Source organism: Senegalia sp. (in: firmicutes), from assembly GCF_052088025.1.
Lineage (GTDB): Bacteria > Bacillota > Clostridia > Tissierellales > SIT17 > Anaeromonas.
In genome coordinates this window covers 1-50,267 of the sequence record NZ_JBQCYD010000007.1, presented here as the reverse complement: position 1 = coordinate 50,267, position 50,267 = coordinate 1, and the positions used below count along the sequence as shown (strand labels likewise).

General features: G+C 28.9%; 44 protein-coding genes, 1 pseudogene and 1 other annotated feature. Of the genes and pseudogenes, 41 read left to right on the top strand and 4 right to left on the bottom strand.

The window, feature by feature from the left end:
* From ACTHUW_RS03135 to ACTHUW_RS03115, 5 genes are all read left to right on the top strand, one after another.
* The coding region (locus ACTHUW_RS03135) for an EAL and HDOD domain-containing protein (RefSeq protein ID WP_442212470.1) at nt 1-934 on the top strand (934 nt) is incomplete at its 5' end.
* 105 nt (nt 935-1,039) lie between these two features.
* The gene (locus ACTHUW_RS03130; RefSeq protein WP_442199202.1) at nt 1,040-2,065 is read left to right on the top strand and encodes a threonine aldolase family protein; all 1,026 of its coding nucleotides are present in this window, start codon (nt 1,040-1,042) and stop codon (nt 2,063-2,065) included.
* A 42-nt stretch (nt 2,066-2,107) separates the two neighbouring features.
* A complete protein-coding gene (gene nadE / locus ACTHUW_RS03125) occupies nt 2,108-2,905 on the top strand; it encodes an NAD(+) synthase (protein WP_442212468.1) in 798 nt (265 codons plus the stop codon).
* 20 nt (nt 2,906-2,925) lie between these two features.
* A complete protein-coding gene (gene cls / locus ACTHUW_RS03120; RefSeq protein WP_442212466.1) occupies nt 2,926-4,458 on the top strand; it encodes a cardiolipin synthase in 1,533 nt (510 codons plus the stop codon).
* Nucleotides 4,459-4,533: 75 nt separating this feature from the next.
* Entirely contained in the window at nt 4,534-4,986 is a 453-nt protein-coding gene (locus ACTHUW_RS03115) for a spore coat protein (RefSeq protein WP_442199199.1), read from the top strand.
* Between the two features lie 34 nt (nt 4,987-5,020).
* Here ACTHUW_RS03115 and fba read toward each other — a convergent pair whose 3' ends face one another.
* Nucleotides 5,021-5,884: a class II fructose-1,6-bisphosphate aldolase gene (fba, locus tag ACTHUW_RS03110; RefSeq protein ID WP_442199198.1), complete on the bottom strand. Its 864-nt coding sequence runs from the start codon at nt 5,882-5,884 to the stop codon at nt 5,021-5,023.
* A 158-nt stretch (nt 5,885-6,042) separates the two neighbouring features.
* On the opposite strand from fba, the gene ACTHUW_RS03105 reads away from it, so the two are divergent.
* The 17 genes and pseudogenes from ACTHUW_RS03105 to ACTHUW_RS03025 all read left to right on the top strand — a co-directional run bounded on the left by ACTHUW_RS03105 (nt 6,043) and on the right by ACTHUW_RS03025 (nt 19,829).
* Nucleotides 6,043-6,675: a TetR/AcrR family transcriptional regulator gene (locus tag ACTHUW_RS03105; RefSeq protein ID WP_442210626.1), complete on the top strand. Its 633-nt coding sequence runs from the start codon at nt 6,043-6,045 to the stop codon at nt 6,673-6,675.
* On the top strand, nt 6,668-7,522 hold the full coding sequence (locus ACTHUW_RS03100; RefSeq protein WP_442199196.1) for an ATP-binding cassette domain-containing protein: 855 nt from the start codon (nt 6,668-6,670) through the stop codon (nt 7,520-7,522). The genes ACTHUW_RS03105 and ACTHUW_RS03100 overlap by 8 nt, the downstream gene beginning before the upstream one ends.
* 1 nt (nt 7,523) lies before the next feature.
* Nucleotides 7,524-8,630 carry an ABC transporter permease gene (locus ACTHUW_RS03095; protein ID WP_442196890.1) on the top strand — a complete coding sequence of 369 codons (1,107 nt, stop codon included), beginning with the start codon at nt 7,524-7,526 and terminating at the stop codon, nt 8,628-8,630.
* 15 nt (nt 8,631-8,645) lie between these two features.
* Nucleotides 8,646-9,644 carry an ABC transporter permease gene (locus ACTHUW_RS03090; protein ID WP_442196891.1) on the top strand — a complete coding sequence of 333 codons (999 nt, stop codon included), beginning with the start codon at nt 8,646-8,648 and terminating at the stop codon, nt 9,642-9,644.
* A 300-nt stretch (nt 9,645-9,944) separates the two neighbouring features.
* Entirely contained in the window at nt 9,945-10,376 is a 432-nt protein-coding gene (locus ACTHUW_RS03085) for an FAD-dependent oxidoreductase (protein ID WP_442196892.1), read from the top strand.
* Nucleotides 10,377-10,397: 21 nt separating this feature from the next.
* Nucleotides 10,398-10,589: a YwbE family protein gene (locus ACTHUW_RS03080; RefSeq protein WP_442196893.1), complete on the top strand. Its 192-nt coding sequence runs from the start codon at nt 10,398-10,400 to the stop codon at nt 10,587-10,589.
* A 20-nt stretch (nt 10,590-10,609) separates the two neighbouring features.
* On the top strand, nt 10,610-11,269 hold the full coding sequence (locus ACTHUW_RS03075) for an NAD(P)/FAD-dependent oxidoreductase (protein WP_442199195.1): 660 nt from the start codon (nt 10,610-10,612) through the stop codon (nt 11,267-11,269).
* A 14-nt stretch (nt 11,270-11,283) separates the two neighbouring features.
* A complete protein-coding gene (locus ACTHUW_RS03070; RefSeq protein ID WP_442196895.1) occupies nt 11,284-12,234 on the top strand; it encodes a YbgA family protein in 951 nt (316 codons plus the stop codon).
* Nucleotides 12,224-12,823: a hypothetical protein gene (locus tag ACTHUW_RS03065; RefSeq protein WP_442196896.1), complete on the top strand. Its 600-nt coding sequence runs from the start codon at nt 12,224-12,226 to the stop codon at nt 12,821-12,823. Before ACTHUW_RS03070 ends, ACTHUW_RS03065 begins: the two co-directional genes overlap by 11 nt.
* 115 nt (nt 12,824-12,938) lie before the next feature.
* A pseudogene (gene hcp, locus ACTHUW_RS03060) lies at nt 12,939-14,592 on the top strand (hydroxylamine reductase).
* Nucleotides 14,593-14,717: 125 nt separating this feature from the next.
* The gene (locus ACTHUW_RS03055; protein WP_442196897.1) at nt 14,718-15,080 is read left to right on the top strand and encodes a DUF134 domain-containing protein; all 363 of its coding nucleotides are present in this window, start codon (nt 14,718-14,720) and stop codon (nt 15,078-15,080) included.
* A 2-nt stretch (nt 15,081-15,082) separates the two neighbouring features.
* Nucleotides 15,083-15,454, top strand: coding sequence for a NifB/NifX family molybdenum-iron cluster-binding protein (locus ACTHUW_RS03050; RefSeq protein ID WP_442196898.1), 372 nt, complete (start codon nt 15,083-15,085; stop codon nt 15,452-15,454).
* Nucleotides 15,454-16,305: an ATP-binding protein gene (locus ACTHUW_RS03045; protein WP_442196899.1), complete on the top strand. Its 852-nt coding sequence runs from the start codon at nt 15,454-15,456 to the stop codon at nt 16,303-16,305. Before ACTHUW_RS03050 ends, ACTHUW_RS03045 begins: the two co-directional genes overlap by 1 nt.
* The gene (locus ACTHUW_RS03040; RefSeq protein ID WP_442196900.1) at nt 16,283-17,146 is read left to right on the top strand and encodes an ATP-binding protein; all 864 of its coding nucleotides are present in this window, start codon (nt 16,283-16,285) and stop codon (nt 17,144-17,146) included. Before ACTHUW_RS03045 ends, ACTHUW_RS03040 begins: the two co-directional genes overlap by 23 nt.
* 16 nt (nt 17,147-17,162) lie before the next feature.
* Nucleotides 17,163-17,519, top strand: coding sequence for a NifB/NifX family molybdenum-iron cluster-binding protein (locus ACTHUW_RS03035; protein ID WP_442196901.1), 357 nt, complete (start codon nt 17,163-17,165; stop codon nt 17,517-17,519).
* A gap of 54 nt (nt 17,520-17,573) precedes the next feature.
* Nucleotides 17,574-18,845, top strand: a complete 1,272-nt coding sequence (locus ACTHUW_RS03030) for a M14 family metallopeptidase (RefSeq protein WP_442196902.1) — start codon at nt 17,574-17,576, stop codon at nt 18,843-18,845.
* A gap of 83 nt (nt 18,846-18,928) precedes the next feature.
* Nucleotides 18,929-19,181 (top strand) — a binding site (T-box leader).
* 123 nt (nt 19,182-19,304) lie between these two features.
* Nucleotides 19,305-19,829: a tryptophan transporter gene (locus tag ACTHUW_RS03025; RefSeq protein WP_442196903.1), complete on the top strand. Its 525-nt coding sequence runs from the start codon at nt 19,305-19,307 to the stop codon at nt 19,827-19,829.
* 46 nt (nt 19,830-19,875) lie between these two features.
* Here ACTHUW_RS03025 and ACTHUW_RS03020 read toward each other — a convergent pair whose 3' ends face one another.
* Entirely contained in the window at nt 19,876-21,150 is a 1,275-nt protein-coding gene (locus ACTHUW_RS03020) for a C40 family peptidase (protein ID WP_442196904.1), read from the bottom strand.
* A 225-nt stretch (nt 21,151-21,375) separates the two neighbouring features.
* On the opposite strand from ACTHUW_RS03020, the gene ACTHUW_RS03015 reads away from it, so the two are divergent.
* The 4 genes from ACTHUW_RS03015 (at nt 21,376) to ACTHUW_RS03000 (ending at nt 27,504) form a co-directional block, all read left to right on the top strand.
* The gene (locus tag ACTHUW_RS03015) at nt 21,376-22,737 is read left to right on the top strand and encodes an alanine/glycine:cation symporter family protein (protein ID WP_442196905.1); all 1,362 of its coding nucleotides are present in this window, start codon (nt 21,376-21,378) and stop codon (nt 22,735-22,737) included.
* Between the two features lie 226 nt (nt 22,738-22,963).
* Nucleotides 22,964-23,401 carry a MarR family winged helix-turn-helix transcriptional regulator gene (locus ACTHUW_RS03010; RefSeq protein WP_442196906.1) on the top strand — a complete coding sequence of 146 codons (438 nt, stop codon included), beginning with the start codon at nt 22,964-22,966 and terminating at the stop codon, nt 23,399-23,401.
* 15 nt (nt 23,402-23,416) lie between these two features.
* A complete protein-coding gene (locus tag ACTHUW_RS03005) occupies nt 23,417-25,642 on the top strand; it encodes an ABC transporter ATP-binding protein (RefSeq protein WP_442196907.1) in 2,226 nt (741 codons plus the stop codon).
* A gap of 65 nt (nt 25,643-25,707) precedes the next feature.
* On the top strand, nt 25,708-27,504 hold the full coding sequence (locus ACTHUW_RS03000; RefSeq protein WP_442196926.1) for an ABC transporter ATP-binding protein: 1,797 nt from the start codon (nt 25,708-25,710) through the stop codon (nt 27,502-27,504).
* A 38-nt stretch (nt 27,505-27,542) separates the two neighbouring features.
* Here ACTHUW_RS03000 and ACTHUW_RS02995 read toward each other — a convergent pair whose 3' ends face one another.
* Complete coding sequence (locus tag ACTHUW_RS02995) at nt 27,543-28,994, bottom strand: bifunctional metallophosphatase/5'-nucleotidase (RefSeq protein WP_442196908.1); 1,452 nt, start codon at nt 28,992-28,994, stop codon at nt 27,543-27,545.
* 21 nt (nt 28,995-29,015) lie between these two features.
* Complete coding sequence (locus tag ACTHUW_RS02990; RefSeq protein WP_442196909.1) at nt 29,016-29,732, bottom strand: sulfite exporter TauE/SafE family protein; 717 nt, start codon at nt 29,730-29,732, stop codon at nt 29,016-29,018.
* Nucleotides 29,733-29,881: 149 nt separating this feature from the next.
* On the opposite strand from ACTHUW_RS02990, the gene ACTHUW_RS02985 reads away from it, so the two are divergent.
* The 15 genes from ACTHUW_RS02985 to ACTHUW_RS02915 all read left to right on the top strand — a co-directional run bounded on the left by ACTHUW_RS02985 (nt 29,882) and on the right by ACTHUW_RS02915 (nt 50,175).
* Entirely contained in the window at nt 29,882-30,265 is a 384-nt protein-coding gene (locus tag ACTHUW_RS02985; protein WP_442196910.1) for a RidA family protein, read from the top strand.
* A gap of 123 nt (nt 30,266-30,388) precedes the next feature.
* Entirely contained in the window at nt 30,389-31,324 is a 936-nt protein-coding gene (locus tag ACTHUW_RS02980; protein ID WP_442196911.1) for an AEC family transporter, read from the top strand.
* A gap of 71 nt (nt 31,325-31,395) precedes the next feature.
* Entirely contained in the window at nt 31,396-32,940 is a 1,545-nt protein-coding gene (locus ACTHUW_RS02975; protein WP_442196912.1) for a UDP-glucose--hexose-1-phosphate uridylyltransferase, read from the top strand.
* 149 nt (nt 32,941-33,089) lie between these two features.
* A complete protein-coding gene (gene pepF, locus ACTHUW_RS02970; protein ID WP_442196913.1) occupies nt 33,090-34,898 on the top strand; it encodes an oligoendopeptidase F in 1,809 nt (602 codons plus the stop codon).
* A gap of 139 nt (nt 34,899-35,037) precedes the next feature.
* Nucleotides 35,038-36,438 (top strand): mechanosensitive ion channel, encoded by a 1,401-nt coding sequence (locus tag ACTHUW_RS02965; RefSeq protein WP_442196914.1) that lies wholly within the window; start codon nt 35,038-35,040, stop codon nt 36,436-36,438.
* Nucleotides 36,439-36,561: 123 nt separating this feature from the next.
* Nucleotides 36,562-38,310 (top strand): DUF4153 domain-containing protein, encoded by a 1,749-nt coding sequence (locus tag ACTHUW_RS02960; protein WP_442196915.1) that lies wholly within the window; start codon nt 36,562-36,564, stop codon nt 38,308-38,310.
* A gap of 92 nt (nt 38,311-38,402) precedes the next feature.
* Complete coding sequence (locus ACTHUW_RS02955; protein WP_442196916.1) at nt 38,403-40,001, top strand: spore germination protein; 1,599 nt, start codon at nt 38,403-38,405, stop codon at nt 39,999-40,001.
* Between the two features lie 17 nt (nt 40,002-40,018).
* A complete protein-coding gene (locus ACTHUW_RS02950; RefSeq protein ID WP_442212463.1) occupies nt 40,019-41,230 on the top strand; it encodes a Ger(x)C family spore germination protein in 1,212 nt (403 codons plus the stop codon).
* Nucleotides 41,220-41,441: a hypothetical protein gene (locus tag ACTHUW_RS02945; RefSeq protein ID WP_442196918.1), complete on the top strand. Its 222-nt coding sequence runs from the start codon at nt 41,220-41,222 to the stop codon at nt 41,439-41,441. The genes ACTHUW_RS02950 and ACTHUW_RS02945 overlap by 11 nt, the downstream gene beginning before the upstream one ends.
* 19 nt (nt 41,442-41,460) lie before the next feature.
* Nucleotides 41,461-42,546: a GerAB/ArcD/ProY family transporter gene (locus tag ACTHUW_RS02940; RefSeq protein WP_442196919.1), complete on the top strand. Its 1,086-nt coding sequence runs from the start codon at nt 41,461-41,463 to the stop codon at nt 42,544-42,546.
* 154 nt (nt 42,547-42,700) lie between these two features.
* Complete coding sequence (sdaAB, locus tag ACTHUW_RS02935) at nt 42,701-43,372, top strand: L-serine ammonia-lyase, iron-sulfur-dependent subunit beta (RefSeq protein WP_442196920.1); 672 nt, start codon at nt 42,701-42,703, stop codon at nt 43,370-43,372.
* Between the two features lie 15 nt (nt 43,373-43,387).
* Nucleotides 43,388-44,269, top strand: a complete 882-nt coding sequence (gene sdaAA, locus ACTHUW_RS02930; protein WP_442196921.1) for an L-serine ammonia-lyase, iron-sulfur-dependent, subunit alpha — start codon at nt 43,388-43,390, stop codon at nt 44,267-44,269.
* A gap of 28 nt (nt 44,270-44,297) precedes the next feature.
* Nucleotides 44,298-44,822, top strand: coding sequence for an NADH-quinone oxidoreductase subunit NuoE (gene nuoE, locus ACTHUW_RS02925; protein WP_442196922.1), 525 nt, complete (start codon nt 44,298-44,300; stop codon nt 44,820-44,822).
* 3 nt (nt 44,823-44,825) lie between these two features.
* On the top strand, nt 44,826-46,574 hold the full coding sequence (locus tag ACTHUW_RS02920; RefSeq protein WP_442196923.1) for an NADH-ubiquinone oxidoreductase-F iron-sulfur binding region domain-containing protein: 1,749 nt from the start codon (nt 44,826-44,828) through the stop codon (nt 46,572-46,574).
* A gap of 22 nt (nt 46,575-46,596) precedes the next feature.
* Nucleotides 46,597-50,175, top strand: coding sequence for a molybdopterin-dependent oxidoreductase (locus ACTHUW_RS02915; protein ID WP_442196924.1), 3,579 nt, complete (start codon nt 46,597-46,599; stop codon nt 50,173-50,175).
* The last annotated feature ends 92 nt before the right edge of the window (nt 50,176-50,267 follow it).

Here is a 50,267-nt window from a genome sequence, read left to right as displayed (position 1 = left end):
AGCAGATGAAAAAATTATAGATAGATTAAAATATCTAAAGAATAAAGGTTATGAGATTGCACTTGATGATTTTGTAGAAAAATATAATGATTATCCTTTAATACCATTAACAGATATTATAAAATACGATATTTTAGCAACACCTTTAAATACTATAAAAAATGAAGTGAAAGTAGCTTTATATGAAAACAAAATATTGCTTGCAGAAAAGGTAGAAACAAAAGAAGAATTTTTACAAGCAAAAGAGATGGGATTTAAATTATTCCAAGGTTATTTTTTTAGTAAGCCATCAGTAATTAGTGAATCCAATAACAAAAAAACTATAAAGACACAATACATAAAAATAATTTCAGAACTAAAAAAAGATGAGCCTTCATATCAAAAGATAGCAGAAATAATTGAAATAGATATAAATTTATCTTATAGATTATTAAGAATTACTAAAAGACGTGAAAGCAAAAATGACTTTGAATCAATAAAAAAAGCTTTACTATATATGGGATTAAAAGAAATAGAGAGATGGATTAATATTTTAATGATGCAAGACTTAACCATTAAAAAGCCTAAAGAACTGATGAAAACTTCACTAGTTAGATCTAAATTTTGTGAATTCATTGCAGAAAATAGCAAGTATAAGAAAAGAAAATTTGAAGCTTCGATGATGGGATTAATGAGCACTATAGATGCATTATTAGATAAAGCTATGGAAGATGCAATTTCAGAAATATCTCTATCTGAAGATATTAAAAATGCGCTAGTAGATTGCAAGGGTAGTTTAAGTTATATATATAACTTAATGTTCTCCTATGAAAAAGGTGATTGGATGAACGTAAAATTCTATGCAAAGAAATTACATATTGATGAATCTATATTGTATGATGGTTATATTGAAGCTTTAAAATGGACTCACAAATCACTAGATACTATGAATTAAAAAATGATTATAAAAGATATCTTAAAATAAGATATCTTTTATTTATATAGCTATAAGGGTATAATGGTATAAGATAAGAAAATAAAAGAAAGTGGGGAGATTTGTATGTATAGTTTCATGAATGATTATAGTGAAGGTGCACATGAGAAGATATTAGAAAGTCTTATAAAGTATAATTTAGAACAAAATGTAGGTTATGGAGAGGACAAACATAGTGAAAAGGCAAAAGAATATATAAAAGGGCATATGGAAAATCAAGATGTAGATATACATTTTATTCCTGGAGGAACACAAACAAACTTAATTTCTATATCAAGCTTTCTAAGACCGCATGAAGCAGTAATCGCAGCTCATACAGGTCATATTAATGTACATGAAACTGGGGCTATTGAAGCTACAGGACACAAAGTAATAGCTATGGATTCTAAAGATGGGAAATTAAGTATAGAATCTATAAAAAAAGCTTTAAATATTCATAGTGATGAACATATGGTAAAGCCTAAAATGGTTTATATATCCAACACTACAGAGCTTGGCACAATATATACAAAAAATGAATTAAAAGAAATACATAATATATGTAAGGAAAACAATTTGATTTTATTTTTAGATGGTGCAAGACTTGGTTCTGCCCTTACTTCAAAAGGAAATGATTTAAGTTTAAAAGAAATAGCTAATTTAGTTGATGTGTTTTATATAGGAGGCACTAAAAATGGTGCATTACTAGGTGAGGCTTTGGTAATAACTAATGATAAATTAAAAGAAGATTTTAGATACCTAATAAAACAAAAGGGTGCTTTGATGGCTAAAGGATTCATAGCAGGTATTCAATTTGAGACATTATTTGAAGATGATTTATTTTTTACTCTTGCAAAGCATGCCAATCAAATGGCAGAAAAAATAGTAGATGAACTTGAAAATTTAGGCTATAAATTTTATGCTCCATCGATGACAAATCAAATATTTCCTATACTTTCTGATCATATACTAGATGACCTATCTAAAGAATTTTTATATTCAATTGAAGCAAAGGTGGATGAAAACAATAGTGCAGTTCGTTTTGTTACATCTTGGGCAACAACAGAAGAATCAGTAAGTAAATTAATAAGTTTTTTTGAAAATATAAAATAAATATAAATTGTTTTAAAATAATAATAAAGAAAGAGGATAAAAATGAAATTAAGTAAAGAAAAGTTAAGCAATTTAACTGATGATTTGGTAGAGTGGATAAAAGATATGATGGAAAATTCTGGGGGTCAAAAAGCTATAATTGGAATATCAGGTGGAAAAGATAGTTCAGTTGTAGCAGGGTTATGTGTGCGTGCTTTAGGCAAAGAAAATGTATTAGGAGTGCTTATGCCTCATGGTTTACAATATGATATATCTTATTCCTATGAAATATGTGAACATCTTGATATAGAATATAAAGAAGTTCCTATTACAAATATGATGAATTCTTTTTTTGAAGAATTAGAAACTATAAAAGGTGAATTCATAGAAGATATATCAAAACAAACAAAATTAAATTTACCACCTAGAATTAGGATGACTTTACTTTATGCTATAAGTCAATCAATAGAAGAGAGCAGAGTAATAAACACTAGTAATCTATCAGAAGACTGGGTTGGATATGCTACAATTTATGGTGATACCACAGGAGCCTTCTCACCTCTTGCTATGCTTACAACCGATGAAGTAGTCCAGGTCGGTAGATATATTGGCATACCCGAAAAGTTTATAGTAAAAGTACCAGAAGATGGTCTCACAAAAAAAACTGATGAAGACATATTAGGTTTTACTTATGAAACTTTAAATAAATATATAAGAGAAGGAAAAGCTCCAAATGAAGAAATAAAGAATAAAATCGATAAGATGCATAAAATCAGTAGATTTAAATTTAATACAATACCAATGTTTGATTCTAAATTACCAGTAAAAATAAAAGAGATAGGTAATTTATACACTACCTAAGGCTAATGTGAGGTTTGAAAATGAAGTTAATAAAAAAAATTTTATTTAATAGAATATTATTTATTGGAATAGCTATAATAATCCAATTAGCGGTTCTTATTTGGATGATATTACAGTTTCAAGATTACTTTGTGATTTTTTATACCACAAGTATAATAATAAGTATTGGGGTAGTGTTATTTATAGTAAATGATTCTATGAATCCAGCTTATAAGATAGCTTGGCTAATACCTATTTTATTATTTCCTATTTTTGGAGGATTATTTTATATATTTTTTGGAGGCAATAAATCAAGTAAAAAAGATAAAAAAAGAATGAATTTTATAATACAAAAAATGAAATCTTCTTTAATGATAGATGATAATGTAAGAGGAAGATTGAAAGAAGAAAGTATTAATGCATCAAATCAATCATTATATTTACAAAATGCTGCATATAGTCCCTTATATGAAAATGATGGTAGTGAGTATTTTTCTCTTGGAGAATATAAGTTTGAAAGTTTAAAAGAAGAGTTAAAAAAGGCAAAAGAATTTATATTCCTAGAATATTTTATAATAGCAGAAGGAAAAATGTGGAGTGAGATATTAGAAATATTATTAGAAAAAGTGGATGAAGGTGTAGACATAAGAATAATATATGATGACTTTGGTTGCATTTTAACATTACCATATAAGTATGATGAAAAATTAGAAAGTATGGGTATAAAATGTGAAGTTTTTAATCCTTTAATACCATTTCTTAGCCCAAGACTTAATAATAGAGACCATAGAAAAATAGTAGTAATTGATGGAAAAGTTGGGTTTACAGGAGGAATAAATTTAGCAGATGAATATATAAATGAAAAAGATAGATTTGGACACTGGAAGGATTCTGCTATCATGTTAAAAGGTGAAGCTGTATGGTCGTTAACTGTAATGTTTTTATCTATATGGGATTATTTAAGGGGTATTGATGAAGATTTCACTAGGTTTAAAAGAGAATATGACTTAAATATCAATATAAAAGATGGATATGTCCAACCATTTACAGATAACCCATTAGATGATGAAACGGTAGGACAAATTGCATACCTTAATTTAATAAACAAAGCAAAAAGTCATGTCTATATTACTACACCATATTTGATAATAGATAATGAAATGGTAACAGCTCTTACTGCTGCTGCTAAATCAGGTATTGATGTTAAAATCATTACTCCACATCATCCAGATAAATGGTATGCTCATGCAGTTACAAAATCATTTTATAAAATCTTAATAGAATCAGGAGTAAAAATATATGAATATACACCAGGATTTATTCATGCTAAAAACTTTGTAGTAGATGATGAATATGCAGTTGTGGGAACTATAAATTTAGATTATAGAAGTTTATACCTTCATTTTGAATGTGGAGTTTGGATGTATAAGACAAAAAGTGTAATTGCCATGAAAGAAGATTTTTTAAATACAATAAAAGTATCACAAGAAATATCATATGAAGATACAGAAAATATTATATGGTATAAAAGACTAAAAGGCTCAATCTTAAAAGTGTTTTCGCCCCTTATGTAAATATCACAAACCTTAAATTTATTGTGAATATTTTTTAAAAATATAAGCATAATAAGTTAAGGAGGTGTATTTATAGTGATAAATTTAAGTCAAAAAGAAAAAACACTATTAGAAGATCAAAAAAGTCATGAAGAGCTGTGTATAAAAAAATACACAAAAGCTGCAAATGAAGCACAAGATGCTGAGTTAAAACAACTTTTTAATCAATTAGCTAAAGAAGAAGAAGAACATTTAAACACTGTTAATCAAATATTAGGTGGAAGTGTACCTAGTATGAATACAGCAGCTAGTAGTTCTCAAAATAGTAATATGAACTTTAGTGGAAGTAATATGAATAATCAAGCTGATGCTGATTTATGTCAAGATTTACTTTCAACAGAAAAGTATGTTTCAAGCACCTATAATACTACTATATTTGAATGTAAAGATAGTAATGTACGACAAGCATTAAATCATATTCAAAAAGAAGAACAAGAACATGGTGAAAAAATATATAATTATATGAATGCTAATGGAATGTATAACTAAATAAAAGATGGATGCCTAGGCATCCATCTTTTATTTAGGCTTTATTTACTGAACCAAAAAGTTCCATCTTTTCTTTTACTATTTTCTTTACAGCTTCTGTTCCAGGAGCTAAAAGTTTTCTAGGATCAAAACCTTTACCTTCTAAATCTTTTTTATCTTCAATATACTTTCTAGTTGCTTCTGTAAATGCCCATTGGCATTCAGTATTTACATTTATCTTTGCAACACCAAGACCTATAGCTTTTTTAACCATATCTGAAGGAATACCAGTACCTCCATGTAATACTAAAGGAGTATTTTCTGTAATATCATCAATTTGTTTTAATACCTCAAAATCAAGACCCTTCCAATTATCAGGATATCTTCCATGAATATTACCTATACCAGCAGCAAGTATTGAAACACCTAAATCAGCAATAGTTTTGCATTCTTTAGGATCAGCAACTTCACCTGTACCAACTACCCCATCTTCTTCTCCACCAATTGAACCTACTTCTGCTTCAATTGATATTCCTTTTTCATTTGCAATTCTTATAATTTCTTTTGTTTTTTCTATATTTTCTTCTATAGCATAATGAGAACCATCAAACATTACAGAAGAAAAACCAGCTTCCATTGCTTCCTTAGCTCCATCATAAGAACCATGATCTAAATGTAGAGCTACAGGAACTGTAATCTTTAATTCTTCAAGCATACCATTTACCATTCCTACAACAGTTTTAAAACCTGTCATATATTTAGCTGCACCTTCAGATACACCTAAAATCACTGGGGAACTATTCTCCTCAGCTGTTAAAAGTATTGCTTTTGTCCACTCTAAATTATTTATATTAAAGTGGCCTACTGCATAACCTTCTTTATGTGCCTTTTTTAACATATCATCTACTGTTACTAACATTAAACTACCTCCTTATATTTGATAGAATCTTAATTATATATTAACACATATAATTAAAATATAAAACTTCAAAATATATATTGACCACAAGAGTCAAGGTGTGATATGATTAAATTGACCAAGCAAGTCAATGGATTTTTATGAGAGGATGAAAAAATATGGAAGAAACATTAGAAAAAATTGAAATAGAAAAACAAGATAGGATAATAAATAGTGCTTTAGAAGAATTTAGTAAAAATAGTTTTGAGAAAGCATCAACAAATAATATTGTAAAAAATGCAGAAATTTCAAAAGGGCTATTATATCATTATTTTGGTACTAAGAAGAAATTATATGAGTTCTTAAAAGAATTCACTATAAGAGAAACAATTAAAAATATAGAAGGAAATATTGATTGGGATGAAAGAGATTTACTTTTAAGGATCAAAGAAGCTGGAATTATAAAGCTTAAAATGACAGATAAATATCCTTATATATTTAATTTTTTTGCTAAAATATTTGAAGATAGTTCAGTGGATGAGATGAAGAATTTAACTGATAATTATTCATTGGGTTTAGTAGATAAAATTTATACTAAAAATATTGATTTTTCAATTTTCAGAGATGATATTGATAGAAAAAAAATATTTGATATTATAAACTGGACTTTTGAAAAATATGGAGAAAAAATAAAGAAAGAAATAATAAGTAATACTGAGAAAGTAAATTATAAAGTAATAGAAAAAGATATAGATGAATATATAGAAGTTTTTAAAAAGCTATTTTATAAGGGAGGAAGCGTAAATGATTAGTGTGAAAAATTTATATCATTCTTATAACAAGGATGGAAATTATTCAGTTAAAGATGTCAGTTTTGAAGTAGAAAAAGGTGAGGTTTTTGGATTTTTAGGTCCATCAGGAGCAGGAAAGTCTACAACACAAGGAATTTTAACTGGACTTTTACAACTTCAAAAAGGGGAAGTAAAAGTTGCAGGATATGATGCAAAGAAATTTTCTCCTGAAATGTTTAACAAAATAGGAATGAGTTTTGAACAATCAAATGTATATAGTAAACTTACTGCAAAAGAAAATTTGGATTTTTATAGAAAATTATTTGATGGTGAAACAAGAGATCCCGTGGAATTATTAAAACTCGTGGGATTAGATGGTAAGGAAGATATTAGAGCTGGAGAATTTTCAAAAGGAATGAAACATAGACTTACATTTGCAAGATCAATGATTAATAATCCTGAGCTGTGGTTTTTAGATGAGCCTACTACAGGACTAGATCCTGCCATAGCTTCTACCATAAAGAGCATTATAAAAGAAAAAAATAGTGAGGGTGTGACCGTATTTTTAACTACTCACAATATGTTTATAGCAGATGAACTATGTGATAGGGTGGCATTTATTGTAGATGGTGAAATAAAGCTAATTGATTCACCTAAGAACTTAAAATTACAATATGGTGAAAAATTAGTAGAAGTTGAGTATATAAAAAATGAAGAAATAATAAAGGAAAAATATTCTACTATCTTAGAAGATGAAAAAAACAAACTTAAAAATATAATAGAAAATTATGAAATTCAAACTATGCATACCAAAGAAGCAACTCTTGAAGAAATATTTATAAAGGTCACAGGAAGGGAGCTAAAATAATATGAAATTATGGTCTAGCTTTCTAAAAGAGATGAAGATTGCCTTTAGAGGTTTTTATATTTATATAGAATTTTTTATAGGAATATTATTACTTGTAATATTACTAACTGTAGTACCTGAAAATTTCAGTTCAACAAGTGAAGAATATCTATATTTTGATTTACCAAAAGAAGTAAAGGAAAATTATATAGAAGGCATAAAAGAAGTTGATTTAGATAGTAAAATTGAAAAGGTAAAAGTTGAAATCGGAGATGAGGAAGTAAATGCAGACCTACTTGAAACTGAAGGTAAGGAAATATATATATTAAATAATGAAGAAGAAATTAAAGATATTGCAGAAAAAGAACAAAAATTTGGAGCTGTAGTTAATTTAAAAGATGATAAACTTCATTATAAGTATTATATCCAAGGATATGAAAAAGAAAAGCTTAAAAACTTATATTTAATAGGTCATATAGAAGATAGTGACATTTTACAAGAAAGTATTGAAGGTCAAGATGTAAGAGCTCTGTCTATAAATGAAGAAAAATTAACTGATAGAGAAAATTTAATACCAACATTTTTAACTTTTAATGGAAGTCTAATGGGCTTATTTATCATAGCTGCATATGTATTTTTAGATAAAAAAGAAGGTGTAATAAAAGCCTATGCAGTTACAGCATCTAGTGTGTGGCAATATCTTTTAAGTAAAGCTATGGTGCTTTTACTTGTAAGTATAATAACTAGTTTAATAATTGTTATACCAGTTATGGGATTAGGACCAAATTATTTATTAATGATATTATTTTTAATAGCTACAGGACTATTTTCATCATCACTTGGACTATTAGTAGCAGGTTTTTATGATAATATCATGCAAGCTTTTGCTAGCATTTATTTAATCTTAATAGTATTAATCTTGCCAGCTATTTCAAACATGATACCATCTTGGAATCCTGTATGGATTAAAGTATTTCCAACATATCATATGATAGAAGCTTTTAAAGAATTAATCTTAGAAAATGGAGATACTTCATATATATTATTAGCTACAGGTGGATTTTTAATTGTAAGTATAATATTATTTGCACTTACAAATAAAAAATACAAATCCACACTTTCAGTATAGAAGGAGGTAAGATTTATGAAAAAGATATTTAATATATTTAGAAGAGATTTAAAGGTTAATAAAAGAGATTTTTTATCACTTTATTTAATATTATTTCCTATAATAATAGCAATAGGAATCAATATATTTACACCAGGTATAGAGGATACAACGGTAAACTTAGCTCTTTTAGAAGGAGAAAATGAAGAAAAAATAGAGTTTTTAAAAGATTATGCTAATGTAGAAACATTTGAAAGCAAAGATGATATAGAAAAAAGAGTCTTAGATAGAGATAATGTAATTGGAATTATTAAAGAATCTGATAATTATTATATTATGCCAGAAGGAAATGAGGCAGAAGAATTAATAAATTTTGCTAAATCACTTAATGCATTTGATGATTTAGATCTGAACATAGAAGATACCAATGTAGAATTAATTGATTTAGAAAAAACTGTACCTCCACTTAAACAAACTTTAGTAAATGGAGTATTACTTTTAATAGCAGTACTTGGAGGCATGCTAATATCTTTTAATATAGTAGAAGAAAAATCTGATAACACTATAAATGCAATAAATATTACACCTACTACAAGGAATCAATTTATTTTGGGTAAGAGTATAATAGGAATAGCAGTAGTAGTATTAGGCTCTCTTGCAGTAGTTTTAATTACAGGATTTAGGGATATTAATTATATTCAGTTATTAGTGATGATTTTAGTAGGATCAATTATATCTATGCTCTTAGGATTTATTCAAGGGATAAATAGTAGTGATGTAATGAGTGCAGCATCCAGTATAAAAGTATTGATGTTACCACTTATAGCTTCAGTGCTTGCTATAGAATTATTAGCAGATAAATGGCAAAAGTTTTTTTATTGGAGTCCCTTTTATTGGTCATATAAGGGTAATAAATTAGTATTAAGTGGAGTAAGTGATTGGCCACAAATATTATTTTATGCATCTATTGTATTAGTGATATCAATATTAGTATATTTAGGTCTTTTCAAAAAAATAAGATCAGGACTTGAATAAAAATAATTTCTTTATTTACCCTATAGGTTGAAAAAACTATCAGAAACTTTTCTGATAGTTTTTTTTGGGTATAAGTAAAAAAAAGCAAAGAAAAGAGTGATATTATGCGTTTGAGAGATTTTAAAGGTTTATTTAATAAATCAACTGAAACTATAAAAAAAATAGAAAATCCCTATGAAGATTATTTTGTTATAGATTTACACTCAACTAATACCAATTAGTGTAGCTTCAATACCAGAAGAAGGAGTAATAAAAATTGGAACAAGAACTGGTGAAAATATATCTAGTTTTAAAAAAGAATTGATAAATTTAAAAGTAGGAGATAAGGTAAATGTAAGAGGTCCTTTTGGATGGTTTGTGCTTAAAGATGAAATTACACCTATAGTTTTGATTGCAACAGGTGTAGGTATAACTCCTATAAGGTCATTATTAAAAGAAATAGAAAAGGGGAATCAGAGATTTGTAAATATTATTTATTCATCTAGGGACTTTTATCTTTTTAAAGATGATATAATGGATATTGTAAATAAAGATTACAAAATAAATATAAATTTCACTTCAGGATCCAAAGAAACTAGTGAAGTTATAAAGGGAATCGCACAGAAGTATAAAAATGATGCATATTATTATGTTTCAGGAAGTGCTAATGTGATAAAATCTATAAGAAAGACTTTAAAGGATAAGGATATTAAAAGAAAGAATATAATAAATGATCCTTTCTTTGGTTATTAATAATATAAGGGTGGTTAAAATATGAATGGAACAAAAAGAGATAATATAAAAAAAGGAATAGAAGTAAAGGTTGTAAAAAAAGAAGATCAAAAATCAGGTAAGCTTACTGAAGGAATAGTAAAAGATATTTTAACAAATTCAAAAGAACATCATCATGGAATAAAGGTTAGACTTGAATCTGGTATTGTAGGTAGAGTCAAAGAAATAAAATAAATTTAATTAAGGAGAGACTTATGGGAAAACATTATGGGAATTTACAAAGAATTGTAGACGGAGTAAGGAAATATGCTATCACACCAGATATTCCTGGAGGATTTATTACAATAGAAAAGTTAGAGAAGATAACTGAAGTTGCTAAAAAATATAATGGAATAATAAAACTTACTTCAGGGCAAAGAATACTTATAACTAATTTATTTGAAGAAGATTTACCTGCAATTTGGGAAGAATTAGATATGGAGCCTGCTGTTACTTCTCAAAACTCAGTAAAGAATGTTGAAATGTGTCCAGCAGGTTTTTGCAAAAGGGTTAGATATAATACTATAGGACTTGGAATGAAGCTATATAGGAAATATCAAAAACAAGAGATGCCTTGTAGAACAAAAATAGGTGTAGCTGGGTGTAGAAATGCTTGTGGAAGTGTATATAGTAAAGATATTGGGGTAATAGCAGATTTTGATGGATTACTTGCACTTACAGCAGGAGGCTCTGGAGGATTTAATCCAAGAGTAGCAGATATAATAAAAAAAGATTTAAAAGAAGATGAAATTTTAGATTTGATAGATAAATTATTTGTTTATTATAAGGAAAATGCAGAGATGGGAGAAAAACTAGGATTTATGATAGAAAGAGTAGGGCTTGAAAAATTTAAAAATGACTTAGAAAACATGTAAGAAGAGGTGAAATTGTGACAGATAAACCAAAAGTTGTAGTAAGTAAATGCTTAGGATTTTGTGAGTGTAGATATAATGGAATTACAATACAAAATGATTTTGTAGATAAATTAGGCAAATTTGTTGAATACATAACAGTTTGTCCTGAAGTTGGTATAGGTCTTGGAATTCCACGAAAACCTATAAGATTAGTAGAAGAAAATGATCAAATTGAGCTTTATCAACCTGAAACTAAAAACATCTATACGAAGAAAATGAAAGATTTTACCGATGATTTTTTAAATGATTTAGAAGATGTAGATGGATTTTTATTAAAAGGCAGATCACCTTCATGTGGGATAAAAGATGTAAAAATTTATAGAGGTAAAAATAATTCTATTGTAAGTGGTAAGGGAGCAGGCATATTTGCTGATGAGGTGCTTAAAAGATATGATGAATTAGCTATTGAAGAAGAAGGGAGACTTACTAATTTTAAGATAAGAGAACATTTCTTAGCACACTTATATACTATGAATAGATTTAAGGATGTAGAAAATGAAAAATCTTTAAAATTATTAGTTGATTTTCATAGCAAAAACAAGTATTTAATTATGGCACATAATCCTGAGTTACTAAAAGTTTTAGGTAGAATTGTAGCAAATCATGAAAAATTAGACACTGAAGAAATAGTAGAAAAATATAAAGAAAATCTAGGAAAAGCTATGAAGATATTACCTAAGGAAACAAATTATATAAATACACTTATGCACATATTTGGATACTTTTCAGATGAATTATCTAGTCAAGAAAAGAAATTCAGTTTGGATTTATTAGATAAATATAGAAATGAAAGTATACCTTTAAGTGTCCCATTAAATGTATTTAGAACATATGCCATAAAATACAATGAAGAATATCTATTAGATCAAACAATATGGTCTACTTATCCAGAAGCTTTAATGGATTTAAAAGATAGTGGAAAATAAAAAGAAGAAAATATCATTAAAATCATTAAAGACCTTCATTCCAATATATGAAGGTGAAAAAATATATTATGGATCACATCAAAGATGGCTTGAAAATGAATTCTATATTAAAAGAGGATGTGGCTTAGCAAGTGCTGCTAATATTTTATACTATATGAGTAAAAATATTAAAGCTTGTGAATCTTTATATGAAAAAGAAGACATATCCAAAGAAAAATTCAAAGAATTTATGAATGAGTTACTAACTTTCATAAAGCCAAGCTTTTTTGGAATACCCACTATATATAGTTTATCTAGAGGTGTAATATCATATGCTAAATCTAAAGGGATAAGATTAAAAGCAAATTATAAGCCTTTAAATTTAGAAAGTAATGAATTTATAATAAAAGGATTAGAATCTAATTCACCTATTGCAATGTTACAATATTATAGAAATACAGGACATAATTTTCACTGGCAAACTATAACTGGATATTATATAGATGAAAATAATGAAGAATATATAGAAACTTCAAACTGGGGTAGAAAAAATAGATATGAATTTAAGAACTTGAAAAACAATAAATTTGTATATTTTACATTAAAATAATATGTAAAAGCAAAAACATCAGATATAAAAAGTCTGATGTTTTTTGTATATAAGAAATATTAAAGGTAATAATACTTATAGAATTGTATTTAAAATAATTTAAGAGGTGAAGATTATGGATAATCAAATGTTTTGTTACCAATGTGAACAAACAATGGGAGGAAAGGGGTGCACCAAACATGGTGTATGTGGTAAATCTCCAGAAATAGCTAATTTACAAGATTTATTAATATATCAATTAAAGGGGATATCGTCTTACGCTAAACCTTTAATTGAAAATGAAGAAATTATAGATAAAGAAATTGTAAAGTTTGTAGAAAATTCATTATTTACTACACTTACAAATGTGAATTTTGATGCAGCCTTTCATGTGAGTTTGCTTAAAGAATCTCAAAAGATAAAGGAAAAAAATAAGAAAGAAAGCTCCAGAAGGCAAGTATCCAGATGCTGCTACATATAATCTTAGTCAAACTAAAGCAGAAATGCTAAGAGATTCTGTAAAAGCTGGTATTATGTATGATAGGGATTTAGATGAAGATATAAGGTCACTTCGTTCTACAATACTTTATGGATTAAAAGGTATAAGTGCATATAGTCATCAAGCAAGATTTATAAATTACCATAGTGATCAAGTAGATAATTTTTATTTTTTATCGCTTGAAGCAACAACAGATGATAGTTTAACCGTAGAAGATCTTATAAGATGGACAATGAGAGCAGGAGATATGAGTATAGAAGTAATGAGAATATTAGATGAAGCAAATACTGAAACTTACAAAAATCCTGAACCTCACAAAGTAAATGTAGAAATAAAGAAAGGACCATTCATCATTGTATCAGGACATGATTTAAGAGACCTAGAGATGTTACTTGAACAAACAAAAGAAAAAGGTATTAATATTTATACACATGGAGAAATGTTACCAGCGCATGGATATCCAAGACTTAATAAATATAAACATTTAGTAGGAAATTATGGTTCAGCATGGCAAAACCAACAAAAAGAATTTGATGATATTCCAGGCTGTATATTAATGACCACAAATTGTCTTATGAGACCTAGGGGCTCATATAAAGATAGGATATTCACTACAAATGTAGTGGGTTGGGATGGAATAGAAAATATTAAAGTAAATGAAGATGGAAGCAAAGACTTTAGTGTAATAATAGAAAAGGCATTAGAATTAGGTGGTTTTAAGGAAGACGAGGAAGAAAAAGAAATATTAGTAGGGTTTGGTCATCATGCTACATTATCTCATGCTGAAGAAATAGTAAGTGCAGTAAAGGAAGAGAAAATAAAGCATTTCTTTGTAATTGGTGGATGTGATGGAGCAAAACCTGGTAGGAATTATTATACTGAGTTTGCCGAAAAAGTTCCAAAAGATTGTGTAATATTGACTCTTGCTTGTGGTAAATATAGATTTAATAAATTGGACTTTGGAACAGTTGCAGGATTACCAAGATTATTAGATGTAGGCCAATGTAATGATGTGTATTCTGCAGTTAGAATAGCTTCATCACTTGCAGATGCATTTGATACAGATGTGAATTCTCTGCCACTTACTATTGTACTTTCTTGGTATGAACAAAAAGCAGTTGCTGATTTATTAGCATTATTATCTCTTGGAATAAATGGAATGTTTTTAGGACCATCTCTGCCAGCATTTATTTCACCAAATGTATTACAATATTTAGTAGATACATTTAGTTTAACTCCGATAAGTATACCAGATCAAGATTTAAAAAATTCTCTTAGACAATTAGGATAGTAACAAAAAACATTAGGTCTTTAAAAGACCTAATGTTTTTTTACGAAAGTTATTGACATATGTCATAAAAGGAGTATAATTAACATATAAATGACATATGTCAATAAGGAATGGAGGTGAACTATTTGTCACGGCCTAAAAAGATGAGAAATGTTTGTTCTTTACCAGACAATAAAAGATTTGGTCCAATGGGAATGGGAAAAATGGTTAAAGAAATTATAAGCATGACAGTTGATGAGTACGAAACTATAAGATTAATTGATTTAAATAATTTCACACAAAAAGAATGTTCAGAGCAAATGAATATAGCTCGTACTACTGTACAAGGAATATATGAAGAAGCTAGAAAAAAGCTTGCAGAATCCTTAGTTAATGGAAAAATGATAATAATAGAAGGTGGAGACTACAGCCTTTGTACAAATTCTAATAGACCATGTGGAAGAGGATGTAGAAAGGAAAAATTAGACAATAAAAAAGGAGATATGTAGATATGAAAATAGGAATTCCAGTTAGTGAAAAAACTATAGAAGGATATGTAAACAATACATTTGGTCGTACAAATTATTTTTTAATATATGATACACAAAGCCAATCTAGTAATTTTGTAAATAATACAGCAGCATCAAGTCAAGGTGGCGCAGGAATTAAAGCTGCTCAAATCTTAGTAGATGAAAATATTGATTGTTTACTTACTCCAAGGTGTGGGAAAAATGCAGCAGAAGTTCTTGAAAATGCTGATATAAAATTATATAAATCAAATTCAAGTACAATAAAAGAAAATATAGACGCATTAAAAGAAGATAAATTATATGAGTTAAATGAAATACATGCTGGTTTTCATGGGTCTAGAGGAATAAGATAATGAATATAGCAGTATTAAGTGGTAAAGGTGGTACTGGAAAAACTTTTGTATCTGTAAACCTTGCAGAAGTAGCTAATAATTCAACCTATGTTGATTGTGATGTAGAAGAACCAAATGGACATTTGTTTTTTAAACCTAATAATGTTACTGAAAAAAGTGTTTATGTAGATATTCCACAAGTAGACAATGATAAATGTATTGGATGTAAAAAATGTGTGGAGTTTTGTAAGTTTAATGCATTAGCATATACCGATAAGGTTTTAGTATTTGAGGACGTATGCCACTCTTGTGGTGGATGCTCTTTAATATGTCCTACTAATGCTATAAGTGAAAAGAAAGAAGAAGTAGGTGTAGTTAAAAAAGGTATTTCAAATAATGTAAATGTAGTATCTGGAATTATGAATGTTGGTCAAGCATCGGGCGTGTCTATTATTAAAGAATCGCTAAAATATACTGATAATAATAATTACAATATAATAGATTGTCCACCAGGAAGTGCATGTGTGGTTATGGATAGTATAAAAGATGCTGATTATTGTATATTAGTAGCAGAGCCAACTATTTTTGGATCGCATAATTTGAAGATGGTATATGATTTAGTAAAATTATTTAATAAAGCTCATGGTGTAGTATTAAACAAATATACTAATAAAGATAACCCTACAGAAGAGTTTTGCAATGAAAACAATATAAATATATTAGAAAAAATATATTTTGACAGAGAAATTGGAAATTTAAATTCTGATGGTCAGATTATTTCAAAATTAAATGATAATTATAAGGCTATGTTTTTATCTTTATTAGAAAAAGTAGCTAAGGAGGTAGAACATGAAGAAATTACTAATCCTTAGTGGTAAGGGGGGTACAGGAAAAACTACTATTGCAAGTGCTTTCATAAAACTTTCAGAAGACAAGGTATTCGCAGATTGTGATGTAGATGCCCCAAATTTACATCTTGTAATGAATGATTTAGGTAAATCTATCACCGAAGATTATTATGGTATGGATAAATCATATATTGATAGTGATATATGTATAAAATGTGGAAAGTGTATGGATAATTGTAGATTTGATGCAATAGTAAAAGAAGAAGATACTTACAAAGTAGATCTTTATAGCTGTGAAGGATGTGGAGTTTGTGAATTAGTTTGTCCAGTAAATGCAGCTAAACTAAAGAAGGATGTAGCAGGGAGATTAGATCTTTATACTGATAATAAAGTATTTTCAACAGCTGAACTTAAGATGGGAAGTGGAACTTCAGGAAAATTAGTAACAGAAGTGAAAGAAAGATTAAATATACCTATTACAAAAGATAAATTAGCAATAATAGATGGATCTCCTGGCATAGGTTGTCCAGTTATTGCTTCAATAACTGGAGTAGATATGGTTTTAGTTGTAGCTGAACCTTCTATATCTGGAATAGCTGATATGAAAAGAATAGTTGAAATGTCTAATAGCTTTGGCATTAAAACTGCTATATGTATAAATAAATATGATATTAATCTTAGTAAAAGTGAAGAAATTGAATATTTCTGTAAAGAAAATGAAATACCTATGATAGGCAAATTACCATTTGATAAAAATACTATTAAAGCTATAAATGATGGTAAAACTATTGTAGATATAGATTGTGAAATAGGGGAAAAGGTAAACGATGTATTTGAAAAAACTATAAATATATTAAACATATAAAATTGGAGGAGTTTAAATGAAAATTGCAGTAGCTAGTGAAAAAGATTTAGTAACAGAGCATTTTGGACATTGTGAGAATTTCAATATCTATGAGATTGAAAGAAATAAAATTATTAAAGATGATTCTATACCAAATCCAGGACATAAGCCAGGGTTTTTACCTAATTTTTTGAATGATTTAGGAGTAAATGTTATAATTTCAGGAGGCATGGGAGCTGGGGCTATAGATATATTTAACAATAAAAATATAGAAGTAATAACAGGAGCTAGTGGTAATTCAATAGATTTAGCACAAAGATATATGAGTGGAGAACTAGTATCAACTGGCTCAATATGTCACCAGCATATTCATCATGAAGAATGCGGCGAGTAACAAAAAATTTCCATAGTAATACTATATATCATAAAGATAAATAGGGGTGAAACTATGGAAATTTTAAAGTTTGGATCAAGTGGTAATAATGTTAAGATAGTTCAAAGTGTTTTATCTAAAGTAGGATATAATCCGGGCCCAATTGATGGTATATTTGGAAGTAGTACATTAAGTGCGGTGAAGAAATTTCAATCTGACAATGGACTTGTAAGTGATGGAATAGTAGGAGAAAATACATGGGGTTTATTAAATAGATTTATTTTAGGGTATGACAATTATACTATAAAAAAAGGAGATACTTTTTATAATATAGCTAATAGGTATTATACAACTGTAAATGCTATAATCACAGCAAATCCTGATTTGAATCCTAATGATTTAACTATTGGTAGTAAAATTATTGTACCATATGGTATTGATGTGGTATTAACTGATGTAGGTTATACTTATGGATTATTAGAAAAAAATATAGAAGGATTAAAGAAAAGGTATCCTTTTTTAGAAGTGGGAACTATTGGAAATTCAGTACTTGGTAGAGATTTATATTATATAAGACTCGGAAAAGGAGAAAAAGAAGTATTTTATAATGCTTCTCATCATGCATTAGAATGGATAAACTCTCCTGTAACGATGAAATTTACAGAACAATTTTTAGAAAGCTTTTCAAACAATAAATCTCTAAATGGATATAATGTGTCTGATATTTGGGAATCAAGTAGTATCTATATAGTTCCTATGGTAAATCCTGATGGAGTAGACATTGTAATAAATGGAATAACTCCGGAAAATCCATATTATGAAGAAATATTAGAATGGAATGATACAGGTGAACCACTATCTGAAGTTTGGAATGCAAATATACGTGGAGTAGATTTAAATAGAAATTACCCAGCTAATTGGGAGGAAGCTAAAGCTCAGGAACCTGAACTTGGAGTAACAGGTCCAGGACCTACTAGATATGGAGGACCTTCTCCATTATCAGAACCTGAAAGCAAAGCCATGGTAGATTTTACAAGAAAACATGATTTTAAAATTACTCTTGCTTATCACACTCAAGGAAGAGTAATTTATTTTAAATATCTTGATTTCAATCCTCCAAGAGCTACAGATATTGCAGAAATTTTTTCGAATATAACAAATTATAGATTGGCAGATGTGCCATATGCTGCAGCTTATGCAGGTTATAAGGATTGGTTTATAAAAGAATATAATTTACCAGGATATACTTTTGAAACAGGACTTGGTGAAAATCCGCTTCCAATATCACAATTTGATAGGATATATAGGGAAAACGAAGAAGTCTTGTTGATTTCTCCTATAGTATAATTAAAATATAAAATAATATTTATAATTTTCTAAAAACTCTTTACTATTTAATTTATATATGATAAGATGATATAAATTGAATAGTAAAATCTATGATTAAGAAAAGTAGTTAAAATTATTTTATTTTAGCGAGTCGAAGTTGGTGGAAGTTCGATATAAGATATTTAATGAATGGTCTTATGAGATGCAAGGTGAAATTTTATTAAAGTATCCTTAGTCGGGAATTCCCGTTATAGAAAAAAGATATCGATTTTTTATCTGTATCTTTAAAGAGAGATAGTTTATACTATCTAATTTTGGGTGGTACCGCGGAAATTTAAACCTTTCGTCCCTTTTTACAATAGGGATGAGAGGTTTTTTTAATGCGCAAATTTAAGGAGGTGAGTGGTATGATTTGAATAATTGAAAGTGATGAATCTGATTGGTATAAAAAAATAAAATTAAAAGGAGAGATTTATTATGAATTTAAGAAAAAATATATTTATAGCTTTATTACTAGCGATAGGTTTTATCATGCATCAAATTGTACCAGGCACCCTTGGAAGTATGAAATTTGATTTGATGATTTCCTTTATATTTGTAGCAATAATGATTAATAAGGATTTTAAAAGCACAATGGTAACAGCTTTACTAGGTGGCATAATTACAGCTATGACAACGACATTTCCAGGTGGACAAATAGCAAATATTGTAGATAAACTTATAACATCATTAGTGGTTTATTTACTTATAGTTTTATTTAGCAAAGTGAAAATGGGTAAAATTAAAGTAGGTTTAATAGCTTTTATTGGTACGCTTGTAAGTGGTAGTGTGTTTTTATCTACTGCATTATTTTTAGTAGGGCTCCCTGCACCATTTATAGCACTTTTTCTATCAATAGTAATACCTACAGCTATAACAAATATATTTGTAACAATAACTATATATAATGTAGTTAAAATGGCACTAAAGGTTACAAAGTCAGATTTAGCTATAGAAATGTAGATATAAAAAAAGTATCGCCTAAGGCGATACTTTTTTATATCTTATATTAATATACTCTTCTACCATATGCATAATGTGATTTCCAATAACTACTATTTAAACTAGCTATAGAAACTCCCTTTGAAGAACTTGCATTTATAAACATATCATTTCCTAAATAAATTCCAGCATGACTTGGACCAGGTCTATAAGTACCTTCAAATATTACTAAATCACCAGCTTGTAAATTATTTCTACTTACTCTAGTTCCATCAGTAGCCTGTCCTCTTGAACTACGAGATAAACTTATACCAAATTTTCTATATACATATTGAGTATAACCTGTGCAGTCAAAACCTGATGTAGTGGAGCCGCCATAAACATAAGGTACACCCATGTATTTTTTAGCTTCATTTATTATATTTTGAGTTAATTGATCTCTACTTGATGAAGTGTTATTTCCAGTTGAACCACCACGATTAGGTAATTCTCCATTTAATGCTTTATTTATATATTTTATAGTGTTAGGACCAGCATATCCATCTACTGAAATATGAGCAGATCTTTGGAAATTCATTATAGCATTTCTAGTACCATAACCATAAATACCATCTATACTTGAACTATAATAGTTTAATTTACTAAGAGCCGATTGCAATGAAGAAACATCACTGCCTCTTGAACCATATTTTAAAACTCTATTATAAGTTAAAAGTCCGGAGTTACTTGGTTTTTCCGATGGAGCTGGCTTAGATGGAGTTGTATTGCCACTTGAAGCATTTTCTAGATGTTTATAAGAGTTAGGTCCAAAATAACCATCTACTCCGATTCCTTGAGATTTTTGAAAACTCATAACTGCATCTCTAGTACCAGGACCATAAATACCATCTATGCTAGAACTATAATGTCCTAAGTTTTTAAGTGCAGATTGTAATGAAGAAACATCACTACCTCTAGAACCATATTTTAAAACTCTTGTGTATGTAAACAATGAGCTTGAATTATTATTTGAAGAAGAACTAGAACTTGTATTGTTTACTTTACTAAGTAATGTTTTTGAAGTATTAGGACCAAAATAGCCATCTACTTGAAGTCCATTTGCTCTTTGAAAATCCTTCACAGCATTTTCTGTAATGTAACCGTAATATGTTGTTGTGCCATTATAATCCATATATCCTAAATCTTTTAAATGTTGTTGTAATATTTTAACGTCATTATTGTTTATTCCTTTTTTAAGTAGACTATCACCTAATTGAGCATTAACAGGTAACCCCATTGATAGTATTGCCATAAGTGTTAATGATGCTACTGTACTTTTTAAAGCATGTTTTCTCAAAGCCAAAACATACGCCTCCTTTAATAGTTTTTATTCTTGAATATTATTATACAATATAATAGTAATAATTGAAAGAGTTTTTTGTAATTAAATTGTAATATTTCTTTTTTATAAATAAATTCAGAATATATTGTTTCTTTTTGAAGGAATCTGTTACTGTAAAGATATAATTTTAACAAAGATTTCTTTGAAATATAAGGAATTATTTATAAAAAATTGGAGGGAATTATAATGGATATTATGGACATTCTCAAAGTTATCAATGATGTTTTATGGGGACCAGTAATGCTCGTAGCTTTACTTGGAACAGGAATTTTATTTACTTTTAGGTTGAGATTTATTCAAGTAACTAGAATCAAATCAATGTTTAAAGAGATTTTCAGTAAGCCAGAAAAACAAACAGAAGATGTAGGTATGTCACCATTTCAGTCACTTTCAACAGCTATAGCAGCTCAAGTTGGAACAGGAAATTTAGCTGGAGTTGCAACAGCAATAGCTGCAGGAGGACCAGGTGCAATATTTTGGATGTGGATTAGTGGATTTTTTGGTATGGGTACAATATTTGCAGAAGCAGTTTTAGCACAAGTCTTCAACAGAAGTGTAAATGGAGAACTTGTTGGTGGTCCAGCTTATTATCTAAGATATGGTTTAAAAAGTAAATACTTAGCCGGTTTCTTTTCATTATCTATTATATTTGCCCTCGGGTTTATGGGAAATATGGTTCAATCAAACTCTATAGCTCTTGCTGTAAATAATGCTTTTCCAATACCTAAGATAGTTATTGGTGTTGTAGTAGCAGCTTTAGCAGGATTAATATTATGGGGTGGTGTAAGCCGTATAGCATCATTTACAGAAAAAATAGTTCCTTTAATGGCATTGTTATATATAATAGGGGGTATAGCTGTACTTGTAGTTAATTATACAGAGATACTTCCAGCACTTAAGATGATAGTATGGGGAGCATTTAATCCACGTGCTGCAACTGGTGGATTTATAGGTGCTACTGTAAAAGAAACTTTAAGATATGGTATAGCAAGAGGATTATTTTCAAATGAAGCAGGAATGGGCTCCACTCCTCACGCACATGCTGTTGCAAAGGTAGACCATCCTGTTCAACAAGGATATGTATCTATGCTTGGTGTTATAGTAGATACTGGTATAGTTTGTACTATAACAGCTTTAGTAATATTAACTACTGGAGCTTTTGAAACAGGACTTACAAGTTCAGAATTAACACAAGAAGGTTTTAGATTAGGTTTTAGCACCTTTGGAGATTTTGGCTTACAGTTTATAGCAGTGGCATTGTTCTTCTTTGCATTTTCTACTATAATTGGTTGGTACTTCTTTGGTGAATTAAATATAAAATATTTGTTTGGTAAAGGTGGAGTAAAGTATTATAGAGCTTTAGTTCTAATTTGTGTAGTAGTAGGAACAGTATTAGATGTAGAATTAGTATGGGCTTTAGCAGATATGTTTAATGCTCTAATGGTAATACCAAACCTAATAGCACTTGTAGGATTGTCTACACTTGTAGTTAAAGCAGTAAATGAATTTGATAAAATAAGAGATAAAAAAGAAGGAAAAGCAAGCTAAAATTACAAAGCATACAGGAGACAAGTCAACACATTTTACAAAGTCAATTGAAGAACAATTAAAATAATAAATAAAGAATAAGTTCCTAAATTTAGGAACTTATTCTTTATTTTTATATAAAAAAGTATTGACAGTCAATACTAATAAGAGTAAAATATAATTCGTACACGAAATATATCTATACGAAATGTTTGTATAGAAAGAATAATAGAAATGAGGTGTATTAATGATAGAAGGTGGAATGAGTATTGTAAAATTACTTAAAAGAGTTATGGATAGCATCAAACATAATATAGAATGTGAATTTAAAGAAATGAATTTAACAGGGCCTCAAGGTATGCTTATGGGGATACTTACTAAAGATGGAGAAATGAAGATAAGTGAATTAAGTAAAAAAATGGGGCTTTCAAATAGCACAGTATCTGGAATAATAGATAGAATGGAAAGAGATGGATTTGTAGAAAGAACTAGAAGTAAAGAAGATAGAAGAGTTGTTAATGTAAAAATGACGGATGATTTCAAAGAAAAATCTAAAAGTAAGTTTTCTAATATAGAAAATAAAATAGATAATATCATAAATAATGCTACAGAGGAAGAAATAGAAAAAATATATATAGGACTTTATACATTAGAAAAAGTATTAGATAAGAATAGGGAAAATTAAGGAGTTGATAGGATAATGAGTAAATTAATCAAGCACCTAAAGCCATTTACATGGATGATTATATTTGCTATTGTATTTTTGTTTGTGCAAGCTATGGCTGAACTTTCACTTCCAGATTATATGGCAAATATAGTTAATACAGGTATTCAACAAGGTGGTATTGAAGAGTCTACACCAGAAGCTATGAGAAAGAGCTTGATGGATAGGATTACAATATTTATGGATGAAAATGCAAAAGAAAAAATATTAGATAATTATACTTTGATTGATGAGCAAAATGAAAATTATAATGAATATATAGATGAATATCCAAATTTAGCTAAGGCTCCTATCTATGTTTTAAATGATATAAGTGATGAAAAAATAGAAGATTTAAACGATATAATAGGTAGAGCTTTAATCACTGTATCAGGTATTGAGCAAATACAAAAAAATGCTAAAGATGGGGTAATGGAATTTGATGGCAATAAAATACCTGCTGACAGTGATATATATGAAATTTTTGAAAACTTACCAGATGAACAAAGAAAAGAGATAAGTAATCAAATGAATGAGAGAATTGATGCATTAGGTGAAGATGCTATAGTTCAAGGTGCAGCAGGAGCTGTTAAATCTGAATATGCAGCACTAGGAATGGATGTAGAAAAAATTCAAACTAATTATATTCTTAAATCTGGAGGAATAATGCTACTTATTGCACTTGTAAGTGCGGTAAGTATTATAATAGTAGGATTTTTGGCATCTAGGACTGCAGCAGGATTTGCTCGTAATTTAAGAAATGCTGTATTTACAAAAGTTGAATCCTTTTCTATTAGGGAATTAAATAAATTTTCCTATGCTTCATTGATTACAAGGACTACAAATGATGTAACACAAATACAAAATTTAATTGTAATAATGATAAGAATGGTATTCTTTGCTCCAATCATGGGTATTGGTGGAGTGATTAAAGCTATAAATAGAAGTCCTTCTATGTCTTGGATAATAGGAGTTGCAGTTATAGCTCTTTTAGGTCTTATTTCTATAGTATTTGCTATAGTCTTACCTAAATTTAAAATAGTTCAAAAACTTATAGATAAATTAAATTTAGTTACTCGTGAAAACTTATCTGGAATGATGGTTATAAGGGCCTTTAGCAATCAAAACTTTGAAGAGGCAAGATTTGATAAAGCAAATAGAGATCTTACAGATACAAATCTCTTTGTAAATAGGGTAATGGCAGCAACATATCCAGCTATGATGCTAATAATGAATGGAGTTACCCTACTTATAGTATGGGTAGGTGCTAATAGAATAGCAGATTCTAGCATGCAGGTAGGAGATATGCTAGCTTATATGCAATATGCTATGCAGATAATATTCGCATTTTTGATGATGAGTTTTATGTTTATATTAATACCAAGGGCTGCTATTTCAGCAAATCGTATAGCAGAAGTATTAAATACTGAACCTGTTATAGTTGATCCTTTAAAGCCAGATAAGTTTGATGATTCATTACAAGGTGTAGTTGAATTTAAAGATGTATCATTTAGATATGAAGGTGCAGAAGAAAATATGTTAAAAGACATCAACTTCAAAGCTATACCAGGAGAAACTACAGCTATTATTGGCTCAACAGGCTCTGGTAAGACTACACTCTTAAATTTGATACCAAGATTTGAAGATGTAAATAAGGGTCAAATACTTGTAGATGGAATAGATATAAGAAATATTTCTCAACATGATTTAAGAGAAAAAATAGGCTATGTTCCTCAAAAGAGTACCTTATTTAGTGGAACAATTGAATCGAATTTAAAATATGGAGATGAAGATGCATCTGAAGAAGATTTGAAAACAGCTGCAGAAGTATCTCAATCTATGGAGTTTATAAAAGAAAGAGATGAGAACTTCAAAGCTCCTATTTCTCAAGATGGTTCTAATGTATCAGGTGGACAAAAGCAAAGATTATCTATAGCTCGTGCACTTATGAAAAAACCAGAGATATTCTTATTTGATGATAGTTTCTCTGCACTTGATTTTAAAACTGATTCTGCTTTAAGAAAAGCTCTTAATGAGAGGGTAGAGAAAAGCACTATTATTATAGTAGCCCAAAGGGTTTCAAGTATAATGAATGCAGAACAAATAATAGTTTTAGATGAAGGTAAAATTGTGGGTAAAGGCACTCATAAAGAACTCCTTAAAAATTGTAAAACATATAGGGAAATAGCTGAATCTCAGCTTTCAAAGGAGGAATTAGCTTGAGAGATAAGAAGATAAAAAAAGATTCTAGTCCTAGAGGTCATGGCCCTGGTGGTGGACCACGTGGAATGATGAAAGGGGTAGAAAAGGCTAAAGACTTCAAAGGAACTATGAAAAAACTTATTGATTACTTATCAGTATATAAAAATTCAATATTAGTTGTAATTTTATTTGCTATAGCTAGTACTATATTTTTAATAATAGGTCCTAAAGTATTAGGTAGCGTTACTACAGAGATTTTTGAAGGAATAATGAAAAAGATAGCAGGAACAGGTAATATAGATTTTGACTCTATTAGAAATACTCTTTTAATTCTTGCAGGATTATATATGATTAGTGCAGTATTTCGCTATATTCAAAATTATATAATGGCTGGAGTATCTATGAAAGTGAGTTATAAACTTAGGAAAGATATATCAGAAAAAATAAATCTCCTTCCTCTTAAATATTTTGATACTACAAGTAAGGGGGAAGTATTATCAAGGGTTACAAATGATGTTGATACACTTAGTCAAACACTAAATCAAAGTTTAACTCAAATAATTACATCAGTTACTACTATAATAGGTGTTCTTATAATGATGCTTACTATAAGCTGGAGGATGACTTTAGCATCACTCATTACTATACCTATTTCTTTAATTCTCATAATATCTATAGTAAAAAGATCTCAAAGATTTTTTAAAGAACAACAAGATTATTTAGGTAATGTAAATGGCCATGTAGAAGAAATGTATGGCGGGCACCTTGTAATGAAGGCATTTAATGGTGAAAGCAAAAGTATAGATGAATTTAATAAAAGGAATAACAAACTATATGGAGCAGCTTGGAAATCTCAATTTTTAACTAGTATTATGATGCCACTTATGAATTTTGTAGGTAATATTGGTTATGTTGTAGTTAGCATATTAGGAGGATATCTGGCTGCTAAAAGAACTATAGAAGTTGGAGATATTCAAGCCTTTATTCAATATGTGCGACAATTTACTCAACCAATTTCACAAGTTGCAAATATATCTAATATACTTCAGCAAACAGCAGCTTCTGCAGAGCGAGTTTTTGAATTTTTAGAAGAAGATGAAGAGATAAAAGAAACTAGTAATCCTGTTAAAGTCAAAGAAATCAAAGGTAGAGTTACATTTGATCATGTTAATTTTGGATATAATGAAGATGAAACTATAATAAATGATTTTTCAGCTGATATTAAAGCAGGTCAAAAGGTAGCATTGGTAGGTCCTACAGGAGCAGGTAAAACTACTATGGTTAAACTTCTTATGAGATTTTATGATATAAATGATGGAGAAATATTAATTGATGGATATGATATAAAGGATTTTACAAGAAGTGATTTAAGAAGAAAATTTGGTATGGTACTTCAAGATACTTGGCTTTATAATGGAAGCATAATGGAAAACATAAGATATGGTAGACTTAGTGCAACAGATGAAGAGGTTATAGCTGCAGCAAAAGCAGCACATGTAGATAGTTTTGTTCATCATCTTCCAAATGGTTATGATATGATTTTAAATGAAGAAGCTTCAAATGTATCTTCAGGACAAAAACAACTTATTACTATTGCAAGAGCTATACTTAAAGATCCAAGGATATTAATATTAGATGAAGCAACATCTTCAGTAGATACTCGTACTGAAATTCAAATTCAAAGAGCTATGGATAATTTAATGAAAAATAGAACGAGTTTCATCATAGCTCATAGACTATCAACTATACGTGATGCTGATTTGATTTTAGTTATGAATCACGGAGATATAGTAGAACAAGGTAGTCATGATGAATTATTAGAAAAAGAAGGATTTTATGCAGAACTTTATAATAGTCAATTTAAAAAAGACCAAGCAAGCTAAAAAAGTTCCGAGACTCTTGTCTCGGAACTTTTTTAAATTTATATTGCTACAATTGAACCAGTAATTGGAGCCTTGATTTCTTTTTTATCATCTAAATAGTTTAATATAGCATCTATTGCATGAATATCTAAATGTTTTCTATTACTTCCATATTTTGCAGGAACACCTTGGCTTGTAACATAGACTGTTTTATAAGTCTTGTTTTTATCTACAGCTTTTCCAGCAACAAATAATTCTTGTATTCTTTCACCATATGGATTTTCAATTTTAAAATAAACATTTATACCCATGCTTCTCTTTACATATCCACCCATTTGTTCAAATGGATCTTTTGCAAAAGTTCTCTCTAAATTTTCTTCCATCATATTCCAAAGTTCTTCTCCTGTTAAATCAATAGTAGATACAGGAGGATTTACAGGTATGATATTCCAAATATCATTCATTGTAATATCTCCCTTTGGTATAGGAGCTCCATATCTCCAACCATTTGAAAAAGCCATGACAGCATCTGGAACCTCATGCATCAATGATTGAAGAAGAAAATTATCCATTGTAGATTCTAATACCTTATCTCTTGCTAAATCTGTTTTGGTTTTACCCTTTACTTCATTTAGCATATCTCTATCAGGAGCCATAATTTCATCTATCTTTTTCTTCATAGTATCATCTTTTGCTACACTTTCATCTAGTAATTTTAGTTCATGATTATAATTTATTATTCTTTTATTTTCAATTTCTAAATCAAGTCTACCTAAAAACGAGCCATGGCAGCCTGATTGAATAATTATTGTATCATTAACTATAGCAGGTTCATATATTCTATTGTGAGTGTGTGCACTTAAAAGTACATCTATACCATCTATCTTGTTTGCTATCTTTAATTCTTGAGGATAGCCCAAATGGGATAATACTACAACTAAATCTACATTTTCTTCGTTTTTTAGTTTATCTATATATCTAGGTAATTCTTCATTTCCCATAGTGAAATATATCCCTTCACTAAAATGTTCTGGCATAACCTTATCTACAATAGTAGCAGCTATTCCTATTACACCTATTTTCAAATCATTTATTTCCTTTGTAATATAAGGAGGAAAAACCAATTCGTCATTTTCTTCATTATAACAGTTAATAGCAAGCATAGGGTAATTTAGTTTTTCTACTAAATTATTAAATTGTTCTGGTCCGTATGCAAATTCCCAATGCGCTGTCATGGCATCTAATTTCAAATCATTTAAAAGATCTATTGCAACTTCACCTTTTGATTGAACCAAAGGATATGTTCCATGAAATGTATCACCACCATCTAAAAATAAAACATTTTCATCATTTTCTTTTCTTATATCATTGATATAGCTAGCTATACGAGGATAACCCCCAACCTTTACATATTTTTCATTATTACCATCCCATAAATATTCATTGTGTTCTTCTAGGTATCCATGTGTGTCATTCATTTGTATAATGGTTAATTTTTTTTTATTTGACAATTTATATTCTCCTTTCATATTTTATGTGAATAAAAGTATGAATGCATTTATAGTAAGCATTCCTATTACAATCCAATTAAATATTTTTTGTGGAATTTTTTCAAATATTTTTATTCCAACATAAACTCCAAGAAGCATTGCTGGTATTGCTATTAATGCTTCTGTGAACAATCCTAAATTCATTTTTCCTTGAAAAGATATTACAGCTACCCTATAGAGCATTACAGTTCCAAAAAAAGCAGTAAATGTAGCTTTCATCTTTTTACCATTCCAATTATTAGTTGCTACCATAAAGGTTCCATAAAGGATCATAGGAGGTCCTGGAATTGCTACAGCACCTGCCAAGACTCCAGCTGAAAATCCTGCTATCAGTGGTAGTATCCATCCATCACTATAATCTTTATCCTCAAATAAATTTTTAAGTGCATTTGTTTGTTTTCCAAGTACAATAAGTATTACAGCAAGAAGAAGTACTAGACCAATTGCAATTCTAACCTGTCCTTTATCAAGTTGATTAAACACATAAAGACCTAAAGGAAGTCCTACAATAAGTCCTATAACTGGTTTAATCCAATCTTTTACACTCCACCATACTCTAAAATTACTAACCACAGCAACAGAAGCTGCAGTTCTAAAAAGTGGCATAATGCCCATTGCAACTTGTGCAAGCCCAAAACCTGCTATACCATGTACTATTGAAGCTATAAAAATAGTAATTGAGCTAAATAATGTATTCATCTATATTTATTAAACTTACCCTTATAAAATTAAAATAAATAATTAAAGTTTGTTTATAGACAAATTGTAATATATAATATATATATAATCATACTTAAAATATTATGGTAAAGACCATATAATAAAAGAAAAATAAGGGAGAGATTATTTTGCAAGAAAGAACAGTAGTATCAACAAAAAAAGCACCAGGAGCATTAGGACCATATTCACAAGCAATAAAGATAGGTGAATTTGTATTTACTTCAGGACAATTACCAATGGAAGCTGAAAGCGGAGAATTAATTGAAGATATTAAAGAAGGTACAGCAAAAGCACTTGACAATTTAAAGGCTGTATTAGAAGAAGCAGGAAGCAGCATGGAAAATATCATTAAAACCACAATATTTGTAAAAGATTTAAATGATTTTCAAGCATTAAATGAGGTATATGGAACATATTTTAATGACGAGCCACCAGCAAGATCATGTGTTCAAGTAGCAAAGATACCAAAAGATGCTAGGATTGAAATAGAAGCCATAGCTAAATTAAAATAAAGAATAGTTAAATAGAATGTAAGTTTTAAAAACAAGCAAACGAGTATGAATTAGCTCGTTTTTTTGTTATATAGTAATAATTAGTATATAATAATATTAATTATTCAAGTAAAAGGAGAAAATATGTCAGAAATTATATCAAAAATCATACCAATATTTTTATTGATAGCCCTTGGCTACATTATAAAACAAAAAAATTTAGTAAAAGAAGCAACTATCAATGAATTAAAAGATGGTGTTATTAATATTGCCCTGCCTGCCTTATTGTTTATTACATTTAGAGATATGACTCTTAAAAAAGAATATTTTTTAGTAATGATAGTGACCTTTGTATTATTAATTATATTATATAGAGCAGGTATTTTAATAAACAAAATTAAAGCTATATCCCATCCCTTAATACCCTTTGTAACCACTTCATTTACATTTGGACTTTTAGGTATACCTTTATTTGCCTCTGTATTTGGCATAGAGAATTTAGAGAAAATATCCATATTTGGAGTAGCTCATGAGTTTTTTGTATGGTTTGTTTTCTATACCTTACTTAAAATGAAATTTAGTAATGAAAAATTTTCTAGGGATACAGTTAAAGGCTTTATAAGCTCTCCACTTATAATTTCAATTATTTTAGGATTACTTTTAAATATTTTAGGATTAGATAAAATATTTTTTGAAAACACTTTGTTTATGGGTATAGATATTACATTAAATTATTTATCAAATATCGCTACACCTATCATACTTATTATTATAGGATTTGGACTTAAGCTAAATAAAATATATCTAAAACAAAGTATGAAATTATTTGCTATAAGAATTACAACTATACTGGTCATAGGATATATATTTAAAATATTTATAATCAATAAAATCATAAGTAATGATCCACTACTTGATTATGCTTATTTCACATTCTTAATATTACCACCCCCTCTTTCACTTTCTTTATTTGTAGATAAGTATGCAGGAAGAGAATACAGTGAAATAGCCAATAATGTAGTGGTTATTCATACAATAGTATGTGTTATAATGTTTGTTATATTTGCTATAAACATATAGTTCATAGGTATCTTAAATACTTTAATAGTTAGTAGAATTCTATAAAAAACATAAAATTGGAGGAGAGTTTTGTGCATAATAAAGATATATCATATGAGATAGAAAGATTATTAAATTTTGCATATGAAAAAGGTATGTTTGAAGAACTAGATAGGGTGCAACTAAGAAATGCTTTAATGGATTTATTAAATATAAAAGAACCATATAAATATGAGATTAAAATGGAGAATTTACATAGCCCTGTAAGCATATTAGAAAACATATTAGATCATGCATATGAAAAAGGGATAATAGAAAGAAATACTACAAGCCAAAGGGATTTATTAGATGCAAAGATAATGGGTATTTTGATGCCAAGACAATCTAATATTTCAAATAAATTTTGGAACCTTGCAAAAAATCAAAATATAAAAGCTGCAACAGATTATTATTATGAATTGTCAAAGGCATCCAACTACATAAGAATGGATAGAATAGAGAAGAATCTTTATTGGAAAAGTAATACAGAATATGGAGACTTAGAAATCACCATTAATTTATCTAAACCAGAAAAGGACCCAAAGGATATAGCACTTGCAAAATTAGAAGCTAAAAAAAGTTATCCCAAATGTTTATTGTGTTTAGAAAATGTAGGCTATGCTGGAGGGATAAATCACCCTGCAAGGCAGAATCATAGGGTTATTCCTATAAACTTAAATAAGGAGAATTGGTATATGCAGTACTCTCCATATGTTTATTACAATGAGCACAGTATAGTCTTTAAGGAAACACATGAAGCTATGACTATTTCAAAAGATACATTTAAAAGATTATTAGATTTTACAAATCAAGTTCCACATTATTTTATAGGTTCAAATGCTGATTTACCAATAGTTGGTGGATCAATACTCAGTCATGAGCATTTTCAAGGCGGAAATCATGAATTTGCTATGGCAAAAGCTCAAGTGGAATTAGACTTTATTTCACCAGAAAATAAAGAAATTAATATTGGTATAGTAAAATGGCCAATGTCAGTTATTAGATTATCTGGACATAATAAAGATTCACTAGTAGAACTAGCAAATAAAATATTGAGTAATTGGAGAAAATATAGTGATGAAGATGTAGATATACTTTCTTCTACAGGTGATATAATGCATAATACTATAACTCCTATAGCAAGAAAAAATGAAAAAAATCAATATGAATTAGATTTAGTATTAAGAAATAATAGGACAAATGAAAAATATCCACATGGAATATTCCATCCACATAATAGATTACATCATATAAAAAAAGAAAATATAGGACTTATTGAAGTAATGGGCCTAGCTGTGCTTCCAGGAAGACTTGAAGATGAGCTTGAAAAAATAGAAGATATTATATTAGATAATAGTCTGATAAATGATATAAAAGAAAAAGATCAACTATATAAACATAAAGAATGGATTGAAGAATTAATAGAAAAATATTCTTCAATTAAAGATAAAAAAGAAATCAGAAAAATTTTAGAAAAAGAAGTAGGGTTTAAGTTTTTAGATGTATTAAAAGATGCAGGAGTATATAAAAGAAATGAAGATGGCAAAAAAGCTTTTGTAAAGTTCATGGAATATAATAATTTTGAAATAAAAAATTAACTTTATGGCTATCTATAATATAGGTAGCCATATTTTATTCTTGCATATAGAAAAATATCGATATTAAGAGAATTAAATATTCTTAAACTTCTAATAATTATGATATAATATTACTAATGAATTACATAAAATATAGAAAGAGGGATGAAATGAGTAAACTAAAATTGAGGTCTGAAGTAGATAAATCATTAACTTGGGATTTATCTCATATATTTAAATCAAAAGAGGAATATGAAAAATCACTTGAAGATGTAGTTGAGTGTTCAAATCAAATAAAAGAAAAGTATAAGGGTAAATTAAATGATGAAACTACAATATTAAATTGTCTTAAAGATTATGAAAATATATATGAAAATATAGTGCTTACAAGTAATTATGCATATCTTGCTCTTTCAGTAGATCAAACAGATTCTGAACTTCAAAGCATATATAACAAAAATAACAGTATAATATCAGAAGTTTTAAGCAAGCTGACCTTCATAGACTCTGAGCTTAAACTAACAGATGAAAAAATATTAGATAAGGCAAAACAAAATACAGATGCTTATAAGATTTATTTAGAAGATATAATAAGAAGTAAACCCCATACATTAAATGAAGAAGTAGAAAAAGCATTTGCAAGCATTTCTCCAATTCTTGAATCACCTGAAAATATTTATAATCAAGCAAAACTTGCTGATATGGATTTTCCTGACTTTAAAGTAGATAATCAAACTTATCCTCTAAGTTTTTCATTATATGAAAATGCATATCAAGCTCATAAGAATACAAAACTAAGAAGAGAAGCATTTGATCAATTTTCAAAGAAAATATCTGATTATAAAAACACTATTGCAAGTGCATATCAAACCCAAATTCAAAAGGAAAAAATCATGAGTAATATGAGAGGTTTTGACTCGATTTTTGATTATTTGCTCTTTGATCAAAAGGTAGATAAAGAACTTTATAATAGACAGATTGATGTAATAATGGAAAAATTAGCTCCCCATATGAGAAAATATGCAAGATTAATAAAGAAAGCATATAACTTAGAAGATATGACATTTGCTGATTTAAAAGTTTCACTAGATCCTGATTATGATCCACAAGTTACTATAGAAGAATCCAAAAAGTATATAAAAGGTGCACTTTCAGTAATGGGTGATGATTATTTGAATATGCTTATGAAATCATATGATGAAAGATGGGTGGATTTTGCTCAAAATAAAGGTAAATCTACAGGAGGATTTTGTGCTACTCCATATGGGACTCATCCATATATATTACTTACTTGGAATGGACTTATGAGTGAAGTGTTTACATTAGTACATGAATTAGGCCATGGGGGTCATTTTTTACTATCACAAGAAAACAATAATATTTTAAATGAATCTCCATCACTTTATTTCATTGAAGCACCATCTACAATAAATGAAATGCTTTTAAGTAATTACTTAGTAAAGAAAGAAAATGATCCTAGATTTAAAAGATGGGTACTATCTTCAATGATTACTAATACTTACTTTCATAATTTTGTAACACATTTATTAGAAGCTCATTATCAAAGGGAAGTATATAATATTATTGATAGGGGAGAAAGTGTTTATTCAGAAAAATTAAGTGAGATAAAAAGAAATACCCTGGAAAAATTCTGGGGTCAAGATGTAACTATAAATGAGGGTGCAGAACTTACATGGATGAGGCAACCACACTATTATATGGGTCTTTATTCATATACTTATAGTGCAGGACTCACAGTAGCAACTGAAGTAAGCAAAAGAATATTAAATGAAGATGAAAAAGCAGTAGAAGATTGGTTAAATGTTTTAAAAGCAGGAGGAACCAAGACCCCAGTAGAACTTGCAAAGATGGCAGGGGTTGATATCACTACAGACAAAGCTTTAAATGATACTATAGATTATATAGGTCAAGTAATTGATCAAATAGAAAAATTAACAATAGAAATAGAAGGTAAATAAAAGAAAAAACAGTGATTTCTAAGCAAATAGAAGTCACTGTTTTTTTGTCAAAATTTATCTCAATATGTTTAAAAATAATCTATAAGGGGTAATATTAGATTAAGAAAATAAAATAAAAATATTACAAGGAGAGGATATTATGGAAAATATTACTTATCAATTTGAAAGAGTTTTAGAAACAATAATTAGTGCTATACCTAATATTTTAATGGCTCTATTGTTATTATTAGTAGCTTGGGTTATAGCAAAGGTTGCAAAAACATTAGTTGTAAAAGGTGGTAGGGCGGCAAAGTTACCAACAGTATTTCAAAAGGCGAGATTAGCTAGTACTCATGAGGATGGTGTTAGTTTACTTAAAACACTGGGTAAATTAGTGTATTTTTTAGTTTTCTTATTTATGATTCCACCTATATTAGATGCTTTAGGTATGGAGTCAATATCAGCACCAATATCAAATATGGTTAGAAATTTTTTAGCATTTATACCTAATTTAATAGGTGCAGGGCTAATATTATTTGTAGGTTGGTTACTTGCAAAATTAGCTAAAGAAGTAGTTATGAACTTATCCAAAGGATTTGGAGTGGACAGGCTTCCAAAAAAACTTGGAATATCAAAAAGGGATAATACCAAAAATCCAACTACTTCAGTAAATCTATCTAAAATAATTGGAAATATAGTATATGCTTTAGTTATAATTCCAGTTGCAATATCAGCTCTTCAAGTACTGAATATTGAAGCTATATCAGAGCCAGCAATAAACATGCTAGATAAAATATTAGCTATAATACCAAATATAATAGCAGCTTCAATACTGATTATAATTGGAGTATTAGTAGCAAAATTAGTAGCAGATTTAATAAAAGGATTACTTTCAGGTACAGGCATAGATTCACTTACAGATAATCTGCAAACACATGATAGTTTACCAGATGTACCTAAAATTTCATTATCAAACATAATAGGTGAAGTAGTAAAATATCTAATAATTATATTATTTGTAGTTCAAGGTTTAAATGTATTAAAACTTGATGTACTTCAAAATGTAGGTGCAGCTATAATTGCTTATTTACCATTCCTGTTTGGAGCACTTATAACTCTTACTGTAGGAATACTTGCAGCAAGTTTTATACAAAAATTTGTTGATGAATTTACAGGACATTCATCATTCTTGGGTAAGGTTTTAAAATATTTCATAATAGGATTTACATTCTTTATGACATTAGATCAATTAAAACTTGCACCAAGCATAGTTAATTTAACTTTCACAGCAATAGTAGCAGCTCTTGCAGTAGCATTTGCTTTAGCATTTGGTATTGGGGGACGTGAATTTGCAGCTAAACAATTAGAAAAGTTAAACAAAAAAATGGATAAAGAAAAAGTAAAATCTAATTCACAAGATGAAGGAAAAGACTTATTTAAAAAGACGCCTGATAAAAATGATTTGAAAAATAACAATAATATGAATGATAATCAAATAAGGAAATCTGATACAGATATAAAGGTTAAAAGACCAGATAATACTGACATACCAGATATCTAAAAACAATAACCCAGAAGAAGCTCTTTCTTCTGGGTTTAAATCTTTATTTCTTTCTCCTACTTTCTAATAATGATGTAATAATATATAATGAAAATATAATACATACAGAGAGAGGTGGCATTTATGAAAATCATTGAAAGATTTAAAAGACTTCCAAAGAGAATACTTGAAAGTTTGAAAAGATTTCCCTTATCTATATTATATTCAGCACTTACAGTTTGTGCTCTTATTTATATGGTTCATAATGAATATTTATTTAATAGTAATGAAGAATTATATTCAAGAATAGCTATGATACTAGCCCTAGGGGTTCCTCTTAGTTTATCAATATATATATATATTGAAACTAGAGAAAGTATAAAGAAACATATGATAATATTAGCGCACATATTTACACCAATAATTTTAATAGGATATTATTTCTTGTTTTTAAAGGAATTAAATTATATGTCTGGAAGCAGATATAGTGCATATATCATAGCTCTTTTTATAATATTTAGTTTCATACCTTATATAAAAAGAAAGAATAATTATGAATTATATGTTATAAGATTGTTTACTAGATTTATCGTTACCTATATTTATTCTATAGTGCTTTATCTAGGACTTGCAGCAATACTTGGAACAATTAATTTATTGTTTAATGCACAAATACCAGGAGAATTATTTGCAGATATAGCTCTTATAGTAGCAGGAATTTTTGCACCTATATTTTTCTTAGCAGATATACCAAAAAGAGATGAAAAAATCACCATTAGATCTTTTCCAAAAGTTTTAAAGGTATTACTTGAATATATAATACTTCCATTGATTGCAGTATATACTATTATATTATATATATATTTTGCAAAGATAATCATAACATCTGATTTACCACAAAATATAATAGGGAATTTAGTGTTGTGGTATTCAATTATAATGACAATAGTATTGTTCTTTATCTATCCACTTAAAGATAAAGATAGATGGATAAATAGTTTTATAAAAATATTTCCAAAAGCAATTATTCCTTTGATTGCTATGATGTTTTGGGCTATAGCTTTAAGGATAAACACTTATGGTATAACAGAAGATAGGTATTTTGTAATAGCAGCAGGAATTTGGGTTACTTTGGTTATGATATATTATTCTATAAAGAAAAATATAAATAATATTTGGGTAACTGCATCCCTTGCGATTATAATGATAATATCTGTAACAGGACCTATAAGTAGTTATTCTATTTCAAAATGGAGCCAAAATAATAGATTTGAAAATTTATTAGAAGAAAATGATTTGTTATCAGATTCACTAGCTATAAAGGCAAATGAAAACACAGATGAAGAAGCACAAAGAGAGATTAGTTCTATAATAAGATATTTTTCAAACTATCATTCACTTGATGATATGAAATATATTGGGAATGATTTTGATACTAGAGATATGAAAGAAGTATTTGGCTTTGAATTAAAAGAAGATTATATGTATCCTTATAATAATTCATCTTATTTTAGTCATTATTTAGATGATGAAATAATAATAGAAATTGATAATTATGATTATTTTATGCAATATAATAGTTATCAACCTCAAAATGCAAAAGATTTTAATGATAGTTATTCAATTAGATATAGCACCAATAATGATGAAATTACCATAAAAAATAATGATATTGAAATTTATAAGATAAGTATAAATGATCTAACAAGTAAAATTCACAAAGAAAATATAGATAAAGAACAATTACAAGCAAAAAACATGACATTTATAGATGAAAATGATGATATGAAATTAAAAATTGTATTTAAAAATATAAATGGATTTACTTTAAATTCCTCTGAAAAAGTAAATATTGAAAATGTTGAATTTTTTATATTTATAGATATAAAATAAGCAAAAAGATACAAAGAATATCATATTCTTTGTATCTTTTTGCTTATATAGGGCTAAACTACTAGTAAGTATATAAATATTGGAGTAGAGATATGAAAAGAATAAGAGATTTATTTAAAAAAAACAAAGATGAAATAGAAATAAACAATAATATCGAAATAAATACTATGGATGAAGATGCTCAAATAAAAAAGGATATAAATGAGAATATAAATATAATTAAAGTTCAATTAGGTAATAGTAGTGATGTGATTATCAAAAGGTTTTTTTCTGGAAAAAATAAAGATATAGAAATGGCAATTATATTTATAGATAATATTGTAAATAAAGATATGATTTATGATTTTTTATTAAAACCCCTTATGATTGAATCAAAAGATATAGATCTTTCAGGAAAAACAGAAAATAATTTAATGGATATAATTGTAGAAAACATTATTCCTGATGCAGATATGAAAAAAATAAATCAATATAAAGATTTATTTCAAAATCTTTTATCTGGTGAGACTATTATATTGATAGATAATTGTAACTCTTGTTTTTCAGCTGGTACAATAAGTTTTCAAGACAGAGGAGTGACAGAACCAAGCTCTCAAAATGTTATAAAGGGACCAAAGGATGCATTTTGTGAAACACTCAAAACTAATATTTCGCTTGTGCGTAGAAGAATAAAAAATGTTAATTTAAGAGTAGAAAAAAAGATAATAGGAAAAGAAACAAATACTAATATAGCTATAATGTATTTGGAAAATATAGCAGATGAAAAGGTATTAAAAAAATTGAATGATAGATTAAATAAAATAGATATAGATTCTATATTAGGTAGCGAATATATAGAAGAACTTATTCAAGATCAACCTTATTCACCTTTTCCAAGAACATACAATACAGAAAGGCCTGATGTTATTGCATCAGGATTATTAGAAGGTAGGGTAGCAATAATTGTGGATGGTTCGCCCTTTGTAATCCTAGTACCTTCCTTATTTGTAGAATTTTTTCAAGCAGCAGAAGATTATTATCAAGGAGCAGACATATCTAGTTTGATTAGAATACTAAGATATGGAGCATTTTTTCTTTCACTCTTTACACCAGCAATCTTTATAGCTCTAACCACATTTCATCCAGAAACAATACCACCTGGATTATTGATTAGTATAGTTGCACAAAGGGAAGGCATTCCTTTTCCAGCCTTGGTTGAAATACTTATAATGGAACTCACTTTTGAAATATTAAGAGAAGCAATAATAAGGATGCCAAAGACAATTTCTACAGCAATATCAATTGTAGGTGCACTAGTACTTGGTGATGCTGCTATTCAAGCAGGCTTTGTATCCCCTGCTGCAGTAATAGTAGTATCACTTACAGCACTTTCAAGCTTCATATCACCATCATATAATATAGCTATAACAGCTAGGATATTGAGATTTATATTCATGTTACTTGGTTCAAGTTTTGGTTTTTTTGGGGTAACTATTGGGCTAATTATCATGTTGCTACATCTTTGTAGTTTGGAGTCCTTTGGTGTGCCATATATGTCTCCTATGGCTCCTTTAGATATGTCAGGGCAAAAAGATACATTTATTAGATTGCCTGTATGGTATATGTTTAGAAGACCTAGAATGCTATCTGATAAAAATAATATACGTCAACAAAAGCCACTAGATGCAAAACCTAAAAAACCTAAAAAATAATTTAGAAAGGATCTTATATGAAGAAAAAAATAATATTACTTTTGATAATTATAATTTCTATTAATTTAATAACAGGTTGTTGGGATAAAAGAGAACTTTCAGAGCTATCTATTGCTTCTGCAATTGGAATAGATAGAGTAGAGGATGAGTATTTGGTAAGTGTTCAAATTATAAATCCTAGTGAAGTAACTGGCAAAAATTTAACTGAAAGAACAGAAATTATAACCTATGAAGCTAAAGGAAAGACCATGTTTGAAGCTCTTAGAAAACTGGTAAGAGATACCCAAAGAAAAGTTTATTATGGGCAATTAATGATTGTAGTTATAGGAGAGGAACTTGCAAAGAAGGGAATTATAGAAATATTGGATTTCTTTTCAAGGGATCATGAATTAAGATCAGATTTTTATTTTATAATTGCAAGAGAAAATAAAGCTGAAGATATTTTAAAGGTATTAACCCCTGTTGATAAGATTCCAGCAGAAAAAATATATAATAGTTTAGAGACTCAATCAGCATGGGGGCTTGTAGAAGTTATAAGTATAGATAAACTTATAACCTATATGGTAGATATAGGAAAAGATGCTACAATTTCAGGTGTAACATTAATTGGCAATAAGAATGATGGATCCACGGTAAATAATCTAGCTAAGACAAAACAAGATACTATTATAAGAGTAGATAATATTGCTGTATTTAATGATGATAAACTGGTAGGATGGTTAAATCAAGATGAGAGTAGAGGATACAATGCTATAGTAAATAATATTGATAGCAATATAATAACAGTGCCATGTGAAAAGGAAGGAGATATATCAGTTGAAGTTTTAAGAGCTAAGTCTACTATAAAGCCAAAAATTATAAAGGGAAGATTTGTAATAGATTTAGTTCACAAGGTAGAGGGTGATATAGGTGATGTGGAATGTCTTATTAATATTGAAGATAAGGAAAAAATTGAAAAACTAGAAAAAATATTAGAAGAACAAATTGAAAAGTATTTATATACTTCAATAAATAAAGCAAAATCTTTAAAGAGTGATATATTTGGATTTGGGCTTGCAATATATAGAAAATATCCTCATGAGTTTAAAAAAATAAATAAAAACTGGGATAATGAGTTTGCAAATTTAGATATAAATATAAAGACTAAAGTAAGCATAATTGGTACAGGTACAACCAAAGATACATTCACAGATAAAATAGATGAAGGAGAGCATGAAGATGAAAGGTAGTTTATTTGTAATAATTAGTTCAGTCTTAATTATAATATATGAATTACCTAATTTAAAAGGGCAAAATTGTAAAAAAGAAATATATTCTTTTGCTTTTCTTCTTTTAATTGCCACTATACTTGGAATACTTAAGTCTTTTAATGTAGAAATTCCAAATCCTCTAAAGGCAGTTGAAATAATATATAGACCATTAAATAATATTTTTAACTAAAGTCATGAAAGGAGATTATATGACTAAGATAAATATAAGTAGTAATCAAATTAGAAATTTAGTTTTTTTACAATACATAGCCACATCAATAATATTAGTACCATCAATTGCTGTAGATATAACCAAGCAAAATGCATGGATAACAGCTATAATAGGCTCGATGTTTAGCATAATAATGGTTTTAATATACAATAATTTAGCAGATAAAATGAAAGATAAAACTATTTTAGAATATATAGAATCTGTATTTGGAAAATATATAGGGAAATTAATATCTATATCTTTTATACTTTTTTTGACTATAGCATGTGCCACACAAATTTGGATTACAGGAAGCTTTTTATCTACTCTTATCTTACATGAAACTCCTCAGTATGTTATTCATATAATTTTCATGATAGCTATTGCTATAGCTTCAAAATTAGGTTTAGAAGTATTAGCCAGATCATCAGAACTTGTAACACCTTTAATAGTTATAAGCTTTTTTATAACTATATTATTATTATTAAATGAAGTAGATTTTAATTATATGTTTCCAATACTTGAAGATGGCATTCAACCTGTATTTAAAAGTGTCATACCCTTTATGACTTCAACTTCATTTACACTTATAGCACTATTTATATTTTTTCCAGCCAATGTTGATAATTTAAAGGAATCAAAAAAGGCATTTCTTACAGCTACTATATTAGGTACTATTGTATTACTTATTGTGATAGATTTTTGCATACTTGTTTTAGGACCAGAAATCACTGCAAGACATATGTATCCAACTCATATTTTAATGAAAAAAGTTCAATTAGGAGAATTTATACAACGTATAGAAATAATAGTAGCAATGCTTTGGTTTTTAGCTACATTTTACAAATTATTCATTTATTTTTATGGTCTTGCCTTTGGAATATCACAAATGTTAAAATTAAATGATTATAGAATATTAGTTTTACCCCTAGCCATGCTAATGGTAATATTATCTATTATTGTTTATCCAAGTAATATAAGTGCTCTAAGTTTAGATGCTAAAGTATGGGACCCTTTGGTTACAACATTCGGATTTGCTCTTCCGATAATATTATTGACTGTAGGTAAAATTAGAGGCAAATAAAATGTTTAGTAGATTTTTTATCATATATTAGATATTTCTTGTTACTTTTTGTATCTCTTAGAATATGATAATGTTAAATAAATTATAAATATATGACTTTATTGCTTTTAATATGCTATACTAATATTAATAATTTATTGATGAGGATGATGATATGAAAAATTACAGCGCATTTGATATAATTGGTCCTAAAATGATAGGACCATCTAGTTCACATACAGCAGGTGCAGCAAGAATAGCAAGAATAGCTTCAAAGCTTGTGAAATCACCTATTGTTAAAGTGGATTTTTTACTTCACGGCTCATTTGCAAAGACCTATAAAGGCCATGGTACTAACAGGGCTTTAATGGCTGGCTTATTAGGTTTTAAGGAATATGATGAAAATTTAAAAGAATCATTAAAAATAGCAGATGAAAAGAATATAAAATATAATTTTATTCCTACAGATTTAGGAGATGTTCATCCTAATACTGTAAAAATTTTGATATATCAAGTAAACAATCAAATAGTAGAAATTATGGGTTCTTCCATAGGTGGAGGAAATATAAAAATAACTGAATTAAATGGAATGAAATTAGAATTTGTAGGAGAATATCCTACCTTAATAGTAAAACATATAGATGGACCTGGGGTTATAACAAAGATAACAAAAGTATTGGCTGATGCAAATATAAACATAGCATTTATGAGTGTTTATAGACAAGACAAGGGAAAAGAAGCTCTTATGGTTTTAGAATGTGATGACAATCTTTCAAATAATATAATAAAGACTGTAGAAGCTTCTTCGGAAAGCGTAGAAGAAGTTTATCTAATAGATTCGTTATAATAAAGGAGCAATTAAATGTATAACTTTAAAAATGGAGTAGAACTTTTAAATATATGTAAAGATAATGACAAAAAAATATGGGAAGTAATGCTTGAAAGAGAAGCAGAAAATACTGAGATAAGTCAGGAAGAATTATTTAATCATATGAAAGATAATCTAATTACTATGATAAAATCAGTAGAAAAGGGTCTTAATAATAGCTTGAAATCCATGGGAGGACTTATTGGTGGAGATGCTAAGAGATTACGTGAGAGATATTTAAATAAGGATACCTTTTCAGGAAAAAGGACAATGAAGGCTGTTGCAGCCGCTATGGCTGTACTCGAAGTAAATGCTACTATGGGACAAATTGTAGCAGCACCTACAGCAGGATCATCTGGAATTGTTCCAGGAGTGCTATATATGATAAAAGATGAATATGATTTAGAAGATGATGTTTTAGTAAGGGCACTTTTTACAGCTTCTGCTATAGGATACATTATCACGAAGAATGCTACAGTAGCTGGAGCAGATGGAGGATGTCAAGCTGAGACAGGTTCAGCAGCAGCAATGGCTGCAGCAGCACTTGTTGAAATTGATGGAGGTAGTCCAGAAGAATCCCTACATGCAGCTTCAATGACAATAAAGAATATCTTAGGGCTTGTATGTGACCCTATTGCTGGACTTGTAGAAAGTCCATGTGTTAAAAGAAATGCCATAGGTGCAACAAATGCACTTATATCTGCTGACATGGCTCTTGCTGGTATAAAAAGCATCATACCATTTGATGAAGTAGTAGGTGCAATGAGTAGAGTAGGGAAATCGTTACCAGCATCACTTAGGGAAACTGCTTTAGGTGGGCTTGCTGCTACTCCTACAGGCAAAAAAATTGCACAAGAAATATTAGGAAATGATTAATTATATATAAATAAGGGGGATGTATAAAATGAATTGTTGTGGTGAAAATGAAAAGTTTATTTTAAGTAGTATTTCTAAAGAAGATGAAGCTAAGATTGATTCTATTTTAGAAAAATATGAGGGTAAAAAAGGTACACTCATCAGTATTCTTCAGGATGTACAGGCAGAATATAATTATCTACCTATTGATATATTAAACTATATATCAATGAAGACAGAAATAAAGCCTGCTAAAATTCATGGAGTAGCTACATTTTATACACAATTTAGATTAAATCCAGTAGGAGAAAATATGATAATGCTCTGCCAAGGTACAGCATGTCATGTAAACGGTTCTAAAACTATAGAACAGACTATATATGATGAATTAAATATAAATGATGGAGAAACTTCAGAAGATGGAATGTTTACACTTATAAATGTAGCATGTCTTGGATGTTGCAGTTTGTCTCCTGTAATGATGATTAATGATGATACTTATGGGAATTTAACTCCTCAAAAAACAAAAGATATTCTTAAAAAAGTTAAATTAGAAAATAAGAAGGGGGCATAAACCATGAAAATAGTTGTGGGACAAGGTAGTTGTGGAATAGCAGCTGGAGCTAATAAGGTATATGATAAATTAGCTGATCAAATAAAAAACAATAATTTAGATATAGAACTTGCATCTACTGGTTGTATAGGTATGTGTTATTTAGAACCAATTTTAGATGTCTTTGAAGATGATGGAAGTAAAACTACATTAGTAAATATGGATGAAGATAAAATAGATGCTTTTTTTCAAGATATTATTAAAAATCAAAAAAATAATGATCATACTATAGATGAGGTAGATGAAGATATATTATCAAAGCAAAATCGTGTAGCTCTTAAAAACTGTGGACATATAAATCCTGAAAGCATTGATGAATATATAGAAAAAGATGGATATAAGGCAGTTGAAAAAGCTTTAAAAACTATGAGCCCAGATCAAGTAATAGAAGAGATTAAAGTATCAGGATTAAAGGGAAGGGGTGGAGCTGGTTTTCCTACTTGGTTTAAATGGAATGCAGCAAAAAACTCACCTGGAGATAAAAAATATGTGGTGTGTAATGCAGATGAGGGAGATCCAGGAGCATTCATGGATAGATCAGTATTAGAGGGGGATCCACATAAACTTATTGAAGGTATGATAATAAATGGTTATGCTATGGGAGCAGATGAAGGAATAGTATATGTAAGGGCAGAATATCCTCTTGCAATAAAAAGACTTAATCATGCAATTAATGAAGCAGAAAAAAGAGGATTTTTAGGAAACAATATTTTTGGTGAAGACTTTAATTTTTCTTTGAGAATAAAAGCTGGAGCTGGAGCATTTGTATGTGGAGAAGAAACTGCACTTTTAGAATCTCTACAAGGAGAACGTGGCATGCCTAGACTAAAACCTCCTTTTCCTGCACAAAAAGGATATTGGGATAAACCTACAAACATCAACAATGTAGAGACTTTTGCAAATGTGTCTTCTATTATATTAAATGGTGGGAAATCATTTGCAGAGCTTGGAACAGAAAACAGTAAGGGTACTAAAGTGTTTGCACTAACTGGTAAAATCAAAAAAGGTGGACTTGTAGAAGTGCCTATGGGAATTCCTCTAAGAGATGTAATATATGATATAGGTGGGGGAATAAAGGAAGACAAAGAATTTAAAGCAGTACAGATGGGAGGACCATCTGGAGGATGTATACCAAAGGAATTATTAGATACGACCGTTGATTATGAATCAATATCTAAAATTGGAGCTATAATGGGTTCAGGTGGAATGGTTGTAATGGATGAAACTACTTGTATGGTTGATATGGCAAGATTCTTCTTAGACTTTACAAGAAAAGAATCATGTGGAAAATGTATCCAATGTAGGTTGGGTACTAAAAGAATGCTTGAAATATTAACAAGAATTACTGAAGGAGAAGGTAAGGCAGGAGACATTGCACTTTTAGAAGAACTTGGAGGCAAAATAAAGGAAGGTTCTTTATGCGGTTTAGGACAAACTGCTCCAAATCCAGTATTAAGTACTATAAAATACTTTAGAGATGAATATGAATCTCATATTTATGATAAAAAATGTCCTGCAAAGGCTTGTAAGGAATTATTAGAATATAATATTTTAGAAGATAAATGTATTGGTTGTGGAATGTGCCTTAGAAATTGTCCTGTAGATGCTATATCTGGAGAGAAAAAGGCAGTTCATGAGATAGATCAAGAAAAATGTATTAAATGTGGTAAATGTTATGATACTTGTAAATTTAGTGCTATTAATGTTGGATAATTTTGTAAGGGGGGAATAAATAATGAATAAAATTAGAATGAATATAAATGGAACTGAAGTTATAGGCCATAGTGGTCAAACAATATTAGAAATTGCTAAAGATAATAATATTGAAATACCAACACTTTGTCATGATGAAAGAGTTGAACCATATGGTTCATGTGGTTTGTGTATAGTAGAAGTTGAAGGAATGAACAAACTTTTAAGGTCTTGTTCAACAGTAGCTTCTGATGGAATGATAATTTCTACAAATACAAAAAAGGTAAATGATTCTAGAAAAATAGCATTGGAACTTTTACTTTCTGATCATACAGGAGATTGTAAGGCACCTTGTACATTAGCATGCCCTGGAGATACTGATTGCCAAGGTTATGTTGGACTTGTTGCAAATGGTGAAGATGAAGCAGCAGTAGAACTTTTAAAAGAAAAGCTACCATTACCTGCAAGTATAGGTAGGGTGTGTCCTCATCCATGTGAAACAGCATGTAGAAGAGATAAGCTTGAAGAGCCTGTATCAATAGCTATTATAAAAAGATTTGTAGGAGATGTAGATTTAAGAAACAAAGAGCAATTTATGCCAGAAATCAAAGCTTCAACAGGTAAAAAAGTAGCAATTATAGGTGGAGGTCCAGGTGGACTTACAGCTGGATATTTCTTAGCAAAGGAAGGCCATAAACCTACAATATATGAAGCAATGCCAGAACTTGGAGGTATGCTTAGATATGGTATACCACAATATAGACTTCCAAAGGAAGTACTAAATGAAGAAATAGAAATCATAAAAAATATGGGCGTAGAAATGCTTTCAAATATAAAAATTGGTAAAGATATAAAATTAGATTATATAAGAGAAAAATATGATGCAGTTTATGTTTCAATAGGCGCATGGAATAGTACTGAGTTAAATTGTCCAGGTGAAGAATTAGATGGAGTAATTGGTGGAATAGAATTTTTAAGTAAATTCACTTTAAATAAGCCTGTGAAAACTGGAGAGAAAATAGCAGTAGTTGGTGGCGGAAATACAGCAATGGATGCATGTAGAACTGCTATAAGACTTGGAGCTAAAGAAGTTTATGCATTATATAGAAGAACTCAAGCAGAAATGCCAGCAGAAGAAATTGAAATAGAAGAAGCAATGGAAGAAGGAGTTAATTTCAAATTTCTAGTAAGCCCTAGCGAAATAATAGGTGAAAATGGTAAAGTAAGTAAGGTTAAGCTTCAAAAAATGAAACTTGGAGAAAAAGATGCTAGAGGAAGAAGAAGACCTATACCAATAGAAGGTGAATTTGAGATATTAGAAGTAGATTCTGTAATATCAGCTGTTGGTCAGAAGATAGATATAAAGGGGCTTGAGGAATTAGAGCTTACACAAAGAGGGACTATAGCTGCAGATGAAAATTCATTTTCAACAAATCTTGAAGGTGTATTTGCTGGAGGAGATGCTACAAATAAAGGACCAGATATAGCAATAGCAGCTATTGGAGATGCTAAAAAAGCAGTAAATGTTATGAATGGTTATTTAGAAGGTAAGGCTGTTAAATATGAAAAACCTTTTTATGTTACTAGAGAAGATGTAGATGTAAAAGAATTTTCCCATAGAAAAATAGAACACAGACCAAGGTTGGAAGTATTGGATCCTGAAATAAGAAAAACTAATTTTGAAGAAGTTGTAAGTGGATATTCTGAAGAAGATGCAAGAAAAGAAGCCATGAGATGCTTAGAATGTGGATGTGGAGATTTATTTGAATGTAAACTACTTGAGTTTTCTAATGAATATAAGGTAGAGCCAGAGAGATTAGAAGGTGAAATGCACAATAGGAAAAATGATGATAATCACCCATTTATAATTAGAGACTCAGATAAATGTATATTATGTGGTTTATGTGTAAGAGTTTGTGAAGATGTAGTAAAATCTAATGCATTAGCACTTATTGATAGAGGTTTTGATACAAAAGTAGAACCAGCATTTGGAAAGACCTTACAAGAATCAGAATGTGTAAGTTGTGGAATGTGTGTTAGTGTGTGTCCTACGGGAGCAATGCAAGAAAGACAAAAAATAGTAAAGTCTGTACCTCTTAACACAAAAACTACTTCAACAGTTTGTTCACACTGTAGTGTAGGGTGTAATATGGATTTAAGCACTAAGGGTCATATGATTACAAGAGCTACCCCTATAAAAGACTCATCAGTTGATGATGGATTACTTTGTGCAAAAGGTAGATTTGGTTTTGACTTGAAGGATATGGGTTTAAGAATCACTAATCCTTTAGTTAGAAAAAATGGAGAACTAGAAGAGGTTTCATGGGAAGAAGCAATGCTATATATTGCTAAAAGAACTCAGAGTTTAGGTCTTTTATATGGTGATGATGCAATGGGTGTATCTATTTCAGATAGATATACCAATGAAGATATATATTTAGCACACAGACTTTCAAAGGAAGTGTTAAAAACTGACAATATAGGTTCTTTTAACAACCAAGAAGGTGGAATCAAAGAAGTATTAGGTTATGATGCATCTCCAAATACTTTTGATGAACTTGATGGGGTAGATACTATATTACTAATAGAAAAAAATATAATGCAAGAACAGCCTATTGCAGGATTTAAGATAAAAAATGCTCTAGAAAATGGGGCTAAATTAATATCAATAAGTCCAGAGAAGACAAGTTTAACAAAGCTCTCTAGCATATCTACTCATGCAAGTAATAATGTAGAGTTTTTGAAGGAAATATTAAAGTCACTTATTGAGCAAGGTTTTGTTTCAAAAAAAGATAACTATATTGGGCTTGAAGATTTAACAAATAATTTAGTTGACATAGAGGTAAGTGAAGAAGCTAGAGTGATAGCAGAAGCTTATGGAAAATCTAAAAATGCTATGATAGTATTTGAAGAAAAAGCTATTACATCAGATGCAGCAATTTTACTTGCAAATATGGCAGTTGTATCAGGACATATTGCAAGAGCTAGAAATGGAATAATTCAGTTAAAGCAAAACACCAATAGTCAAGGTCTTAAAGATATGGGTATAGCTAAAGGATTTGATTACTTTAAAAATAAAATTGAAAATAAAGACATAAAAGGATTGCTAGTATTTGGAGAAGATGTAAGTGATGTAGATCTTGAAAAATTAGAGTTTTTAATGGTACAAGATACTCATATTAGTGATACTGCTAAAAAAGCTGATGTAGTACTTCCAGCAGTAGGATTTGCTGAAACTAGTGGTACAATTACTAATACAGAAAGAAAAATACAAAGTTTAAACAAAGCTATTAAACCACTTGTTGCATATGAAAATTGGCAAGTAATAATGAACATTGCAAATATGTTAGGTAAAAACTTTGCTTATTCTAATTCTAGAGAAATATTATTAGGTATTGAAAAAACTAATCCAGATTATTTTGGATTATCTAAGTCTAAAAACAAAGATATATATTGGCCTATAAATAAAAGTAGAGTATTATATAGTGATGAATTTAATACTAAAAGCAAAAAAGCTGAATTGAAATCTGTAGATAATGGAGAACTTTTCATAGAATATAAAAATACAAATAATCTAACAAAATTCTTCGCTAAATATTTGCAAGAACAAAATTTAATATAAAATAAAAAATTAAGCATCTTTTAATCTAGATTAAAGGGGTTCTTTGTCAACTAGTGTTGTTAGAGAAAAATGAAACATTTTAATTGAGAATA

Bases quoted from the DNA above. Each gene is read 5' to 3' on its own strand.
- ACTHUW_RS03130 (WP_442199202.1), top strand. From the start codon at position 1,040: ATGTATAGTTTCATGAATGATTATAGTGAAGGTGCACATGAGAAGATA.
- nadE (WP_442212468.1), top strand. From the start codon at position 2,108: ATGAAATTAAGTAAAGAAAAGTTAAGCAATTTAACTGATGATTTGGTA.
- cls (WP_442212466.1), top strand. From the start codon at position 2,926: ATGAAGTTAATAAAAAAAATTTTATTTAATAGAATATTATTTATTGGA.
- fba (WP_442199198.1), bottom strand. From the start codon at position 5,884: ATGTTAGTAACAGTAGATGATATGTTAAAAAAGGCACATAAAGAAGGT.
- ACTHUW_RS03105 (WP_442210626.1), top strand. From the start codon at position 6,043: ATGGAAGAAACATTAGAAAAAATTGAAATAGAAAAACAAGATAGGATA.
- ACTHUW_RS03100 (WP_442199196.1), top strand. From the start codon at position 6,668: ATGATTAGTGTGAAAAATTTATATCATTCTTATAACAAGGATGGAAAT.
- ACTHUW_RS03095 (WP_442196890.1), top strand. From the start codon at position 7,524: ATGAAATTATGGTCTAGCTTTCTAAAAGAGATGAAGATTGCCTTTAGA.
- ACTHUW_RS03090 (WP_442196891.1), top strand. From the start codon at position 8,646: ATGAAAAAGATATTTAATATATTTAGAAGAGATTTAAAGGTTAATAAA.
- ACTHUW_RS03080 (WP_442196893.1), top strand. From the start codon at position 10,398: ATGAATGGAACAAAAAGAGATAATATAAAAAAAGGAATAGAAGTAAAG.
- ACTHUW_RS03075 (WP_442199195.1), top strand. From the start codon at position 10,610: ATGGGAAAACATTATGGGAATTTACAAAGAATTGTAGACGGAGTAAGG.
- ACTHUW_RS03050 (WP_442196898.1), top strand. From the start codon at position 15,083: ATGAAAATAGGAATTCCAGTTAGTGAAAAAACTATAGAAGGATATGTA.
- ACTHUW_RS03045 (WP_442196899.1), top strand. From the start codon at position 15,454: ATGAATATAGCAGTATTAAGTGGTAAAGGTGGTACTGGAAAAACTTTT.
- ACTHUW_RS03040 (WP_442196900.1), top strand. From the start codon at position 16,283: ATGAAGAAATTACTAATCCTTAGTGGTAAGGGGGGTACAGGAAAAACT.
- ACTHUW_RS03035 (WP_442196901.1), top strand. From the start codon at position 17,163: ATGAAAATTGCAGTAGCTAGTGAAAAAGATTTAGTAACAGAGCATTTT.
- ACTHUW_RS03030 (WP_442196902.1), top strand. From the start codon at position 17,574: ATGGAAATTTTAAAGTTTGGATCAAGTGGTAATAATGTTAAGATAGTT.
- ACTHUW_RS03025 (WP_442196903.1), top strand. From the start codon at position 19,305: ATGAATTTAAGAAAAAATATATTTATAGCTTTATTACTAGCGATAGGT.
- ACTHUW_RS03015 (WP_442196905.1), top strand. From the start codon at position 21,376: ATGGATATTATGGACATTCTCAAAGTTATCAATGATGTTTTATGGGGA.
- ACTHUW_RS03010 (WP_442196906.1), top strand. From the start codon at position 22,964: ATGATAGAAGGTGGAATGAGTATTGTAAAATTACTTAAAAGAGTTATG.
- ACTHUW_RS03005 (WP_442196907.1), top strand. From the start codon at position 23,417: ATGAGTAAATTAATCAAGCACCTAAAGCCATTTACATGGATGATTATA.
- ACTHUW_RS03000 (WP_442196926.1), top strand. From the start codon at position 25,708: ATGATGAAAGGGGTAGAAAAGGCTAAAGACTTCAAAGGAACTATGAAA.
- ACTHUW_RS02990 (WP_442196909.1), bottom strand. From the start codon at position 29,732: ATGAATACATTATTTAGCTCAATTACTATTTTTATAGCTTCAATAGTA.
- ACTHUW_RS02980 (WP_442196911.1), top strand. From the start codon at position 30,389: ATGTCAGAAATTATATCAAAAATCATACCAATATTTTTATTGATAGCC.
- pepF (WP_442196913.1), top strand. From the start codon at position 33,090: ATGAGTAAACTAAAATTGAGGTCTGAAGTAGATAAATCATTAACTTGG.
- ACTHUW_RS02965 (WP_442196914.1), top strand. From the start codon at position 35,038: ATGGAAAATATTACTTATCAATTTGAAAGAGTTTTAGAAACAATAATT.
- ACTHUW_RS02960 (WP_442196915.1), top strand. From the start codon at position 36,562: ATGAAAATCATTGAAAGATTTAAAAGACTTCCAAAGAGAATACTTGAA.
- ACTHUW_RS02955 (WP_442196916.1), top strand. From the start codon at position 38,403: ATGAAAAGAATAAGAGATTTATTTAAAAAAAACAAAGATGAAATAGAA.
- ACTHUW_RS02950 (WP_442212463.1), top strand. From the start codon at position 40,019: ATGAAGAAAAAAATAATATTACTTTTGATAATTATAATTTCTATTAAT.
- ACTHUW_RS02945 (WP_442196918.1), top strand. From the start codon at position 41,220: ATGAAAGGTAGTTTATTTGTAATAATTAGTTCAGTCTTAATTATAATA.
- ACTHUW_RS02940 (WP_442196919.1), top strand. From the start codon at position 41,461: ATGACTAAGATAAATATAAGTAGTAATCAAATTAGAAATTTAGTTTTT.
- sdaAB (WP_442196920.1), top strand. From the start codon at position 42,701: ATGAAAAATTACAGCGCATTTGATATAATTGGTCCTAAAATGATAGGA.
- sdaAA (WP_442196921.1), top strand. From the start codon at position 43,388: ATGTATAACTTTAAAAATGGAGTAGAACTTTTAAATATATGTAAAGAT.
- nuoE (WP_442196922.1), top strand. From the start codon at position 44,298: ATGAATTGTTGTGGTGAAAATGAAAAGTTTATTTTAAGTAGTATTTCT.
- ACTHUW_RS02920 (WP_442196923.1), top strand. From the start codon at position 44,826: ATGAAAATAGTTGTGGGACAAGGTAGTTGTGGAATAGCAGCTGGAGCT.
- ACTHUW_RS02915 (WP_442196924.1), top strand. From the start codon at position 46,597: ATGAATAAAATTAGAATGAATATAAATGGAACTGAAGTTATAGGCCAT.